This window comes from Virgibacillus sp. M23, assembly GCF_034190895.1.
Classification (GTDB): Bacteria; Bacillota; Bacilli; order Bacillales; family Amphibacillaceae; genus Virgibacillus; species Virgibacillus salarius.
In genome coordinates this window covers 1-57,671 of record NZ_JAWDHA010000011.1, presented here as the reverse complement: position 1 = coordinate 57,671, position 57,671 = coordinate 1, and the positions used below count along the sequence as shown (strand labels likewise).

The following is a 57,671-nucleotide window of genomic DNA, read 5'->3' as shown; positions in this document are numbered from 1 at the left end:
CTCATACTTGATTGCATCAAATACATTTTCTAGTTTATGGGTTAAATTTGCTAAATCACTAAAACCCATTGTTGCTGACATTCCCTTTAATGTATGAGCAGCTCGAAAAATCTCTTCAATGATTTTCTTTTCATTAGGGTTTTTCTCTAAGGCTAAAAGCTGATTATACAAAACTTCTAAATGCTCATTACTTTCATCAATAAAAACTCCTAAATACTCTGTTGTATCCACATTAAAGCCCTCCACCTATAATAATTTTGTTATAAAGTCGCTTATGTCACTTAACACCACTTCTTTAGTAACGAGATTTGTTCGCACCGCTGCTTTGGGCATGCCATAAACAACAGCTGATTCTTCTGATTCAGCGATAACAACGGTATCCTTATCCCCTGCCTTTAGAGCTTTGATACCATTACTACCATCGCTCCCCATCCCAGTAAGCACGACTGCCAGCTTATTAACATGCTTTACATTGGCAAGTGAAGTAAATAACACATCCACCGATGGTCTATGTCCATTAACTGCTTTTTCCTTCGTTAGTTCTATTGCTACAGATGTGCCGATAGACTTTAGTTTCATATGTAAATCTCCTGGAGCAATATAAACAGTTCCGTTTTTCACTATTTCTCCATGTATCGCTTCTTTTACAGTAACCTGGGATTTTTGATTTAATCGTTCAGCAAGAGATTTCGTAAAACCTGCTGGCATATGTTGTACGATAAAAACTGGTGCTTTTATGTTTTTAGGTAATCGAGTAATAATCTGTTGAAGCGCTCTCGGTCCACCTGTTGATGTCCCGATTGCGACAATACTCTGTGCGAATTTAGTTAAAGCACGAGCATGACCAGTTGGTAAAGATGGGGGTTTTTCCTTCGCCCTCTCCTCCTGCTGCTGTAAAGGTAATCTAACCTTTGACGCCGTAATAACCTTCGATATAATTTCCTGCTTCATCGTTTCAATATCAATTGAGATGGGACCAGATGGCTTCGTAATAAAGTCTACTGCACCACTTGAAATTGCCTGTACTGTCTTGATTGTTGTATCCTCAGAGGCGGCACTTGAAAGCATAACTACTGGTATAGGATTGCTGTTCATTAATTCACGTAAAGCTGTTATCCCATCCATAATGGGCATATGAATATCTAAGGTAACAACATCTGGTTGTAATTTTTTAACTTTATTGATTCCATCTTCACCATTTCTAGCTGTTGCAATTACTTCCATACGATTATCACTTGTTAAAATGTCTGAAATCACTTTACGCATAAAAGCTGAATCGTCAATAATAATGACACGAATTTTACTCATGGCCATTTACCTTTCCGTTAAAAGCTGTTTTAGTTTACCTAAAAATGATGGCGTAGTATCTGATTGATTTACAGGCTGAACACTACAATAATTCTTTACTAACTGCTTCATTGCTCTGGCAACAGCAGAATTTTTTTTCAATAATACGTAAGGGGTTTGCCTAATGACAGCCGTGGTCACTGTTCTATCCTCAGGTAATGTACCTAATAACTTCGTTTCCACTTGTAAAAATTGAAAAATTACCTGATTGAATCGCCTTAGTGCTTCCCACCCTTCTTTTTCTGAATGACTTCGATTCATAATCACTTGCATTGGTAGCGTATCGTCATAAGAAACAATATGCTTTATCATGCTATAAGCATCTGTGATAGAGGTAGGCTCAGGTGTGGTGATCACAAAGCATTCATCAGATGCTAAGATAATTGATAAACTATCTTGTGTAATTCCTGCTCCCATATCAAAAATGATAAAATCGTAGTAATTAACTAGTTTCTTATATTGCTGAAAGAAGAAATTCCTTTTATGCTGATCGATGGAAAAAATATCACTTAATCCAGAACCAGCTGCGATATAATCCAAATCCCCTGGACCATGTTGAATAATTTCCTGAATAGATAGGTGCTCTTCAAACATATCGATAATCGTTCTTTCAACATGTAATCCTAATAAAATATCAATATTTCCCATACCTATGTCCATATCAATAACTAGCACTCTATTACGTTGTCTTACTAATTCCAATGAAAAATTTATCGTAATATTTGATTTTCCTACCCCACCCTTTCCACTAATTACAGCTATTGTCTTCGCCTGTGTAAAGTCCTGCATTGCTTTTAACTTTTTTCGAAGTCCATCTGCCTGATCATGCCTCATCCGATGACCTCATTACAAACGAAGCTAACTGTTTAGGTGATGGGTAGATTAAGTCTTCAGGCACATCTTGACCATTTGTTATATAACCAATTCCGATCTGTTTTCCAAGGGAAATATTTAGAATACTACCGAATTGACTCGTTTCATCTATCTTAGTCAAAATCACTTCTTTAATAGAAATTTCTTCAAATTGATCATATATTTCGCTGATATCTCTTGGTTTAGCCGTTAATGATAGAACTAAATACGTATCTGATTCCAGATTACTTTTTGTATCTTGTTTCATTTGTTTTACGTATTTTTCATCTCTAAAATTACGACCTGCGGTATCAACAAATATTAAATCAAATGTGTTAAATTTCTCGATTGCTTTTTGGAAATCTTCCTCCGTATAGGCTACTTCTACTGGCACATTCAATATTTTTGCATATGTTTTTAACTGCTCAACAGCTGCAATACGATACGTATCTGTAGTGATAAAAGCGATTTTTTTATGATCATTTAGCTTACTGTTTGCAGCAACTTTTGCAATTGTAGTTGTTTTTCCTACACCAGTTGGTCCAACAAAGTAAACTAATTTCTTATCATAGGATATCCCTTCGAAGGAGACCTGTTTGAGTCTATTCTCTATTTCCTGTTTGACTTCAGATATGATCGACTTGTAGCTACTACTATGTTGTTCTGCATCCTCCTGCCTATGCAAGACAGAATCAATAATGCTTGTAGCAATTTCGGTATCTACTTCTTGTTCAAGTAAATAATTATATGCTAATTGAAAATCAGCAGGGTACGTAAAATTCCCAATTGCAGAGTGATGTAGTAATTCTTTTACCTGTCTTAGCTCACGCAGTACATGTTGGTCATCTCTTTCATGATAAGCTTCATTCGATTCTACCTTTTTATTGGGCATTACTACCTTTTTCTTAGATAAATGTGGTTGCGGATCTCTTGCGGCTATTACTTCAATTTGCTGTTTTGTCAACAGACCGAGAAATCTTTTTTTCTTTACTTCCCTAGAATTTAAAATAACGGCTTCTGTACCAAGCTCTTTCCTAACTTGTTTCATCGCTTCAGGCATCGTATCAGCTACATATTTTTTTACCTTCATGCAATATTCACCACCCCGACACTTTGTACTTGTACGTTGGGCTCTAGCTCATTATAGGACAATACAACAACTTGCGGTAAATATCGATCTAGTAACTGTTTGACATACATTCTTACTGCTGGAGAACAAAGCAATATCGCTGTCTCTTCCTGTATGGTCAGTTTTTCTACCTCTTCATGTAATTGGTTGATCACCCGTTGCTGAACATCAGGATCCATGGAAAGATAGCTTCCATGCTCTGTCTGTTGAATACTCTCAGCAATTGCTTTCTCTACTTTTCCAGAAAGAGTAACTACTTTTAATGCCATATCTTCGTCAGTATATTGCTTAGTTAATTGAGATGATAATGCTTGTCTTACATATTCAGCTAGTAAATCGGTATCGTTTGTTAATTTTGCAAAGTCTGCAAGTGTTTCAAATATAATAGGGAGATTACGGATTGACACTTTTTCTTTTAAAAGCTTACCTAGTACTTTTTGAATATCACCTACTGCAAGTGGCTCTGGTGTTACTTCTTCAACAAGTATTGGATAGGTTTCCTTTAAATGATCAATTAATTGCTTAGTCTCTTGTCTACCTAATAATTCATGAGCATGTTCTTTAATGATTTCCGTTAGATGTGTGGATACAACAGAAGGTGGATCTACTACCGTATAACCGGATAACTCTGCTTCATCCTTTAAATCTTCGTTGATCCACTTTGCAGGTAGGCCAAAAGCTGGCTCTTTTGTATCTATACCATCAATTTCGTCATCTTCCATATCTGGAGCCATTGCTAAATAATGATCAAGCAATAATTCACCAGAAGCTACTTCATTTCCTTTTACTTTTAAACGATATTCATTCGGGTTAAGCTGGATATTATCGCGAATTCGAACTACTGGAATAACAATTCCTAGCTCAATTGCAAGCTGCCTTCGAATCATAACAATTCGATCGAGTAAATCGCCACCTTGGTTCGCGTCAGCCAGCGGTATAAGAGAATAACCAAACTCAAATTCGATAGGGTCCATATTTAATAAATGTACAACATTTTCAGGCGATTTCATTGCAGCACTTTCCGTTTCATCTTCCTCTTCCTCACTTGGTTCATAGACTACTTCTGTCTGCTTTAATAACAAATACCCACTTAAAGCTAGTAAACTAGCAATGATTGTAGTAAGAAAAAAGTTGATGGGTGTTAACCCTAATAAGAACACTGTTCCTGCTGCAATAAATAGCAGCTTCGGGTATTGGAGTAGCTGTCCAGTAACATCTGTACCTAAATTACCTGTTCCTGCTGTTCTTGTTACTACGATTCCTGTTGCGGTTGATATGAGTAAAGCTGGTATCTGACTAACTAATCCATCACCTACAGTCAATCGCATAAACGTATTGATCGCTTCTTGAAACGACATGTCCATCTGTACCATACCAATAACGAGACCAAAAATAATATTGATTAGTACAATGATAATACCCGCAATAGCATCGCCTTTTACGAATTTACTTGCACCATCCATGGAACCGTGAAAATCTGCTTCCTTTTCTATTTTTTCTCGTCTTTCTTTAGCTTGTTGTTCCGATATTAAACCTGCGTTCAAATCTGCATCTATGCTCATCTGTTTACCTGGCATCGCATCTAAAGTAAATCTAGCCGCCACCTCAGAAACACGCTCAGAACCTTTAGTGATTACAAGAAATTGGATAATAACTAAAATAACAAATACAACAAAACCTACTAGTGGATTCCCCCCAATTACAAAGGAACCAAATGTATCAACAACCCCACCAGCATCTGCTTCGGATAAGATCGACCTTGTTGTAGATACATTCAATCCTAGGCGAAATAAGGTTAATAACAAAAGAAGTGTAGGAAAGACTGAAAACTGTAATGCCTCTTGTGTATTCATCGAAACTAAGATTACAATTAGTGCTAATGAAATATTACCTAATATCAATACACTTAACAGCCATCCTGGTAACGGGACAATCAACATAATAATAATTAAAATAACGCCTAAAAGAACGGATAGATCTCTTGCTTTCATTGGGGTCTCTCCTTATTGCTTAAACTTTTTTCTCCAGCTTATATACATAAGCCAAAATTTCTGCTACCGCCTGAAAGAATTCTTCAGGAATTACATCCCCTATTTCAACTGCTCCATATAGAGATCGTGCTAAGGGACGATTCTCAACCGTCATTACTTCATTTGTACGAGCTATTTCTTTAATCTTCAACGCCACCTCATCAATCCCTTTAGCTAAAATATATGGCGCTTCAGCTTTTGCCTCATCATATTTAATAGCAATTGCAAAGTGGGTCGGGTTCGTAATGACTACATCTGCATTGGGCACCTCGCTCATCATTCTGCGTGTAGCCATTTGTCTTTGCTTTTCTTTAATTTTCGACTTTATAAGTGGGTCACCTTCAATGTTCTTATATTCATCCTTAACGTCTTGCTTTGACATTTTCATGTTTTTCTCATAGTCATAACGTTGATAAGCATAATCAAAAACGGCCAAAAATAATAATACGATTATTGCTGTTATTCCCATGACCATCGTAACCTGCCCAAAAAAACCAAGTGCATTGTCTACTGTTTTAAAGGACAGCATCATCATATCGTCCTTATATATCCATATCACTGTAAATGTCACAGCGCCAATACAGACAATTTTCAATAATGACTTAAGAAGTTCAACTAATGCACGTAATGAAAATATACGCTTCGCTCCTTGAATTGGATCGATTTTTTTTAAATCAAACTTTAATGGCTCTGTTGTAAACAAAAAGCCAATTTGTAAAAAGTTTGAAGCGAAGCCAGCTACAATAGCAATTATCATAAGTGGTGCGAGCATTTTTGATACTTCCATCGCTGCTCCTGAAAATACTTTATGTACTGTCTCTTCCGTTACATCCCAATGAATAAACTCTGTAAAAGTATGCTCATATAACCTCATCATACTATTCTTCATGGAATCGCCGAACACAAAGAGAATGATAAAAGCGAATAAAAGTAGAAAAGCTGTATTAACATCCTGACTTTTGGCTACCTTTCCTTTTTTTCGCTCATCCTGCCTTTTCTTCGGGGTAGCTTTTTCTGTCTTTTCACCAGCAAAGAATTGTAAATCGAGTTTCAATTGCAAGTTAAGCACCTCCGAACAATTGCATTAGGCTGCGGATTGTAGCAAATAAAATTTCAAACAAGTTCTTCACTAAAACAACATATAAACTCATAAAAAATAACAAGGCAACAAAGCTCACTAAAATTTTCAATGGTAATCCTACTACAAAAACATTTAACTGAGGCACAGTTCTAGCTATAATACCTAAGGCAACGTCAACAAGAAATAAACAACCTACAATTGGAATTGCAATTTGAAATGCAATAAGGAACATTTTATTAAATGTATCAATGACAAATGTAACTATATTTTCATTTTGAAATGGGATAAAAGCATCTATTGGTATAAATTGGTAGCTATTTACAATCCCATCTATTAAAATATGATGACCATTTACCGATAATAAAAAGAGTAAAGCAATAATATAGAAGTACTGTCCTGTTAATGGACTCTGAGCACCAGTTTGCGGATCAATAACATTGGCTATTGCGAACCCCATCTGAAAATCGATAAATCCGCCTGCAATTTGAACAGCAGATAAGATAATATAGGCTATTAATCCGATAAAAAGTCCTACCAAAGCTTCTTTTACGATTAATAACAGATACATTTCATCTACTGGTATGGAAGGTGCATTCACTGTGTAAAACATTAGAAAAGCCAAGAAGAAACTGAATCCTAGCTTAAACGGTCTCGGAATTGTTCGATAAGAGAACAACGGCATTGTAGCAAAAAAAGCTACTACTCTTACAAGAATTAACAAAAATACAGGGATACTATTAACATTAATTATTTCTAGCATACAATTACCCTACAAACTGATTTATATTTTTAAACAATTCGGATGTGAATTCTACCATTTCTGTAAGCATCCAAGGCCCAAAGAATACAAGACCAACCAGTACTGCCACAATCTTGGGAATAAACGCCAACGTTTGTTCCTGTATCTGTGTTGTAGCTTGAAAGATACTTACCAGTAATCCAACAGCCAAAGCTAATAATAGCAAAGGACCTGTAACTAATAGAATGGTATAAACACCTTTTTCTGCCAAAGTTAATACGAACTCACTGCTCATGGGAGCAAAGCCTCCTTAATGCTGAATACAACTCGCAGTATGACTTTAGTTGCAACATTCCAAAGTGGTTTCCAGCATGCTCTAATCTAATTATGAAACATTTCATGAATACCACCTACCAGTCCATCCTAAGATTAGAATCCATCCAACAGTGAGTGGGTAATTAAATACCAGCCATCTACAAGAACAAATAATAGAATTTTAAAAGGTAAAGAAATCATTACTGGGGGAAGCATCATCATCCCCATCGACATTAATACACTGGCAACAGCCATATCAATGATTAAAAATGGAACAAATATCATAAACCCCATTTGAAATGCTGTCTTCAATTCGCTTATTGCAAATGCAGGTACTAATGTTGTCAGTGGAATGTCCTGAACAGTTTCAGGACGTTCCAATTCTGCATAATTCATAAAAAGCGCTAAATCTTTCTGACGCGTATGCTCCGCCATAAAATCCTTTATGGGTATACTCGCTTGATCATACGCTTCATCTAACGTAATCTCTTCGGCAAATAATGGTTCTAATGCTTCGTCATACACCTCATTGAAAACTGGAGCCATAATGAAAAACGTTAAAAATAACGCAAGTCCAATTAGTACTTGATTTGGTGGCATTTGCTGTGTCGCCAATGACGTACGAACAAATGACAACACAATAATTATTCTAGTAAAGCTCGTCATCAAAATTAATATACTTGGTGCTAGTGACAATACAGTTAATAGAAGAATTAATTTAACTGATGTTGAGATATTTGCCGGATCGGAACTGGAAAACATATCGATAAATTCATTCATTCTGATCTTCCTTTTGTTTATACTGTTGGATCAATTGGGTTCTATTTTTTTTTAGTTTATCCAGCTCGTTCACAAAATGACCTTTAAAATTCTGTTTCGAATGTATAGAATCTGAATTGGTAGTTTCTTTTGTGGTTACCCGTTGGACGAGAGTTGATAATGGACTATTGGCATCGGTTGTATTTCTTTTCAACAAATCTTCCATTAATGCTTCATCGTCAATCTCTTGAAGCATTTCTACATTATCTCCAACCCCAATAAGATAGAACTTGCTACCAACACGAATAATTTGAATTGACTTGTTTTGCCCAACAGAAATACCGCCAAGGTTTTCTAGTGACTTCACTTGATTAAACAAGGCATTTTTCTTCTTTAAAAATTTTAACAGTAAATAGATCAGCCCCAATATGAGTGCTAAAGCAAAAAATAGCTTTATAAAATTAACCCAAAGTGGTTCTGTATCTTCTTCCGTCGATAAGAGTGTTGATTTCTCCGTGTCTCCATCTTCCGTCGATGACTCTGCTGGTTGCTCGCAATCAGCATTTTTCTCTAAACAATCAGTAACAGATTTGGTTGCTGCATCTACTTTTATGGAAACAGTAAATGAAAATAGAATAATAGTCAGTAGAATGCAAAACCGTAACGATTTATTCAATAGTATTCACTCACTTTTTAGTTCAATGCCTTTTGAATTGCTTCTAAAACACGATCCGCCTGAAATGGTTTAACGATAAAATCTTTAGCTCCTGCTTGGATCGCATCAATAACCATTGCTTGCTGCCCCATTGCAGAGCACATAATTATTTTCGCTTCAGGATGACTAGCTTGAATTTCCTTTAATGCTGAAATCCCATCTTTTTCAGGCATGGTTATATCCATCGTCACAAGATCTGGCATAAGCTCATTATATTTTTCTACCGCCTGTGCACCATCTTGTGCTTCACCTACTACCTCAAACCCATTTTTAGTTAAAATATCTTTAATCATCATTCGCATGAAAGCTGCATCATCAACAATTAGAATACGGTGTGCCATTCGTAAATCCTCCTATGTATAATAAGATATTATTTTAATTTCATTATTCTATCTGATTGACTAAGTATGTCCGTAACACGAACGCCAAAGTTTTCATCAATAACAACTACTTCTCCAGTAGCAATTAGTTTTTCATTTACTAATATATCGACAGGCTCTCCTGCTAACTTGTCTAATTCAATAATTGAACCAGAAGACAAATCCAAAATATCCTTAATTGTTCGTTTTGTCCTCCCAAGCTCTACAGTTACCTTAAGCGGGATATCCAAAAGCATATCTAGATTCCGTTGCTCGGTATTATTTAATGCAACCTGGTCAAAGTTGGAAAAATCAGCCTTTTGCACTGATTTATGTGCTGAAACAGCATTACCTAAGTATTGCGGTTCCTCTCTTACCTCCTCAGATGAGACGGATTGACTTTGCTTATTTGTAGACATAGGCACCTCCACCTGCTCAAGCGCTACAGCTGATTCTTGTTCCGCTGGTTCACTATTTAATAACTGATCAACCAAATTTTTTGCGAATTGAATTGGCATGAGCTGCATGATATTAGAATCTATTAAATTACCAACCTTTAATTGGAAGGAAACTTTAACAAAAGGATTCTCATCAAGTACTGCTTCTGACTGATTGTCTGGATTTTCTAGATGAATCGTTGGTGGTGATATATCTACCTTCTTATTAAAGACCGTTGACATACTAGTTGCTGCAGCACCCATCATCTGATTCATTGCCTCTTGTACTGCACTTAAGTGAATTTCATTTAATTCTTCTGATGGTTTTGTACCGTCTCCACCAAGCATGATATCGGAAATGATGGCAGCATCCTCGGCCTTGATCACAAACACATTTCTACCCGTAAACCCTTCTATATAGTTAACCTGAACGCTTACTGGTTCAAATGTAAAGGCCTCTAATTCCTTTTGTTCCATGACAGAAACTTTCGGTGTTGTTATTTCTACCTTTTGATTTAATAATGTCGATAAAGTCGTAGCAGAGCTTCCAAATGAAATATTGCCAATTTCTCCCAACGTATCCTCTTCAATTGTTGATAGATGATCATTGGTAGGGTTTTTTTCTACTTCTTCATCTTCATCAGAACTAACTTTTAATAATGCATCTATTTCATCTTGAGAAAGCATCCCGTCATTCGCCATGTTCGTTCCCCCCTTTAAATTCTTCCATTATTTGAACAGACATTTTATTTTTATATTTACCAGGCTGTACATAGAATTTTGGCGCATCATTTACCGCCAATATTAGCGGGCTTTCTATTGTATTATCCAACCCGATAACATCATCTTTATTTAAGTTCAGAAATTGCTCAATTGAAATTGTAGATTCTCCTAATAGTGCTTTTACTTCAATTTGTGCTTGTTGTAAGTTCTTTGTTAACTTTTCATATGCATCTACGTCTCTTTCTTTACTAGATGTTTGCATCCAGTAATGTACCGAAAGCTTTGAAATAATTGGTTCAAGCACAATATGAGGTATACAAATATTAATCATGCCACTTTCTTCACCAATTGTTGTATTCAGTGAAACAACCACAACCGTTTCATTAGGTGATACCATCTGCAAAAATTGTGGATTGACTTCAAAATCTTCTAATACTGGATCAATATCTACAATGGTAGCCCACGCCTCTTGAAGATTGGTAATTGCCTTTTCAAATAACTGTGTCATTAGAATTGTTTCGATTTCCGTTAAGTTTTCTACTTTATTAACTCCACTTCCCATACCGCCCAATGTTCGATCAAGCATGGCATAAGCAATATTTGGGTTAACTTCCATTACTAGTCTACCTTCTAAGGGTTCGACACTATATGTATTAAGAATAGTCATTTTTGGAACAGAACGAATAAATTCTTCATAAGGAATCTGATCCACTGACGCAACAGTAATATTGATGTACGTCCTTAATTGTGCTGAAAAAAAGGTAGTTAATAGTCGTGCATAATTTTCATGAATTCGCGATATACTGCGGATTTGATCCTTGGAAAATCGTAATGCTCGTTTAAAATCATATACTCGAACTTTCTTTTCTTTATCTTCTTTTTTTAATTCCTCCGCATCCATTTCACCTGAAGTAATTGCGGATAATAGGGCATCAATCTCATTTTGAGAAAGAACTTCATCTACCAAGTATATTCACCTCCATCGTGGAGTCCTAAATAAATTATTTATTGTAAGATTTTGCTTATCGTATATACATCTGTGATTTTTCCAGTTGTCATTACTTCATTTAACTTTGTTTTAACAACTTCTTCTAAATCACCTAAGCCACTCTTGAAATCTTCTTCCTGCATTGTAGCCAATTCTTTGATTAAAATGTTTTTTAATTGAAAATCCCGCTTACTAATTTCTTCTTTAGCTTCCTTCCTATTCGTAATCACTTGAAACTGAATACGAACAAAACTTCCATCCTCTAAATCTGTTGTTATTTCAGGTGTTTCATAAGAAAATTCTTCGATCTTATCAATAGATGCTGCAGATCCCTTTTGATCATCCGCGTTCATATTCCATACCACTACAAATGCAGCTATTCCCACAATCGCCAATACCGCCAATGAAGAGATCATTGTTTTCATTAAACTACTCATCGTCTTTCTTTACCTCCCTTTGTGCTCTTTGTATACCAATTTGTTGATAATAGGCCATTACTAATTGAAGTACTTCCGCATGAGAGTTTTTTACTACTAATTTCTTACCATTTGTTAAGGTGATCGTTGTATCTGGAAATTCTTGAACCTGTTCAATCAGGATCGCATTTAAAGTAAATGGTTCGCCATTTAATCGAGTTAAAGAAATCATTATTTAGGCGGGAGTGTGTTTATCACACTCCCTACCCCCTTACTATCGTTTTAGATTTACTAGTTCCTGGAGTATTTCATCTGATGTTGTTATTATTCGAGTATTCGCTTGGAAACCACGTTGTGCTGTAATCATTTCCGTGAATTCTTCCGATAAATCAACGTTTGACATTTCGAGTGCGCCACTTACAATCGACGCTGTACCATCTGTTTCAGGAGTAACAATTCCATTTAACCCGGCATTTTCCGTATTTAAGAAAAGATTACTTCCCGCTTTTTCTAAACCTGCTGGATTAGCAAAGCTTGCTAAACCGATTTGACCAGCGGTCTCTGTGTCCCCATCTTCATTTGTATAAGTTACGGTACCATCTGATTCAATACTAAAGCTTTTTGCATCGTCTGGAATATTTATCTTTTCGTTATTAACATCTTGTAAATACAATCCATCTGAATTAACAATGTCACCATTCGTATCCAAGTAAAAATTACCTGCCCGCGTGTAATACGTCGTTCCATTACCTTCTAAAACGAACATTCCATCTCCCTCTAAAGCAAGATCTAATGCTCTAGTAGTTGATTGCCTAAACCCTTGTGAATGGATGTTGTCAATTGAACCGAGTTGCGAACCTAAACCTACCTGAGCTGGGTTTACACCACCGCGACCAGCAGTTGGTCCTTGAGCACCAGAAGTAGTCTGACTCATCATGTCTTGGAAAGTTACTCTTCCTTTTTTAAATCCAGATGTATTTACATTAGCAATATTATTACCTATTACATCTAGCTTTGTTTGGAATCCTTTCATGCCTGATATTCCTGCATACATTGAACGTAACATAGTTCATTTCCCCTTTTTGGTTATCAATTTATTGGCTGCTTCTATCATTCAACAGCTGATGGCCTCCCTAAAAAGGGTCCAGCCTTATTTCTCAATCAAAATCGTTCCATTAATATTCGTAAATATCCGACTTGTGGCTTCTTTTCGATCCATCGCAGTAACAACTGTATTGTTTTTCGTACTTATAAGTAATGCTGCATTATCCAAAACAACAAGCGAGTCAGTAATTCCTTTTTGCTTTGCCTCCGCCATTTTGCTTTCAATGACTTGCCATTGGTGCTTATCGATATGAATATTTCGTTCCTGTAAACGCTCCGTAGCATGTTTACTAACTTTGAGCTCTTTTAAGCCCAATTCAGATGTTAATAAATCCTTAAAGCTCGCCCTGTTTACTTGGTTATTTGGATGTTTAGCACCAGGAATCTGTAAAGCCTGCTGGGGCAACTGATGAATCCGGTGATCTATATTATTCACTTTCTTCATCCTCCGGATTTTCTGGATCAGTTGGATCCTCTCCATTATTTTCACTACTATCTGGATTACTTACTTGAATAGCTGCATCTGCATAGATCTTTTCCCCATTTTCTAACTCTAAAATTGCCCAACCATCCTTTTGACTAACAGCTATTACTTTACTTGTTTCGATATCTAGCTTTTCACCAGTTTCTTCATCATAAGCTTGGTAGGTTACTTCTTTTCCAATCATATGGCTATATTTAATTACTGGTGAGACAAGCTGACTTTGTACGAGTGTATCGATGGAATTAGTCATATTCATCATTTGCTCTAATGAACTGAACTCCGCCATTTGCGAGATAAATTCTCGATCATCCATCGGATTTGTTGGATCCTGACTTTGTAATTGTGTCATTAATATTTTCAAAAATTCATCCTTACCTAATTCAGGGCTTGGCGATCTACTAGGTTGATTAGACAAGTATAATGATGGATCTATCTTTGTCATATAAACACCTCCTATACTTGTTCATTTAATAATAGTTCTTCAAACTGTGTAGCAAAGTCTTCATTCTGATTATTTTCACTCTCTTGAGAGTCATTTCCGTGCTGATCCTGTTCTCTAAATTGCTGTGAATCGGCTTCAGATCCTGTATCCTTAAGAACTTGCTGTCCCTGTTGAAACTGAATCTCTTGCTTCTCTACAACTACTTGCTGAGGTGAGAACATACTTCTTAGTTGATGCATATTTGACTCAAGCATATCTTTAGTAACCTGTGAGCTTACTAAGATCTTTACTGTCATCTGCCCATCCATTTGAGTTAAGCGAACAACCATATCCCCTAAATTTTGTGGACGCAAGGTAATTTGAAGTTGATTACTTCCATTCGCCATTGTCAAGAACTTACTAGACTTCATGATCTTCTGAAATTGCTGAATGAGTTCTTGTCCAGAATTATTCATGTTCTGCTGGCTAGGGTTTAAGTAGATCATGTGCTGCTCCATTTTTGCCATAGGTAATGTTGATACATTTGCTTGATTTACTACTTGAGAATAAGCTATACTATCTTTTTTCGATGAAAATGTCTCTAGTGCATGGTCTAACCATTTTGCAACATCTGCGCTCGTAACTTTAGCATCCGTATGATAAGGCAATTTTTGCGCTATTTGATTTCGTTTTTCAAATGCTTGTACGAGTTGTTGCCAAACTATTTTTTCTTTCGAATCTGCTGGTTTACTAGCTAAAAATTGCTCGACAGAGACCTTTTCTGTACCTTTCACCGAATCTGTCCACTGCTGTAATAATGGCAGGAGTTTAGTGGATGCCTTCATTAACTCTTGCTTGTTCGATATTTGCGAAACAACAGCTTCCACCTTTGCAAAAATACTCGCTAATTGCTGTTGTAAAGAAGGTTCTAACTGTTGTACTTCGATGTCGCCTGTTAAAAGCGCAGGTAGCATCCACGTCGCCGTCTCTTCATTGGATTCGACATGCCCTTCATTCTCTTGCTCGCTTCCTACTACCCTATTGTCTGTCAATTCTTTCCCATCTAATGTGGATAGCATGTTAAAGAAAGTCATATCTATCGTTTCAAAGGGTATACTTGGTGTATCTTGCTGGTTCTCTTGGGATTGCATTCCCATTTGAAGTAGCTTATTTGCTGCCTCTTGTAATTGCTGCTTACTAAGTAATAGGTCTTGAAACGGTTGAGCTTCCTCATTTGTATGGCCTAATTGACTATCTTGCTTCATCATTGGATTCGAAGTTTGTAATTGCTGAAAGAGCATCCCAATTGCGTTCATTATTTCACCTCCTTTCAATACAATTACATTAATTTCCGCTGTTAATAAATTGTTGTGTTAGCTTTGCAGCTGTTTCTGCATTCATTGACTCTAGAATGCTGCCACGAGTATCATTTGACAATTCCTTCATTATTGCTAATGCCGTTTCTTGTTCAAGCTCTTGTAAAATATTAGCTGCTTGATCAGGATCCATATCTTTAAAAGAATTGGCGATTGTTTTGACAGTGGTTACCTCTTTTTTCACCTGTTCGTCATCAGACTGCTCTTCATTTTCATTAGCTTGATTATTTTCAAGCTTCATTATTTCTTGTTCGAGCTGTTCAACAGTAGCTTCCTTATCTGTAAGATCCACCTTTAGCTGCTCAATTTCAGCATCTTTATCAGACATCATCGCTTTCACGCTTTCATCTTCACGTTTCAACTGTTTTTCCTTATCTGTTTCAACGAATGAAGAAACAACCGGTATATTATTACCTTTATCCTTCAACCAGCCGGTAACATCAATACCAGCAATACTCAAAACGACCGTAGCTAGGGCAATTGTAATGATAATAGGAATTACAATTGCAAAGAGGAACCATAGGACAGGATTCATTTTTCTTTTATCTGTATTGTTTTTCTTTGCCATTCACTTCACCTATTTTTATGATTTAGAAATTGATAAATAGATACCTCATCCATTGTAGCCTTTTCCTTTTTGCGATTTGCTGCTGCTTCATCTTTCTTACGAGTTTCGATAATCTTTTCATATTTTTTCATCTCAACATGTGCATCTGTGAGCTTGGATTGCTTTGCTTCCATATCGAATCTTGCCTTTTGGACTTCTTCTTGTAAGTGCATAATATGATTATTTAAATGCTCGATATAAGTAAATTGTTCTTTTAACTTATCAAGAGTAGTTGATTCCGTAAGAGCAGTCTCGTATACTTCCTCTGCCATTTCTTTCTTTTTAAGAAGTTCATAGAGCTGTGTTGCTGTTTTTTCAAAAAGATCAATAGACTGTTGATATGCCTTCTGTGCGTGTTTTTTTTCGGTTTCACGTATATGTAAAATCTTGGATAAAACAACCGTCTCCGCCATTAGCTTACACCTCCATGAAGTAAGTTTTTCATCGAATTAATCGATTCTTGAAGTGTATGATATTCAAAAATATCTTGTGAAAGAAACGATTGGATTTTAGTGTGATAAGAAATAGCTCGATCAATTTCACTGTCTGTCCCTCGTTTATAGGCGCCAATTTGAATCAGTTCACTATTTTCTTCATAAGTAGCAACGAGCTTACGTATCTCCTGAGCTGTTTCCTTGTGCTCGTTATCTGCAACTTGGTTCATGACACGACTAATAGATTTCAACACATTGATCGCTGGATATTGTCCACGCTCAGCTAATTTCCTATCCATTACAAAATGACCATCTAATATTCCACGTACCGTATCAGCAATCGGCTCATTCATATCATCTCCATCTACCAAAACGGTATAGAAGGCTGTAACCGTACCATTTTCATTCGTACCGGTTCGTTCTAGCAATTTTGGCAAGGTAGCAAATACGGAGGGCGTATAGCCTTTGGTGGTTGGCGGCTCACCTGTAGCCAAGCCAACCTCACGCTGTGCCATAGCCACACGTGTAACAGAGTCCATCATTAGGTTCACACGGTAACCTTGATCACGAAAATATTCACTTATTGCTGTTGCTGTATATGCTCCCTTTATTCGCATTAATGCTGGTTGATCGGAAGTAGCAACAACGACAATCGATTTCTTTAGTCCGTCATCTCCTAAATCTTTTTCAATAAACTCCCTTACTTCTCGCCCGCGTTCTCCGATTAATGCAATGACATTAATATCTGCCCCACTATTTCGAGCAATCATTCCTAGTAATGTACTTTTTCCAACACCACTTCCTGCAAATATTCCAATTCGCTGTCCCTCTCCGACAGTCAGTAAAGAGTCAACTGCTTTGATCCCAACCTGCATTGGTTGTGCAATTGGTGGGCGAAGCATTGGATTTGGAGGAGATTGCTCCGTTAAATAATTTGCTAGACCTTTCGGCAAAGGACTTTGATCTAATGGGTTTCCCAATGAATCTATTACTTTGCCAATCAGTCCACGGCCAATTTTTACTGTTAATGCCTTGCCAGTAGATTCTACTAAGCACCCGGGTCCAATTTCTGCAACCTCTGAATATGGCATTAGAATAATTTTTTCATTATTAAAGCCAACTACTTCCGAGAGAATAGGATTCCCGCTTGAAGAAGAGGAATGAATGAGACAAACTTCTCCGACATTCGCTGCTGGACCTTTTGACTCAATCATAATTCCAACAACCCGTAATACTTTTCCATACCGCTTGTAGGTATCTGCTTGATCAATTGCTGTTAGATAATCCGCTACCTTCATTGTCTGTTCTCCTCAGAAACTTCAAATAGTATTTGCCGGATTTCTTGTAACTGTGTATCAACGCTTGCATCGATTTGCCCAAATGGATGCTTAATCATACAACCGTAATCCTCTACTTCATCCGTAACATACAAGGCAAGCTTTGCATCCTTTTCAATTATCGTGACGAGTTCTTCCTTATGCTGCACAACAGATTCATACTGATTAGGGTGTAGGTAAATGGAAATTACCGATTGGTCCTTTAATTCCTTTATTGCTGCATTAATAATTTCTAAGAAAGAGTTAGGTTCCTCATCAATTTTCTGTTTTGTAATCTTTTCAGCAGTATGAAGTGCGATTTCCAATATGGTGTCGACATTATCCTCAATCAGCGCTTGATAGTCTTTCCTTGCCGTATCAATAATTTGATTAGCTTTTTCTAAGTCACTTTTATATTTAGCAAGACTTTTTGATTCTCCATCTGTATAACCTTGAGAAAAACCTTGCTTGCTAGCAGCTTCGATATACGTCTGTTTTTCCGTTTCCCATGCCTGCTTTTTGCTTTCAATTTCTGCTTCCGTTTCTTCTAGAAGCTGCTGTGATTGATTCTTTAACTCTTCTAATTGAATTTGTGCCTGTTCAATTTCTTGAAGCAACGTTTCTTGTTTGGACGCTGCTTCTAATTCTGATTTTGGCTGACCACTAGGTTGCAGGCTAATCGGTTTAATTTTTATTTGCCTACTTTCATTACGAATAGATGAATTAGACAATGATGTCGTCACCTCCACCCCTTGCAATAACAATTTCACCTACATCCTCTAATCTTCGGATAATAGCAACAATTCTTGTTTGTGCTTCCTCTACATCTCTTAAACGAACTGGACCCATGTATTCCATTTCTTCTTTAAAGGTTTCTGCCATACGCTGTGACATATTCTTAAAGACGATATCTTTCACTTCATCACTAGCAACCTTCAATGACAAACGTAGATCCTCATTTTCTACTTCACGAATGATACGTTGAATTGCGCGATTATCTAAAATAACAATATCTTCAAATACAAACATCCGCTTCTTAATTTCATCAGCTAATTCTGGATCTTGGATTTCTAAAGCATCTAAAATCGTTCGTTCTGTACTTCTATCAACACCATTTAACACTTCAACAACAGCTTGAATTCCACCAGTTTGTGTGTAGTCTTCTGTAAATGAAGAAGATATATTTTTTTCCAATACCTGCTCGACCTGTGAAATAATTTCTGGTGAGGTCGAATTCATCGTTGCTATCCGTTTCGCGACATCTGCTTGCACCTCCTGTGGCAATGCAGAGAGAATTTGACCGGATTGCTCAGGATCTAGATAAGATAGCACAAGAGCAATTGTTTGTGGATGCTCTCCCTGTATAAAGTTCAGAACTTGTTGCGGATCTGCTTTTCTAGCAAAATCAAATGGTCTAACTTGTAAAGAAGAAGTCAAGCGGTTAATAATATTTGAAGCTTCTTGTTTTCCAAAGGCTTTTTCTAAAACGGTTTTTGCATATCCAATACCGCCTTGAGAAATATAATCCTGCGCTACCGCAATTTGATGAAATTGCTCCAGCACATCCTCTTTCAAACTACTATCTACCTTCTTAACGGAAGAGATTTCTAAACTTAACTTCTCGATCTCCTCTTCTGATAAATGCTTATACACTTGAGCCGAAACATCTGGACCTAAGGAGATTAAAAGAATTGCTGCTTTTTGTTTACCTGTGAGTACACCTTTTTGTCTTGCCAATTGTAATACCTCCTAATCTTCTCCGATCCAGCTTCTTAGTAATTTCGCAAAATCTTCTGGTTTCTCTTTTGCTATCTTTTCTAATTGTTTTTTACGAATCGTTGTTTCCGATTCCTCTTGATCTGGGATTTCTGGTACTTCTATCGGCTCTTGGATAGCTACCTCTTCCTCTTCAACATCCTCTTCTTTTCTTCTGCGAAGTAAGAATACTATCAAGACAATAATTGCGAGCAATAATCCCCCACCTACGATATATAGCCAAGTTGGTATAGTAGGAGTTGTGCTAGCTTTAGCGTTTTTCATACCTGAAAACTCTTGAAAGACAATCGATACTTTCTCTTCTGGGTTAATGTTCTCAGCATATTCCCCGTCAATAGATGTTGTAATAATAGAGTTCATAATCGAATTAATTCCCTCTTCAACCGCGTTTTCATCCTGCTGTGTTAAATACTCTACATCTTTTCCTTGTGATGTTTTAACATTATTAACAGCGACTTGAATTCCTAAATCTCGCACTTTATATGGACTCTCAACAATGTTTTTTCGAATCTTATTAAATTCATTGTTAATCGTTTCTTTCGCCATTTCATACTCACCATTGTCACCATCATCCGTCGCTTGATAGTTACCGATATCTTCATCCCCAGTACCTACGGTACCTCCTGCTGCAGCACCTTCACCAGTATACGTTTCTTTTATTGTTTCAATACTTACTGGCAGTCCTTCCATATTCTCTAGATCAACTGGTTCGACAATTTCTTCAGTACGATTCTCTTGCGTAAAATCAATATCAGAAGTGACGGAAACAATGACATTTCCTTGACCTACCATTGCTCCAAGCATCTGCTGTAATCGTTGCTGAATATCTTTTTCAATGTCCTTTTTAACATTTTGCTGATATGTATGTGTATCCTGTACGCCAGTTCCTGCAGTAGCATTTTGTTCAAAGCTTTCAAAATACTGATTGGTGATTGCTATATTTTCTGCTGGTAAGTTAGGGACGGCCTTTGATACTAAATGATACAATCCATCTATTTGTCCTTCTTGGAATTGATAGCCAGCCTCTGTATTTATAACAATTGATGCACTCGCTTCTTGTTTTGTATCATTGACAAATACAGGATCCTCCGGCATATTAATCATCACCTGTGCATCTTGTATCCCATCAATACCTTTGATCAGATTAGCTAACTCCGTCTGCATTGCATCTAGCTTCATAACGTTAAATTCATTTTCTGTTACACCCCAGGATGCATTCTCACTAAAAAAGGAATAATCTATATTTCCACTGTTTGGGATGCCTTGCCCTGCTAAATCGACGAGTAATGAATCTACTTGTTGTTCAGGAACCGTTATTGTCGTTCCCCCATCTTTTAATTCATAAGAAACTCCTCTGGCATCTAGTTCCGTTTTTATCTGCCCAACTTCCTGAATGGACAAATTATTGTATAGTGGAACAAATTTCGAATTCATGGAAAAGAATAGAATTCCTACTATCAAAAGGACAACTATCATGATTGATCCTATAAAAATCCGTTTTTGACTTTTCGTCCGATTCTTCCAGAAAGCCGTAGTAGTGTCTTTCCAGTTCTTTATTTTCTCGTTCATAAGTTCCCCCACTAACGTGCTGTAGTAAATTTTTCTATATATGATTGCAAATCATTATACTTGCATGCTCATTACTTCTTTATAGGCATCTACTACTTTTTTCTGGACTTGTACGGTAGTTTCCAATGTGATACTAGCTTTTTGTGCCGTAATCATTACATCGTGTAAGTCATCGATTTTCCCATTAGCTAGTGCTTCTGTTTTTTGATCAGATGCAATTTGTGCCTGATTGACATCATTAATGGCATTCTTTAAAGCTGCTGCAAACTTACCCTGTGCTTCCCCAGCAGAAATTGCTGGCTTAGAATCTAGTTGTGAGGATACTGGTGCTTGTGGTATTTGATTTCCTATTGACTGAATCATCGAAAAACTCCTTTACATTTATTTCCCAATCTCTAGTGCTTTCATTAACATGGATTTACTAGCATTTACTGAGGTAATGTTAGCTTCATATGATCTTGTTGCGCTCATTAAGTCCACCATTTCTTTAAGTGGATCAACATTCGGTAATTCCACATATCCATTCTCATTCGCATCGGGATGCGTTGGATTATATACCTGCTTGAATGGACTTTCATCTTCTGTTATTTCCGTAACCTTAACACCCGCGGTAGCTTCTGAACCGGTTGCTCTATGTAAGAATGATTTAAAACTATTGGTCTCTGGTTCTAGGGAAACCATTTTTCTTCGATACGCTTCAAATTCTCCTTCTTCATTCACTGTTGCTCGCGTCGTTTGAGCATTAGCAATATTAGAAGAAATGACATCCATACGAAGCCTTTGAGCAGTAAGAGCACTAGCACTCGAGTGAAGTGCATTGAATATCGACATATTACCTTCCTCCCCTTAAAGCTGTTTGTAAACTACCAAACTTACCATTTATGCGGTCGACTAATGCTTGATAATAGATCTGATTTTCTGCTAATTCTGCCATCTCTTTGTCAACATCCACATTATTGCCATTATGACCGTAAGAAGTGTTTTGCTTCGTAACTGTCTTATAGGAATTAGAATTATTTTGAAAGGAAAGATGTTTAGAATTAGTTCGTTTCGCCTCTATGTTTGAAGCCATTGCATCGGATAATACATTTTTAAACACGACGTCTTTTGCCTTATAATTTGGTGTGTCAATATTTGCAAGATTCGTTGAAATTGCCCGGTTTTTGGCAGAGGCATAATTTAACGAATTTTCTAGCGTATGGATAGTTCCACCAAATAGACTCACATTGATCCCTCCTAAAAAGTTACGTTTGCATTACGACAGACATAAAATATTGCTTGTCTACGAATAGTTTAAGTCATATGTTTGCCAAAGTCTATTACTTTTCGACATTTTCCTCAGAAAGAACAAAATATGGTTAATTTTGCATAGGTCAATTTTACCATATTATTACCTATTTTTGTTAATTAATTTTTTTTAACTTGAAAATCGTAAGTTAAAGTAGGATTTTTATGTCGAAATTGCAAGAATAACTAAATTTTAAATTATACCTAGTTCTTATGTAATAGAAAATCCTTGTATAAAAAGTCCTGAAATTGACCAAAGATTTACTTGACATTTCATGCATAATTACAAACAAAAAATCCGAAGCAAAATGCTTCGGATTTTCTATTATTTTGACTGTATTCTATAATACATATCGTTTTATCTTGAACGTAATTTTTCTAATTCAACTAAGAAATTATTGTTAAGTACTTTTATATACGTACCTTTCATACCTAAAGAACGAGACTCAATGACACCAGCACTTTCTAATTTTCTAAGCGCATTTACAATAACTGATCTTGTGATCCCAACTCTATCTGCAATTTTACTAGCTACGAGTAGACCTTCGTTGCCGTTTAATTCTTCAAAAATGTGATCAATAGCCTCTAGTTCACTGTATGATAGCGAGCTGATCGCCATTTGAACAACAGCTTTACTTCTAGCTTCCATTTCAATCTCTTCTGTTTTTTCATGAAGAATTTCCATACCAACAACAGTAGCACCGTATTCAGCTAATAGTAGATCATCCTCACTAAAGCTCTCTGTTAACCGTCCTAATACAAGCGTTCCTAATCGCTCTCCGCCACCAATAATAGGTACAATCGTAGTTAGGCCTGATTGGAATAATTCACGGTTTTCGACTGGGAAAACAGTTTGTGGACTGTCGATATCTAAGTTAGCTGTAGTCTCATGAATATTAAATAGTCCCTCCGTGTATGCTTCCGGAAATTGGCGATCCTCTAGCATTGATTTCATTCTCTCATTTTCAATCTCTTGATTGATTGCAAAGCCTAATAGCTTCCCTCGTCTGCTTAGGATGTAAACATTACCTTTGATAACATCCCTTAAAGAAGCAGACATGTCATTGAAATCAACTGACTTTCCTGTAGATTTTTGTAACATAGCATTAATTTTTCTTGCGCGATTTAATAGTTCCATAATGATCCTCCATTCAACCTTTTAAATTATAGTATATATTGACTTAAATCTTTATTTTTTGCAATAGTACTTAATTTTTCATCGACATATGCTGGAGTTATTTCAATCTTTTCCATCGTCACATCGGGTGCTTCAAAAGAAAGATCCTCCAGTAATTTTTCCAAAATAGTATGAAGTCGCCTTGCTCCAATATTATCCATTTCCTGATTTACTTGATAAGCTATTTCGGCTAATCTATCTACAGCTTCGTCTGTAAATACAACATTTATACCTTCTGTTTTCAATAAAGCCTTATATTGTTTTATGAGCGCATTTGATGGTTCCTTTAATATGCGCTTGAAATCTTCTGTTGATAGTTTATCTAGTTCAACCCGGATTGGAAATCTACCTTGCAATTCCGGAATCAGGTCAGATGGTTTGGACATGTGAAATGCACCAGCTGCTATAAATAGCATATGATCTGTTTTAACAGGTCCATGTTTTGTAACTACAGTGGAACCTTCAATAATCGGTAAAATGTCCCGTTGGACCCCTTCTCTAGATACATTTGCACTATGCTCCTGTTTACCAGCAACTTTATCTATTTCATCAATAAATAAGATACCTGATTGCTCCGCGAGCTGCACTGCCTCTTGAGCAGCCTCTTCCATATCTACAAGCTTGCTTGCTTCTTGCTGAGATAATACTTTTCTTGCTTCTGATACTGGCATTTTTCGTTTCTTCTTCTTTTTGGGCATGAACTGACTGAAAGCATCCTGCATATTCATCCCCATTTGCTCCATACCAGATCCTTGGAGCATGTCAAACATCGAAGGAGCTTGTTCTTCTATTTCTACCGATACCATATGGTCTTCTAATTCACCCAGGGCCAATTGATGTTCTACACGTTTCCGCTTATTGCTAATTTCATCATCTTTCGGATCTTGATCTCCATCTTCATGATTGTCATCTGAATTAGAAGCGAATAACATTTCAAATGGATTTCTAGCATTGTTTTCCTTTTTAGCATGTGGTACTAGGAGATTTACTAGCTTTTTATTTGCTTCTTTCTCTGCCTTATCTGCAACTTGCTTCATTTTATCTTCTTTTACCATCCGCAAAGACATTTCTACTAAATCACGGACCATGGACTCTACATCTCGACCGACATAGCCCACCTCAGTAAATTTAGTTGCTTCTACTTTGACAAATGGAGCTCCAACTAACTTCGCTAATCGTCTAGCTATCTCCGTTTTCCCAACTCCAGTAGGACCAATCATTAATATGTTTTTAGGAACAATTTCATCCTTTAGCGATTCATCCAGCTTCATACGACGGTAACGATTGCGTAATGCCACTGCAACGGATCGCTTAGCGCTGTTTTGACCAATAATAAACTTATCTAACTGTCCCACTATCTGTCTCGGTGTGTAATCAATACCCATTCTTCCAAAAGGCCTCCTTTTAATCAAGTACCTCCAGTGTGATGTGATCATTTGTATATACACATATTTCTCCGGCAATTTCTAATGCAGATTGAGCGATCTCCCGTGCAGATAATTGACTCGAATACCTTGCTAGAGCTCTTCCAGCACTAAGTGCGTAATTGCCTCCAGAGCCAATAGCCAATATGCCATCATCAGGTTCAATGACCTCACCTGTACCAGAAACTAAAAACATACTTTCTTTATTCATTACGATAAGCATAGCTTCCAATTTCCGCAATACCTTATCGCTGCGCCACTCTTTTGCTAATTCTACAGCCGCTCTTGCAAGATTTCCATTATATGCTTCTAGCTTAGCTTCAAATTTTTCAAAAAGCGTAAATGCATCAGCAACAGATCCAGCAAAGCCAGCAAGTACTTGGCCTTTATATAAAGTACGAACTTTCTTTGCTTTATGTTTCATAACGACCGCATTTCCTAATGTTACTTGACCGTCACCGCTCATTGCACATTGATCATTATGCCTTATGGCGAAAATCGTAGTGGCATGCATTTCATTTGTCACGCCTTCTCACCTCTTTACTCAATTAATAATCATTTGCTCGTGGATGACTTTTCATATATACGCTGCGCAAATGATCTTTTGTAACATGGGTATAAATTTGTGTAGTTGACAAATTCTCATGACCAAGTAATTCCTGAACGCTACGTAAATCTGCACCTTCATTTAGTAAATGTGTGGCAAAGGTATGCCGTAACTTATGTGGGTGTACATGAACGGTTAACGCAGCTCTTTCAACCATCTTGTTCAATACTTCCCTAATTCCACGTGTAGTTATTGGATTTCCCCGATTGTTCAAGAAGACTGCATCCGAAGATTGCTTTGCTTTAGACAATAACGTATTCCTACCATCCTGTATGTAGGTTTCCAATGCTATTTCAGCAAATTTACCATAAGGAATGTAACGTTCTTTTCTGCCTTTCCCTCTAACAAATACGGTACCAATGAAGAAATCAATATGCTCCAATGATAGCTGTTGACATTCGCTAACACGCATGCCAGTTGCGTAAAGTAGTTCTAGAATTGCTTGATCTCTTTGGCCTAATGGGTTAGTAAGGTCATTTACCTCAAAAAGCTTCTCCAACTCTTCTTGATACAGAAAACCCGGAATCGTTGTATCCGTTTTTGGCAATTTCACCTGTACAAACGGATTTCCAGTGAGCACTTCTTCTCTTTCCAAGTATCGGAAAAAAGTTCGAAGACTAGATATTTTTCTAGATACAGATCTTCTGCTTAGCTGCCGATTATACAAAGTGTTTAGGAATAAACGGACAACCCTATGATCTACATCAACTAGACTAGATAAACCTTCTGCTGTTAAGAAATCGAAAAATATTTCCAGATCATTCAGATAATATTTAACAGTATATGGCGAAGCGTTTTTTTCTATTTGTAAATACTCCTTAAAGGATTGCCAATAATTCATATAATTATTCAAATTTTCACCCCGTTAAGCAGCGAATAAATCATAACATAGAAAATAGTGAGAAGCAATAAACTTAACTAAATTGTAACAAAATTCAGAATTGATGTCACTTTTAGTTGTTTTTTCCTTTTATAACCCTATAGAAATAAGGTCATATACTTAGCTCTTGACTGTCAAGTATATATCCTTACCAATGCGTTATTATATCTGTTTCGAAGTCCATAGTCAACAATTTCTATTCATATTTCACAATTAAATTTCTATAACAGCTCACATACCATTGATATCGGCTATTTGGATTACTTTATTACACCTAACTTTTTAATTTTCGCTTTTGTATCTTCTGTTCCAAACTTATATAGTTCATGATATATAGTTATTAAATGGTCACTATACGCAGATCGTTCAGCATCTGCTCCCCATTCATCAAATGGTTTCACTAAATACTCGATCGCAAGTTCTGCATAGTTGTTTTTTTTCATGAATAACTTCTTAAGCATTTCAATTTCTTTTGCATCAGCTATAATTTCATATTCTATACCACTATCAGGAATAGAGATTTCTCGAATATCCTGTGTATCTACAGTTACATAATAATGTTTTTTTGTCATCAGACTTTCCTCCTTATATGCTATTTAGCCTTTTTTTATACATCTCAAACTACTAGTCCTTCATAAACACATAACATAAAAGTAAAACTGTACTTGCAATCTACTATTCCGGCGAAAGCAAGTTGAACGAGCCATGAAAGAAAGGACAAGCTTAAACTCAGAAGGCTTGGACCCACTACGGAAAGCAGAAATTATCATACTACGATAGCAAAAAAGCGATGATAATAAGAGTACAAAAGCGTAAGCCCCCGATTAGAAACGTAGCGACTGGGGCTGGACACGGCTCAACACGCCCCTATTTATCAGACTACAAAAAAGAGCTTCCCACAAGTCCCTATTAGACTTATGGGAAAGCTCCTATGTTTGCGGCGCCTCTTTATATTCACATTGCGTACATTGAATTTGTGTTCCTTTTTTCGATTTCTTCTCAACCAGTAAGTTATCACATTTTGGACATGGTCGAGATATCGGTTTGTCCCAAGAAAGAAAATCACACTCTGGAAATCGGTCACAGCCATAAAACACTCGACGTTTTTTCGATTTCCTTTCAACAACATTTCCTTCTTTACATTTTGGACACTTCACTCCGATTTCCTTTAATATTGGTTTCGTGTTTCTACATTCAGGAAAATTAGAGCACGCTAAAAACTTCCCATAGCGTCCCATTTTATAAACCATTTCATGCCCACAATTTTCGCATTCAATACCGGCAGGCTCATCCTTGATTTCAATTTTTTCCATTTCTTGCTCTGCTTTTTCCAAGCGCTTTGCAAAATCTGTATAAAATTGATCAATAATCGTAATCCACTCTGTTTTTCCTTCTTCAATAGCATCCAAATCGCCTTCCATTTTAGCTGTGAAAGCAACATCAATAATCTTAGGGAAAAACTCTTCCATTATTTCTGAAACAATTGATCCCAATTCCGTAGGTATAAAGCGTTTGTTATCAATACTTACATAACCTCTACGTTGAATTGTGTCTAAAGTCGGAGCATATGTGGAAGGTCGTCCAATTCCTAACTCCTCCATTGTCTTAACTAGCCTTGCCTCTGTATATCTTGGAGGTGGCTGTGTAAAGTGTTGATTTGGCTTTATATCATTAGCTGTTACTTCCATACCTTCAGATAATTCTGGAAGAAACTTATTATCTTCTTTTTTATTATCGTCCGTTCCCTCAATATATACTTTCATAAATCCTTTGAATTTAATTTTAGAACCCGTTGCCCTGAACTCCACTAAATTATTTAAAAGATGTACGGTCATTGTATCCATTACAGCAGGTGCCATTTGACTTGCCAAAAACCGTTCCCATATTAATTTGTACAACCTAAACTGATCTCTAGAAAGTATTGGCTTTAAGGATTTAGGATCCCTGCCAACTGATGTAGGTCGAATTGCTTCATGGGCATCCTGTGCACCCTCTGACTTTTTCTGTTTTTTATTTATGCCTAGATACGTTTTCCCATATTGGTCAATAATATAATCCTTTGCTTCCCCTTTAGCTGTATCGGAGATACGCGTTGAATCAGTACGCATATACGTAATTAAACCTGTTATTCCCCCCGCTTTTTTCCCAAGGTCAATTCCCTCATATAACTGTTGGGCAATCATCATCGTTTTCTTGGCTTTGAAATTCAGTTTTCTCGCTGCTTCTTGTTGTAATGAAGATGTTGTAAAAGGTAACGCAGGATTACGTCTTCTTTCTTTTTTCTTTACTTTATCAACTTTGAATTTTTTCCCCTTGATTTCTTTTAGAATATCGTTTACGTCTTGTTTTGTCTTCAATTCTTTCTTTTTACCTTTAATTCCATAAAAAGATCCCTCAAAAACATCCTTATCCTTTTGAAATTGTCCTTCAATTGACCAATATTCTTCAGGTTTAAAGTTTTCAATTTCTTTTTCTCTGTCAATTACAAGTTTTACAGCTACAGATTGAACACGTCCAGCGCTCAAGCCTTTTTTCACTTTTTTCCATAGAAGTGGACTTATATTGTACCCCACAAGCCGATCCAGAATCCTTCTAGCCTGTTGAGCATCCACTAAATCCATATCAATAGATCTTGGATGTTTAAAAGAATCTTTAATAGCATCTTTTGTTATTTCATTAAATACAACACGACATTCGGAATGCTCATCAACATCTAATATATGTGCTAGATGCCATGCAATCGCCTCACCTTCTCTATCAGGGTCGGCTGCAAGATAAACCTTTTTAGCTTTTTTTGCTGCTGATTTTAAGTCTTTGACTACATCACCTTTACCGCGAATCGTAATATACTTTGGTTTATATTCATTTTCTGTATCGACAGCCATTTGACTTTTTGGTAAATCCCGAACATGCCCCATGGATGCTTTTACTTTGTATTTTTTCCCTAAATAGCGTTCAATTGTTTTTGCCTTTGCAGGTGATTCTACGATTACTAGATAATCTGACATTTCTTTTCCTCCCATAAATGAGGTTACCACTAGTACTGATAAGTCCCTCACAACAAGGTAGAATACCTTGAAAAGTAGTACATTGATAAAATACATTTCATTGTCTTGCATATATATACTTATTCATCACAAGCATTAAAGCGGATACTTTTTTCACTCAAAAAAATTTAGAAATCTTCACTAATATTAAATATATACGTTTCATTTGTCAAACATACTGAAATAAATGACCCAAGATTTGTAAAAGTTTTCCTTACAAAAATGTACCATGTCAAAGAATATTAGTAAAATATCAATGATATAACTTTATTTTTAATCGGCCTATTTCTGCTTTTTTATTAGATATCTACCCATACGTATTTTGCAATCTTTCCCATTCTTCACGAATATCCTCTTCATGAATAACTAATTTCGCACCATCTTGGATCATTTTATGACAACCTCTAGTTTGCTCCATTAGTGGTGAACCAGGAACAGCAAAAACGTCTCTCCCTTGTTCCAAGGCTTGATCAACTGTTATTAGTGTACCACTCTTTTCAGTTGCCTCAATAACTAATGTACCAAAGCTTAAACCGCTTATTATCCTATTCCTTTCTGGAAAATGGTGACGAGCAGGGGGAGTAGTTGGTGGATACTCAGATAAAACTAATCCTCGTTCAGTCAGTTCTTGATATAATCGGATATTTTCCTTGGGATAAATATATTGAAACCCTCCACCAAGTACGGCAATTGTATGTCCACTTAGACTTAGAGTAACTTCATGAGCAAAACGGTCAATACCAATTGCCATACCACTTACTATCACCCATCCCTGCCTAACTAACGGTGGGATAATTGTCCGTACCTTTCCCATAGCTTCCCTAGAGGGTTTCCTCGTTCCAATTACACTTAAGGCTGGTGCTTGTGTTAACAAAGATATGTTTCCTAAGGCGTATAAAACAAACGGAGGATCTTTTATCGTTTTTAATAAAGGTGAAAAGTTGTTATCTAGAAGGGTTATAACGTGATAGTTATGCAAGTCTGTTTCTATTTGCTCTATTAGGGGCTCCGAGTGGAGATCATTATATAACAGTGAAGCATTATTCAGAGGAAGGTGATACAAACGGTTCATTGCTGCAGAAGATAATTTGTAGATCTCTGTGAGGGTAGAATCAATAAGAAGTAGCTTTCTAATCCATCGCCTTGTAATACCTCGACATCGAGTAATATGAATTAATCGAAACCGAAAATCCGTCAATACGTACACATCCCTTCAAAAATTAGATAAGGAGCTGTCCCCAAAAAAGACAGCTCTCTCTTCCTACACAACTGAAATATACTCTTCTACGAAGTACAGCTTCCTTATGAACAAGCGCCATTCACTACAGAGTTTCACGGCGGCTCACTCTACTCGTTAGAATCTTACCTATTCCAGTTGCATCTACCCGAACCTTTACAGGAGAACCCTTTCTGGTTCGCATATTAATTAATGCGTTTTACATGTTTCTTTAATACCATTCTCCTCTAGGGCTTTAATCATTGTTTCACCCATTACCGCAGGAGTTTCTGCGACTTTAATACCACACTCATTCATAACACGAATTTTTTCGTCAGCAGTTCCTTTTCCACCAGAAATAATTGCACCTGCGTGACCCATGCGTTTCCCTGGAGGTGCAGTAGCCCCACCGATAAATCCTACCACAGGTTTCTTCATATTTGCTTTTACCCACTGTGCTGCTTCTTCTTCAGCTGTGCCACCGATTTCTCCAATCATTATAACAGCATACGTATCAGGGTCTTCATTAAAAGCAGATAGTACGTCGATAAAGTTCGTACCGTTTACTGGGTCACCACCGATACCAACTGCTGTGGACTGCCCATACCCTGCTTCAGACAACTGATGAACTGCTTCATAAGTTAATGTACCTGAACGGGAAACGACACCTATATGTCCTTTCTTATGAATGTAGCCTGGCATGATACCAATTTTACTTTCATCAGCAGTAATTACACCTGGACAGTTTGGACCAACCAATCGAGTTTTCTTGCCTTCCATATAACGTTTCACTTTAACCATGTCCATAACTGGAATATGTTCTGTGATACAAATAACTAAATCTAGTTCTGCATCCACTGCTTCGATAATCGCATCAGCAGCAAATGGAGCAGGTACATAAATAACAGATGCTGTAGCACCAGTTGTATCTACGGCATCCTTTACAGTATTAAATACAGGTACTCCTTCTACTTCAGTACCGCCTTTTTTAGGTGTAACCCCACCAACAATTTTTGTACCGTATTCAAGCATTTGTTTCGTGTGAAATTTTGCAGTTCCACCGGTAATACCTTGGACAATTACCTTTGTATCTTTATTAATATATACACTCATCTTCGTCCGTCCTTTCTGCAAGATCTGTACAATATAATATAGTTCACGATCCTTTTACTTCTTGCCTTAAACAAGAATTTACATATAAATATTGTGGTCTAAAAATTCCTTACTTTACCATTGAAACTATCTTTTCAGCACCATCAGCCATTGAACCAGCCGATGTAATATTTAGCCCAGATTCTTCAAGAATTTTCTTACCTAATGAAACATTTGTACCTTCTAAACGTACAACGAGTGGAATTTCAAGCCCAACCTGTTTCGTAGCTTCTACAACACCTTCAGCGATCACATCACACTTCATAATCCCACCAAAGATGTTGACAAAGATCCCTTTAACATTTGAATCAGATAAAATGATCTTAAATGCTTCCGTTACCTTCTCAGCAGTAGCACCACCACCAACATCAAGGAAGTTTGCCGGATCACCGCCATAATGTTTAATAATATCCATTGTAGACATAGCAAGTCCAGCTCCATTTACCATGCAGCCAATATTTCCATCCAATGAAATATAACTTAAATCATACTTAGAAGCTTCTATTTCCTTTTCATCTTCTTCATCTAAATCACGTAATTCCATAACATCTTTTTGACGGAATAAAGCGTTATCATCAAAATTTAACTTGGAATCTAATGCTAAAACATCTCCATCACCCGTAGTTACTAATGGATTGATTTCTGCAATAGAACAATCTTTCTCTACAAAAGCATTGTACAAACTTGTCATAAATTTAACAGCTTTACCTATTAGTTCATCCGGAATATTAATATTAAATGCAAGTCTACGAGCTTGATAGCCTGACAAACCTATAACAGGATCAATAACTTCCTTAAAGATTTTCTCAGGTGTTTCTGCTGCAACCTCTTCGATTTCTGTACCGCCTTCTTCTGAAGCCATCATTACTACACGAGAAGTAGCGCGATCAAGTACAACTCCAACATAATATTCCTTCTTAATGTCGCAGCCTTCTTCAATTAATAAACGTTTTACCTCTTTACCTTCTGGTCCAGTTTGATGTGTTACTAGTGTTTTTCCAAGTATTTCATCAGCGTATGTACGCACATCATCTAAATTTTTTGCGATTTTAACCCCACCGGCTTTACCACGTCCACCAGCATGGATCTGTGCTTTTACCACTGTGACGTCGCTTCCCAATTTTTTTGCAGCTTCCACAGCTTCATCAACCGTATATGCAACGTATCCATTAGGAACATTAACACCATATTTTCGCAAAATATCTTTGCCTTGATACTCATGAATGTTCATCCTTAATCCTCCCATCAAATTTCACTGCATTTCCATTGTATAAAAAAACAATAAATTTCACAAGAACTTCGGAAATTTATTGTCAATGACTTGTCGAATATTATCTATTTTTATTTATTTCTTGATCTGCTCGATAGATAAAGGCAAATACTTCAGCTACAGCTTCATACAATTCCTCTGGTATTGCTTCATTTATATTTAATTGTGCCAGCAGCGCTACTAATGATGGATCTTCCATAATAGGTATATTATTTTCTTTTGCTTTTGCAATGATATCCTCAGCAATCAAACCCCTTCCTGAAGCTGACACGATTGGGACAGATTGTCGAGTTTCATCGTAACGAAGAGCAACCGCTTTATTTCGCTTATCTTTCATATTTTATAATCCACCCCTTGGTACGTAGTGGTTACGGAAAGCTTTTCTTTTGGTTCTTTTTCCGCTTGCAACGGTTTATGTATAATCGTTGACAGCTGATAATCAAGTGAATCCAACCCGTTTTGCAATGACGGCTTTAACGAACCTAATAGCTCCTTTATTCTTTTATTATTATTAAAAACAGTTATAGCTACCGTACGATTTTGTATGTGCATATCAATTACCGTACGTTTTAAGTACATCAATTCTAAATCGAATAAAATTCGACAATGATCAGGATCGAATTCGCCATTAGTCGTTTTCTTCCCTTCAAACAACAATTCCGCATCACCTTTTAATCCCATCTTATTCCCAGGTACTTGCAAATAAGCTTGGATAAAGTTGTCTGATTCTTGAACTGATTGAAGTTGCAGTGCGTTTATATGGTGTAATAGTTGCTTTGCTCGTTCATGCAATATTCCTTCATTCTGTGTAAACATGTTTATGAGCATTCCCTTTAATGTAGGCTGTTGCACTTTCTCATTTGCTACTGTATGTTCATACGTTAAACCTAACCATTGAATGGTTTGTCGAATGGCGGACAAAAAGTGGTCTTTACTACCTAGATTCGTCTGATTTTTGCCATTTAGTAGTAACTGTTCTAATTGTGTATATGTCTCATTACGTTGCAATAATTTTAAATTAACTATAAATCGTTGCAGGTCTGATTTCGTATGCAGGCTGCTTAAATGAGATACATTTGGGAATGTATCCTTGATTAGCTGCTTTATTTGTTGTATGTCACTTGTTCCAAAATGCTGCTTTCCGGTAACAGGGTAAATTTTATCTTGTAATACACTTACTAAACTTTCCGTTCGTGCTATGTAGTCAGCTTTATTTGCAATTACTTCGGAAAGCCGATTTCCCTTTATACCTGTCCATAAACCTGTAACTGCCTGTTGCTGAGCAGAACCACTCCCATTGGTGGTAGCGGAAGCATTTGACATAATTCCATTCGTTTTATCAATGGTTGGTTGCGTTAATCCAAGTATGTGTAATAAAGGGATAACCTGTCGATTCGGCACCATGCTCTTTATTTGCATATTGGGGTATGCTTGGTCTGAGAATGGTTGAAGTAATAAAGCTATCTGCTGTTTTAGCTGTGAATGGTTAACCTGCCCTGGCAATTGCTGAAATACTTCTAGTAATTGTTTTGAGAGTGAATGCGAATCTTTTGTTACCAGTGCCTGAAATACAGCATTTGAAATTGGCCAACGATTTCTTATCATTTCTTTTATAATGGAGAGTTCTTGTTGATTCCCTTTTTTACCTACTAATAATTGAAAAGCTTGAGAAAGCTGCGATTTGTCAAAGGGGATCTGATCACGCATTAATTCTTGTAGGAATACCATATTTGTCTTTGTCTGCTTTAACCCTAGCTGTTCTAATAGTTGTAGGGCAGTTTTCCCCACCTGCGTGCTCGACCGTTCTCCTAGCACTTTTAATTCCAGTACTTGATCATTTTCTACTACTTGAAAATAATAGTTTCCACCAGCATGAAGAGAGGCCTGTAACTGTGCAATCATCTTATGCTGACCAATTTGTATTTGCGCTTTATTTCCTGGAAAAAGCTTTAACACTCTCCCCTGGATAATTTGCCCTTTCTTCAATGGGGCTATATGATTACTTGTATTTACTTGTTGGTCACCTGAAATTCGTAGACTCATCCCGATAGTACCTCCTCCTAGGAAACTATATTTTTAACAGGTGAAAATGATCGTCGATGATGAGGGCATACACCATATTGTTCTAAACTTTCCATGTGTTGCTTTGTTCCATACCCCATATTAGAAGCGAATTCATACATAGGAAACTTATTATGTAAATCCTTCATATAATTATCTCTGGTTACTTTTGCTAAAATACTTGCAGCAGCAATAGATACACTTTTTGCGTCCCCTTTAACAATAGCCTCCGATGTGCACGATAGCGAATCTAACTCCACCGCATCTATCAACACATGTTCTGGAGTTGGGCTTAGTTGGCCAATAGCATCATACATTGCAAGCTTTGTTGCCTCATAAATGTTGATTTCATCAATTTTATCGCTATTAATTATCGAAATTCCATAGCTTAAAGCTTTCTTTATAATGACTTGATAAAATTTATCTCTGTCAGCTTCTGTTAATTGCTTAGAATCATTCAAGCCTAGTAATTTAAAGTCTGCTGGTAATATCACACTTGCTGCTACCATAGGTCCGGCAAGCGGTCCTCTGCCGGCCTCATCAACCCCTGCAATATAATGTATATCTTTTGAATAACAGGCGTTCTCGTATGAAATCATTTCCCTATGCCGCTGCTCTAATTCTTGTTTTTTTAATTGACGCTTTTCATAGCTCGCAATTAATTGCTGAACACCTTTTCGCTCATCCATCCGTAAATGGGAAATCAATTCTTCATTTAATTCTCCGGCTTCAAATAATTTCTTTAGTACAGCTATTGATTTTTTATTCATTGTATTAACACCTATCTCTCTGTATCTAATATCGGCCAGTTTCATTAATTTGTTAGTGTTTCAAACCCTAAACCTTTCTATTGATGACGATTTATACGTATGACATGAAATAAGACACCCATCCGAAGATGCATGTCTTGGTAACCCTCTAATTTAGGGACATCATTTACTGATTAGAAGGAGATTCTAGTGAAACTCTACCTAGTTTTCCTGTACGTAAATCCCTAATAACAATATCGGATACCTTGGCCAAATTAACTTTACCACCACTCTCGAGTGCTCCACGTTGCTTACCTATTGCATTAAAGATTTCCCACATATCGTCCATATCACGGTCTACTTGATAGCGCTCCTCCAATTTTTGAGGATAGTGCTTTTGTAAATAAGTAATGACAAAAGCCACGATATCTTGCAAGGAAAGCAATTGATCTTTTATCGTACCGATAGCTGCTAAACGATAACCAACTAGCTCCTCCTCAAATTTTGGCCATAATATACCTGGTGTATCCAATAACTCAAAATCCCTTTTGACTTTTATCCATAATTGCTGTTTTGTCACTCCCGGTCTATCACCAGTTTTAGCAATCTTTTTATTCGCTAAACGATTGATTAGCGTTGATTTTCCAACATTAGGAATTCCTACGATCATTGCTCTTGCCGCTCTAGGCTGTATTCCTTTCTTTCTTAATTTGTCCATCTTCGCCTGCGCTTGTTCCTTCGCTAACTGAATGACTTGTTTTATATCATTCCTATCATTCACATTAATTGCTATTGCTGGTATATGTTTTTTCTCGAAATAGGCCAGCCATTGGTTTGTAACATACTGATCGGCTAAATCCTTTTTCATCATTACAATCATCTTTGGTTTATTCTGTAACACTTGTTGTAACATCGGATTTTGTGAAGAAAATGGAGCTCGAGCATCAACTAATTCCATTACAAAATCAACAAGCTTAAGTTTTTCTTCTACTTCCCGTCTAGCTTTTGCCATATGACCGGGAAACCATTGAATGGTCATTGTTTAAACCTACTTTCCTATCGTCTGCATTCGATTGAACGGCCAATATATGAGGTCTGTTTTTCCTACAATTTGATCAGTAGAAACGACCCCCAGTACACGGCTGTCCGTTGAATTCCCTCTGTTATCTCCTAATACTAATACATGGTCTTCTGGAATAACATCATATCCACCAGGAAGGTCTTCTAACGAAAAGTCATTCGTTAGGATTTGATATGATTTAAGACTATCCTTTTGATCTGTTAAGAATGGTTCATTCACTTCTTCTCCATTAATGTACAATACATTATCAATCACTTCAACATGTTCTCCTGGCAATCCAATTACACGCTTAATAAAATCCTTTTTTGATGACGCATGGAATACAACCACATCAAATCGTTCTGGTTCATGTAAATGATAAGCAAATTTGTTTACAATCATTTGATCGCCATCATGTAATGTTGGAAGCATAGACGGTCCATCAACTACAATTGGAGCGAAAAAGAACATCCGAACTATAAAAGCCAATCCAAAGGCGATTAATAAAGCCTTTAACCAATCTAACCATTCGTTCTTCTTTTCTTTCTTCCTTTTTCCCATATTTCCCCCTCCAACCTTTGTACATAAGACCCTCTTTATATATTACAATAATTATGTACTTAAACAAAACTGGGGCTTTCTTAGTTGGAAAATCTTAAGCAATATCAGTAACGAAATAAGCATTTAGTTTACTAGCTATACTGCTTAAAACTTCAATATTTTCCCCATAACCTCTAGTACAAAAAAGGAGCTTGTGCAGATTGCCAAGCTCCTTTCCAATGATTTTGTACTCGTATACTATTAGCGACGTTCTTTAATACGAGCTGCTTTACCACGAAGATTGCGTAAGTAGTAAAGTTTCGCACGGCGAACAATACCACGACGCGATACTTCGATTTTATCAATACGAGGTGAATGTACTGGGAATGTACGCTCAACACCTACTCCATAAGAAAGCTTTCTTACTGTGAATGTTTCGCTAATTCCACCGTTTTGACGTTTAATAACGACACCTTCGAATACCTGAATACGTTCACGGGAACCTTCCACAACCTTAACGTGGACTTTAACAGTGTCTCCCGGACGGAAATCAGGATGATCATTACGAAGTTGGTCTTTAGTAATGTCTTCAATTAATTTTTGCATCTGGCTTCTCTCCTTCCAAACCAATGCTCATATCTACTATGTGACAGCGGAACATCGTTTATAAAGCTTAAAGACGGAACTTTAAGCACATCATTTAATATACCATATCAAACTCTAGACTTCAACTACTTATTTATCATCCCATTCTTCTATCCATCGTTTCCACTCTTCTGGTATATTTTTATGTTCTAGTAAATCACGTCGACGCTGATATGTTCTTAGCAATGATTGTCGTTCTCTCCAAGCATTAATTTTCCCGTGATCTCCTGATAACAAAACCTCTGGAACTTTCAATCCTCGGAAATCTGCTGGCCTCGTATAATGTGGATGCTCCAATAAACCTGTCGAGAAAGAGTCCTGAGGTGCTGAATCTTTATTCCCCAGCACTTCAGGAAGTAAACGAACAACACTATCCATCACAACCATTGACCCTATTTCTCCTCCAGTAAGCACAAAGTCTCCAATAGAAATTTCGTCTGTTACTAAGTGTTCTCTAATTCTTTCATCATACCCTTCATAGTGACCACATATAAAGATAAGATGATCCTCCTGAGAAAGTTCTTCTGCCTTCTTCTGATTATAGGTTTCTCCCTGTGGGCACATGAGAATAATTCTGGAATTATCAGATTTTCTTTGCTTTTTTACAGCTTCCACCGTGTCAAAAATTGGTTGTGGTGTTAATACCATACCCGCACCACCACCATACGGATAATCATCTACTTTATAATGTTTGTTTTCCGTGTAATCTCGAAAGTTTACTAAATTGTAGCTAAACCTGTCATTTTCATACGCCTTTTTTAAGATAGATGACTGTAATACTCCATGAAACATCTCTGGAAAAAGGGTTAGTATATCGATGTGCATCAGTCTAACAATCCTTCCATCGGCTCAATAATTACTTTACTTGCCTGCGTATCTACTAAAGTGACAACAGATGCAATATAAGGAATAAGTACATCCTTTCCTTGTGATCGACGAACGACCCATACATCGTTGGCGCCAGGAGATAAAATTTCTTTAATTGTACCTATTTGTTCTCCATCATTTGTAAAAACGGCACATCCAATAATTTCGTGATAATAAAATTCATGTTCTGCCAGGTCTGTCAACTGATCTTCTTTTATTTTTAACTTACAACCTTTATAAACCTCTACATCATTTATATTCGTCAATCCTTTAAAACGTAGTAGGTCAAATCCTTTATGCATACGATGGCTTTCAATGGTTAATTCCTTCTGTATATTACCATCCTTAACAATATACAGTGTCTTTCCAATCGAAAAGCGTTCTTCGAAATCGGTAATTCGCAGTACCTTTACTTCACCGTGTATTCCATGTGTGTTAATTATCTTCCCTACAGTATACATTTTCTCTGTCATCATCTCACCTGCTATTCATCAATTCGAATGACTATATCGTCTTTGACAACGATAGCACTTTCACCCATAAGCTCATTCCAATGCGATCCTTCTGAGACCTCAACAAGAGCTTCAACCTCTTTTTCTATTATTTCACTACCCATCTCCAGCATTTCCAGTTGCTCTATTTTAAAATCAGCAAGCTTAATTTTTTCTTTACGATTATTAATTTCCTGTTGAAAACGATGACCAACCTCTTGCTTGGAGATTCCTGGTTTATTAGAGAGCTTTCTTTGTTCGAATAAAAGCTGTTGACACTCTTGTTCAAGCCGCATTTTATGATTGTAAAAGTTAGTTTTTAATTTTTCTTTGCTCTTCTCTGTGACAATTTGCTTGATTAGGACTTTTTTTATAATTTTCAACGTTCATTCCTCACTCTCACAAAGCGTCTTGTAACTTGTAAAAAAATGTGTAAAAAGGGAAAGGTTCCGCCCTTTCCCTCTACATAATATCTAAATAAACACGCTTATTGCTATTGGTTTTTGCTGCGTAAACAACTGTACGGATCGCCTTGGCAATTCGTCCATTTTTACCAATCACCTTACCAACATCATCAGGGTTCACGGAAAGATGATAAACAATCTTTGATTCTTCTTCCGTTTCCGTTACCACAATGTCTTCTGGGTGATCTACGAGTGACGTTACAATAGATTCAATAAGGGCTGTCATGATATCACACTACTTTGCAATTTGATTTTTTTGCTCGTGGAATTTCTTCATGATGCCTTCTTTTGAGAATAGATTGCGAACTGTATCACTAGGTTTAGCACCTTTAGTCATCCAGTCAAGTGCTTTTTCTTCATCTATTTTAACTTCAACTGGATTTACAACAGGATTATAAGTTCCGATTTGTTCGATAGAACGTCCATCACGTGGAGAACGTGAGTCAGCTACAACGATACGATAGAATGGATTTCTTTTAGATCCCATACGTTTTAAACGAATTTTAACTGCCATGCTTCTTGCACCTCCAAATATAAGTATTTAACACATTTTTAGATTTTAGCAGAAAACAGAAAGTCTGTAAAGTGTTTTTCCATTACAATGCTTAATCCTTTGATTTTCCTACTTGTAATTAGGCCCTTGAACCTTCGTTCTTCTCAAATCACATGAAGCAATTCAAGCTTGCAAGTATGAGCTGAGAGCTTCCGAATTCTGAATTACATAAATGGAAATTTCATTCCTTTACCTTTCTTACCCTTTTGCATATTTGTCATTTGCTTCATCATTTTTTTCATCTCTTCAAATTGTTTTAATAGTCTGTTTACTTGAGAAACCGAAGTTCCCGACCCTTTTGCTATTCGCTTCTTTCTACTCGCATTCATCAAACTTGGGTCCTGGCGTTCATTCTTAGTCATGGATTGAATAATGGCTTCTACATGTGAAATTTGTTTTTCGTCAATTTGAGCATTTTTAAGCCCCTTCATTTTATTAGCGCCCGGAATCATTGACATTAGATCATCTAATGGCCCCATCTTCTTCACTTGTCCCATTTGCTCTAAGAAATCATCAAATGTAAAGGACATGTTCTTCATTTTTTCTTCAAGCTCTTTCGCCTGTTTTTCATCTACATTCGTTTGGGCTTTTTCAATTAACGATAATACATCACCCATACCAAGTATTCTAGAGGCCATTCGATCAGGATAAAACGCTTCTAACTGATCAAGCTTTTCCCCCATACCAGCAAATTTAATTGGTTTATCTGTCACAGCCTTAATGGATAAAGCAGCCCCACCACGAGTATCTCCATCTAATTTTGTTAGAACTACCCCTGTAATATCTAACTGTTCATTAAAGCTTTCAGCTACATTGACTGCATCTTGTCCCGTCATTGAATCCACAACTAGATAAATCTCATCAGGTTTAACAACCGATTTGATTTCTTCTAGTTCTTGCATTAGTTCACTATCAACATGTAATCTCCCTGCAGTATCAATGATTACATAATCATGATGCTCTTCTTTCGCTTTTTCAATCGCCTTTTGGGCAATATCAACCGGGTTTGCATCTGTTCCCATAGAGAATACCGGTAAATCAAGCTGTTTCCCTAACGTTTCGAGCTGTTGAATTGCTGCAGGGCGGTAAATGTCGCAAGCTACAAGTAATGGTGAACGATTATGTTTCTTCCGTAAAAGGTTAGCAAGTTTACCAGTTGTAGTTGTTTTTCCAGCACCTTGCAGACCAGTCATCATAATTACCGTTGGAGCTTTGTCTGCTACAGCGATCTTACTTTGTTCGCCACCCATGAGTGCTGTTAGCTCTTCTTTTACAACTTTAATAACCTGTTGCCCAGGCGTTAAGCTTTCCATAACTTCTTGACCAACAGCACGTTCTTTAATTCGTTTGATTAAATCTTTTACAACTTTATAGTTTACATCGGCTTCCAGTAATGCAAGCCGAACTTCTCTCGTCATTTCCTTTACATCCTGCTCAGAAACCTTACCTTTACCAGTAATTTTTTTAATTGTACTTTGCAGGCGGTCGGCCAATCCTTCAAACGCCATAGAAGGTGTCCCCCTAATCTAATTCTTTTAATTTATGAATGATTTGCTGAACAGCTTTTTGCTCAGACAATTCAGCTTCCAGACTTTCTATAAGCTCAGATCGCTGCTGAAACTTCTTGTATAAGGATAGCTTTTCCTCATACGTTTCCAACATATGTTCTGTTCGCTTAATATTATCATATACAGCCTGCCTTGATACATCGAATACTTCAGAAATCTCACCAAGAGAATAATCCTCAAGATAATACATTTCCATGTAATTTCGCTGTTTGGGTGTAAGTAATGCCTGATAAAAATCAAATAAATAATTCATTCGCGTTGTTTTTTCTAGCATGATATACACCCCTTGTTAAGTGATTTACCTTTACAAAATATAATAACGAATGTTCCGTTTGTATGTCAAGCCGCTACTAATTAATCTTCTTCTAGCATATCCGCAAATAACCCATAAACAAACGCATGCGCATCAAATTCTTGTAGATCTTCCATCTTCTCTCCCAATCCTACATACTTAACTGGAAGTTGTAATTCATGACGAATAGCTAAAACAATACCACCCTTAGCTGTACCATCTAATTTCGTTAAAACGATGCCAGAAACATCTGTCGCTTCTGAAAATGTTTTTGCTTGACTAAGAGCATTTTGCCCAGTAGTTGCATCCAATACAAGTAAAACTTCATGCGGAGCACCAGGGACCTCCCTCTCAATAACTCGCTTAACTTTTGCTAGTTCATTCATTAGATTAACTTTATTTTGTAATCTTCCTGCTGTATCACAAATAAGAACATCAGCATTGCGTGATTTCGCTGACTTTATTCCATCAAAAATAACAGCAGCTGGATCACTACCTTCGTTTTGTTTGATTACATCAACACCGGCTCGTTCTCCCCAAATATCTAACTGTTCAATCGCTCCAGCTCGAAACGTATCTCCTGCAGCTAAAACCACTTTTTTTCCTTGTTGTTTTAGCTGATAGGCCAATTTACCAATAGATGTCGTTTTTCCAGCTCCATTTACACCCACTACTAAAATAATGGATAGTTGTTCCTCTTGAAGATTTAGATGTTCTGTTTGTTCATCATCTTCTCCGTAATATATTTCAACGAGTTTTTCTGAAATAACATCCTTCACCGCTTTGGAGTCTTTGATATTTTGTCGTTTTACTTCCATTTTCAATTCATCAATTAAATCCATTACAGTCGATACACCAACATCAGCAGTGATTAACACTTCCTCTAATTCTTCGAAAAAGTCCTCGTCTACTTTCCGGTATCGAGCTATTAAATCATTAATCCTTCCAGAAAAAGATTGACGGGTCTTCTTCATCCCGTCTTTATATTTCGTTGAAACCTCTTTGGTTTCTTCTTCATTTTTTTGAAATTTCATTTTCCATTTATCCATAAATCCCATTTCCATTACCTCCTTATGACTTTATTAATTCCTTTGTATCTTCCAGTCGAACGGAAACTAATCGAGATACACCCGATTCCTGCATCGTTACACCATATAGAACATCTGCTTCTTCCATTGTACCTTTTCGGTGGGTGATTACAATGAATTGGGTATTTTCACTAAATATTTTTACATAGTTAGCAAAACGTGATACGTTTGCTTCATCTAACGCTGCCTCTACTTCATCTAATACACAGAATGGCACTGGACGCACTCGTAAAATAGCAAATAATAAAGCAATAGCAGTTAATGCCCGCTCTCCACCAGATAATAACCCTAAATGCTGAAGCTTCTTACCCGGCGGCTGTGCTACGATATCTACGCCTGTATCCAGTAAACTTTTTGGGTCCGTTAATTTTAATTCGGCCCGACCTCCACCAAAGAGTTGTTGAAATACGGTAGCAAACTCTTCCTTTATTTGCTGAAAAGTATTGCCAAATCGTTTTTTCATTTCTTCATCCATTTCCGCAATTACATCGTAAAGGGTTTTCTTGGCATCAACTAAATCAGTTTGTTGCTCTGTCAAAAATGTGTACCGCTCAGTGATTCGTTCATACTCATCGATTGCCCCTAAATTCACTGTCCCCAACTGATCAATTTGCTGCTTCAATTGCTGCACCGCTGATTGAGATGCTTCTTTATTTTCAGCCTTATCGTAGATTTGTTTTGCCTTCTCATACGTAATAATGTATTCATTCTGTAAATGAGACAGAAGATTTTCTAATTCTACATCCATTCGATTCGACTGTACTTCTTTTTTCTGAATATCTGCTCTGAGAGCTTCGTAATGTTTATTCTCTTCTTTCAATTCACGCTCTTTATCCTGCATGATTTGCGTGCGTTCTGATCTTTCTCCTCGCTTTTTTTGTATGGTTTCTGTGATTTTTTCCTTCTCAGTACGATGATTCGAAATAGATGCATCAATTTCCTCTTCCGTCTCATTCGACTGATGAAAAGCAAGCAAATCATCTAATTCCTCAGCATACAGATCGTATTGACGTTGTAGTTCAGCTAATTGGTTCTGAACACTATTTGTTTTCTCCCGCTGACTCTTCTCGCGCTCATCCTGTTCTGCTAGTAATACATGGTTGCGATGTAACTCCTCTTGTAACCTTTCCTTATTCTCTTGAACTTCCGATTGTTGCTTTGTTACTATTTCAATTTCTTCCTCTAGTTGTTGGGTCTTACTATTTAAGTCGGCTAATTCCTCTGTTAATCGCGCTTGTCGTTGAACGAGCTGTTCTTTATCTTCTGCAAATTGTTTTTTATCCTGATCGTATAATGTAAGATTATCGTTTAAGGTTTCTTTTTTCATTTCAATTTCTCGATGAAAAGCACGTAATTCCTGTAGTTTTTGCTGCTCTTGTTGAATACTCTGTTCTTCTTCAAGTAATTGTTTTTCTGTTTCACTAATATATTGCTTTTGCTTTTGTACATTTTTTTCAAAATCTAAGGTTTTTGATTCAAACTGCCTTAGCTTCTCCGTCATTTCCTGTAGATCTTTTTCTCTTGTAAATAGAGATTGATTTGTCTTTTTTTGCGCTCCACCTGACATGGAACCTCCTGGGTTAACAACATCTCCCTCCAGTGTGACAATACGAAATTTCCGCATCGCCGTAGTAGCCAGCTCGTTGGCATCTTTTAATGTTTTTGCAATAATAACGTGTCCCATTAGATGATTAATGGCCTTCCTGTACGTATTATCCACATTGACTAGATGCGATGCGATGCCGATAAATCCTTGATGCTGCTCTAACTTCTTCATTAGCTCGCTTGGAATAAAACGCTCTTGGATAGAAGCTAACGGTAAAAATGTTGCCCGGCCACTATTTGTTTTTTTCAACCATACGATGGATTGTCTTGCTGCCTTATCATCTTTTACAACAATGTGTTGTGCCTGTCCACCAAGTACCGTTTCTATCGCAGTGATATAGGATTTGGGTACATGTATTAATTCAATAACTGCTCCATTAATATCTGTCAAGGTTCCATCTTCTCTTGCCTTTAGCACAGCCTTTACACCATGAAAGAATCCCTGAAAGTCTTCTTTCATTTCTTCAAGCATTTCTTTTTTTGATTTAATTTTTTCGATGTACTGATACCCTTGATATAATTTTGCCTGCGCTTCTTGGAACTCACTTCTTCTTTGCTCCAATTCTTGCTTGATCGCTTTTATAGTGTCGTCTTTGTCTGCGTACTTATTTTCTTGGCTCTTTAGATCTTCTGCCAGTTGATTTGCTTGCTTTGTCAGTTTTTCTCTTTCACGCAGTAAGTCTTTAAATTTTTCCGTTTGTTTTTCTTTCTTGCCATCAAGCTGTTGAATTCGCTCGTCAATGGAGTGTAATTCATTTCGCCGAACAGCTTGCTTATTTAAATACTCGATGTACTCTGATTTTAAATCTTCAATTTTCTCCGCAAGGTTCTCTTTTCCTAAGCTTAGCTTCTGTTCGAGTTGTTTAATTTCACCTTTTGTTGCAGCTTTTATGGTTTGTAATTCAGATAGGCGTTTTTTTTCCTGAATAACTTCTTCATGCAATTTTCCAATTCGAATTGAAGTTTCCTTTTTTTGCTCCTCCAGTTTTTCTTTGTTGTCTTCAAAGTGCTTGAATCTCTCTAAAAATAATTGCTTCTTTCCTTCATATTTTTCCAACTGCTGTGTCATAGATAACAAATCAGCCTGTAGCTTTTCGATGGTGCCATCTAATTGATCAATTGCTTGTCTTTCACTTTCTTGTGACGCTTCTTTTTGTTGAATCGCTGTTTTCAACTCTACTTCTTTTAATTTCATTTGATCGAGCTCTTGAAGCGTTGATTGCCATTGATTATGTATAATCTCAATTTCAGCTAGAAGATAAGAAATTTCTTTTTCCTTTAATTCTTCTTTGAGTGCTACGTATTTTTCTGCTGTTTGTGCTTGCTTTTTCATTGGATCGAGTTGTTGCTCGATTTCGTGAATAATATCTTCTACACGGTTTAGATTTTCTTGTGTTTCAGCTAGTTTATATTCGGCTTTCTTCTTCCTCTGCTTATATTTCAGAACCCCAGCTGCCTCTTCAAAAATAGTCCTTCTTTCCTCTGCTTTTGAGCTAAGAATTTCTTCCACTTTTCCTTGACTAATAATTGAAAAGGCCTCACGTCCAAGTCCTGAATCCATGAACAAATCAACAATATCTTTTAATCGACACGATTGATTATTTATATAGAACTCACTTTCACCAGAACGATATACCCTTCTAGTTACACTTACTTCTTCATATTCTAAAGGTAGGAGCTGGTCATGGTTATCCAATACTAACGTTACTTCTGCAACATTTAATGCTTTACGTGTATCACTCCCTTGGAAAATAATATCTTCCATTTTAGATCCACGTAAGGATTTTGCCGACTGCTCCCCTAGCACCCAACGAATAGCATCCGTTATATTACTTTTTCCACTTCCATTAGGTCCTACCACTGCAGTTACTCCTGGAACAAAATCAACATTAATCCGTTTTGCAAAAGATTTAAAGCCAACACTTTCCAACCTTTTTAAGTACATATTACATTCTCCTAATTCAATAAAGAACATTGACAAATTGCATCTATTTAAGTTCTCAATTATCATAAATTTATCAAGCACGATTCTTATTCATCGTATTTCTATAATTAGTTTTACGAAAAACAAATTTGGCTTTTTACCGCATTTATTTTATCATAAACATAGAAACAAAAGAAGAGTAGACCATACATACTCTATTAGTTTTAAATCGTAGGGGAGAGATATTATAGAATGAGCTTAGAAAAACCATCAGCAGAAAATTTAAAGATTTTACTTGATGAAATTGCTGAACAACTAGATGTTGTTAATCGCACGATAATGGATCCGGAAGATTATGATTTGAATAAATATGAAGAGATCAAATTTATGTATGATATGATTAAACAGAAAGGGCGACTCAGCGCTCAAGAAACACAAGCTTTTATTGAAGAGCTACGATCTGTTCGAAAGCATTAAGTGAATACGTAACGATTCCCATTATGAAGTTCGCGGGACAGAGGCCTGCCCACACGAATACAGAACCAAAAAAGATGCTCCTTCACTTAGCTAAGCTTAATGAGTGAAGGAAATCTTTTTTTGTAGTCTAGGAAATTATAAAATTTACCCATGTGGATAAATGGCGCGTGTTGAGTCGCTTGCAAGGGGAGCTCCCAAACTTTCATTCTATTTAACTGTAATAGTGGTTTCTCATAAGAATGAAAAGTGTGAGCTGTTGCTTCCTGCGAGAGTGCGTCAGTTTTTGTGTACAAAAACTGACGCACTACTGAAAAAACAACGGCTCATCCTAATCGTTCTATCTACTTTAAAACAACTGTAGTTGTTTTATGAATTATATTTATCTATCGCTGCTTTTGCAGCACGCTGCTCGGCTTCTTTTTTTGTGCGTCCAATGCCCGATCCATAAATTTCATTTTGAATGAGTACATTAGCAACAAATTCTTTATGATGAGATGGGCCTCTTTCTTCTATAATTCTATACTCGATTGATTGATTTTTAATCTGTTGAATTAATTCTTGTAACTGACTCTTGTAATCCATCGCATGCGAAAAAGCACCATCTGTAATCTTCGGAAATACATGGTCTTCTAAAAATTGTAACGCTGCATCAAACCCCTGATCCAAATATAATGCTCCTAAGAAGGCTTCAAAAACATCAGCAAGTAAAGCAGAGCGGTCTCGACCACCTGTTTGTTCCTCCCCTTTACCTAGTAATATAAATTGACCAAATTCAAGACCTCTGGCAAAGCTAGCTAGTGAAGGTTCACAAACAATAGAGGCTCTTAATTTAGTCATTTCTCCTTCTGGCATATGTTGATGCTTACGAAAAAGATATTGAGATACTCCTAATTCTAGTACAGCATCACCTAGAAATTCCAACCTTTCATTATCCGAAAATACTTCCTTACGATGCTCATTCACATAAGATGAATGTGTAAATGCCTGTCTAATCAATATATGGTTGTGAAACATAATATTTAAATGTTTCTCTAACTGGGCAATTTCCACGCTGGACACCTCAATTTCCATTAAATATACGGAAAGCCCCGCCAAAACTCGCGAGACTTTCTCTTCCTGTTATTCTTGTGTGCTGTTTATGTAGTTAACAGCATCACCAACTGTATTTATTTTTTCAGCCTCTTCATCAGCAATTGTCATATCAAATTCGTCTTCAAGCTCCATTACAAGCTCAACCACATCAAGAGAGTCAGCTTCTAAATCTTCTTTAAACGATGCTTCCATTGTTACTTTTGACTCTTCCACATCAAGACGATCAACGATAATATCTTTTACACGATCAAACACATCTGCCACGTTCCTTCACCTCCTTTCAAGGAAATCCGTAGTATTACATAACCATTCCACCATCAATATGAATCGTTTGGCCCGTAATGTAGTTTGCATCATCGCTTGCAAGGAAGCGTACAACCTTTGCAACATCCTCTGGCTCTCCAAGCTTGTTTAAAGGGATCATTGCTAGCATTTCCTTTTGCTGTTCATCAGTTAAGGCATCCGTCATATCTGTAGATATAAAACCTGGCGCTACGGCATTAACATGAATATTTCTTGAAGCAAGTTCCTTTGCTGTTGTTTTCGTTAAACCTATGACACCAGCTTTTGCTGCTACATAATTTGCTTGTCCAGGATTTCCGCTAACTCCAACAATGGAAGCTACGTTAACAATCTTTCCAGCTCTTTGCTTCATCATTTGTCTTGTAACTGCCTTTGTACAAACAAATACACCTTTTAAATTGGTATTAATTACTTGATCGAATTCTTCTTCTTTCATTCTCATTAATAAATTATCTCTCGTTATACCGGCATTATTAACAAGAATGTCCAATGAACCAAAATTACTTACTACTTCTTTAATCATTGATTTAACACTTGCCTCATCAGCTACATCAGCTTGCACGATAAAAGCATTAGAGCCCATCGCTTTAATTTCTTCGACAACAGCTTTCGCTTTATCTTCGCTCCCAGCATAATTCACGGTGACATTCGCACCTTGTTTTGCTAATTCTAATGCAATGGAACGGCCTATACCACGAGACGCTCCTGTAACCAATGCGTTTTTGCCTTTAAGCATTATTAATCCCCCTTAAACCATGATATAAAGTCATTTAATGAAGCAGTATCTTGAACAGCAAACGTAGTAGTATTTCGATTAACCTTCTTCACCAAACCACTTAACACTTTACCATTTCCTACTTCTACAAATGCATCTACTTCTTTCTCCATCATATTTCTAATTGATTCCTCAAATCGAACAGGAGAATACAGTTGTTTAATTAATAGTTCTTTGATCTCAGCATTCTCCCTTACTGGTGAAGCTGATACATTTGCGTAGATAGGAATCGCTGCATCATTAATCGTTACCTTGTTTAAGTACTCTGAAAATGCCTCATTAGCCGATTTCATAAGACGAGAATGAAATGGTCCACTGACATTTAACGGAAGAACGCGTTTAGCACCTTTCGCTTTTAAAATTTCTTTGGCCATCTCGATACCTTTAACTGACCCAGAAATAACAATTTGTCCTGGACAATTTAGATTAGCTAGATCTACAACTTCTTCATTTATTTCACTAAGCCCAGCTTGAATCGTCTCACTATCTAACCCAAGCACTGCCGCCATTGTACCTTGTCCTTTTGGAAAAGCCTGCTCCATTAATTTTCCACGTTTTGCTACAAGTGGCAAAGCTTCCTCTAACGAAATAGCTCCAGCAGCTACTAATGCGCTGTATTCTCCAAGACTATGACCAACCGTCATTACTGGCTGTACTTCCATATCTAATAACATGGTGTGAAGAGCGATGCTTGTTAATAATAAGGCCGGCTGTGCATTTTCTGTTTCTGTGAGTTCCTCTTTTGGCCCTTCAAACATAATTTTTGTTAGATTCTTTTGTAAAATTTGATCTGCATCATCAAAGAGTTTTTGGATCTTAGGTGATGCTTCATATAGTTCTCTTCCCATTCCTACTGTCTGGGACCCTTGCCCAGGAAACATGAAGGCAACCTGCTTCATTATTTGTCCCCCTCCAAATTCATTGTCTCAATCGTTTGTTTAATCGTTTCCGTAATTTGGTTATTAACCATGTGACACGTCTGTTTAACTGCATTATATATGGCGTTTGAATCAGATGAACCATGCGCCTTCACAACTGGTGCTGCTAATCCGAATAATCCTGCCCCGCCATATTCTGCATAATCTAGTTTTGCTTTTAATCCTTTCAAGTCGTTTTTAATCATACCAGCGGCAATTTTCGTTTTTACAGATGACATAAATGTCTCTTTAAGCATGGAAAACATAGCCCCGGCAGTTCCTTCAATTGTTTTTAATGCAATATTACCAGTGAATCCGTCAGTTACTACAACATCTGCAACGTTAGTTAACAAATCACGCGCTTCGACATTGCCGATAAAATTAATTGGCGTATCACTCAAAAGGTGAAACGCTTTTTTAGTAAGGTCATTCCCTTTCCCATCTTCGGTTCCAACATTTAATAACCCTACCCTAGGATTGGTAATAGAGCGCACTTGCTCGACATAAATAGAACCCATTAACGCGTATTGTAATAGGTGATTCGGCTTCGCATCAACATTTGCACCTACGTCCAATAGCAGGAATCCTTGCCCATCTAAAGTGGGTAATGTCGGACTTAGAGCAGGGCGCTCAATGCCTGTAATTCTACCAACGATAAAGAGACCTGCGCTCATTAATGCTCCCGTATTTCCAGCAGAAATACAAGCATCGGCTCTACCTTCTTTTACCTCTTGGGCCATTAAGACTAATGACGCCTTCTTTTTCCTGCGAACCGCACGTACAGGTTCATCTTCTGAAGTAATTACTTCTGTTGTATGTAAAATATCAATATTTTTAGTATCTGTTAAGTACTCATTTATCTTCGCTTCATCCCCAACTAGGGTAATATGTAGTTGGTCAATCTCAGAGACAGCTTTCATCGCTCCAAGTACTACAGCTTTTGGTGCATGATCGCCACCCATGGCATCTATTGCAAGTTTCATTTATTGTTCTCCTTTTTGTTCATTAGGTTGATACATATGGAAAATACCAGTAAACACTGTTTCATTTTCTACAATGCTGTTAACATGAACAATCGTAAGTCCTTTCTCTTTTCCTTCAACTACAGCCTTCGCAACCACGCGTTCGCCTTCTTTAACCTGTCGTGTAAATTTCAATTCTGATTTAGCAGTTAGAGCTAATTCATCATTAATCACAGCAACAGCAAGAGAATTTGCCTGAGCAAACAAATGATGACCACGGGCAATTTTATTACGCGAGAATACATGCTCCGCACCAATGTCTAAAATTGAGATTGCCCGATTATCTAATTCCAAGTCAACCACTTCTCCAATTACTTCTTCAAGTGGTAATGCTTTAACAGTTTCATTCCATTGGTTCGTAGCAACTGATTTAATCCGCTGCCTTAATTCAGGAATAGAAAGCTCCATCCGATCTAACCGGATCGTTTGGATACTGACAGAGAATTGTTTTGCCAATTCTTCATCTGTAATAAAAGGTGTCTTTTCAATTGTCTCTTTTAATAATCGTTGTCGATCAGATTTTGGTCGTTTCATGCTTGCACCGTCCATATTTTTTATGACTTGGTCCTAATAGTAATATATAATACCTTGCTTGTTTATGCAAATATTTCTTAGTCTAATTTCTCGTTAAAAACGGAATTTTCCTCTACATATTGCTGCAGTAAACGGAATTCCGGATCATCTTCTAACAGGTTTTCATCAATGATGTTCTGCGCATCCTTTCGTGCTGTTTCTAAAGCTCGATAATCATGAATCATATCAGCTACTTTAAATTCGGGTACACCACTCTGTTTCCTTCCAAAGAAATCCCCTGGTCCCCTCAATCGTAAATCCTCTTCAGACAAAGCAAATCCATCGGTTGTTTCAGACATAATCCGCATACGTTCTTTTCCTGTTTCTCCTTTTGGGTCGGCAATTAAAATGCAGTAGCTTTGTTTAGCACCTCGTCCAACCCTTCCCCGCAATTGATGGAGTTGTGATAGTCCAAACCGCTCAGCATCATAAATAACCATAACTGTTGCATTCGGTACATTAACACCAACTTCTACAACTGTTGTCGATACTAGAATCTGTACTTCATTATCAGCAAATTGTTTCATTACAGCATCTTTTTCTTCTGTTGGCAACCTACCATGCATGAGACCAATTTTTATTTCTTCTGGGTAGAACGCTTGTAGCTGTTGATATACATCTACGGCATTTTGAATATCTAATTTATCGGACTCCTCAATGAGAGGACAGATAATATATGCTTGTTCTCCGAGAGAAATTTGTTTATGGATAAAATGAAGCACACGATCCAGCGTATTTTCTTTTACCCAGTATGTCTCAATTTCCTTTCTGCCCATAGGCATCTCATCAATGACGGATACATCCATGTCGCCAAATGCTGTAATAGCTAAAGTCCTAGGGATTGGGGTTGCTGTCATAAATAATACGTCAGGCTGAAGACCTTTTTCACGTAAGATACGCCTTTGCTCTACACCAAAACGGTGCTGTTCATCTACTATCACAAATCCAAGGTCATCAAAAATGACATCCTCTTGAATCAGCGCATGCGTCCCTACGACAATATTTATCTCATGTTTCTCAATACCTTCAGTTATTGCTTTTCGTTTTTTACCTTTTACAGAGCCAGTTAATAACGTAACATTCACTTTATCATCAAACAATTCAACTAGTGATTGGAAATGCTGCTCTGCTAAAATTTCTGTAGGTACCATTAGCGCACCTTGTTTACCTGCCGTAAGTGAAGCATACAAACATATTGCAGCAACCGCTGTTTTTCCCGAGCCTACATCCCCTTGTAAAAGACGACTCATTCTGTAGGGAGACTTCATATCGGATAGAATTTGATTTAACGATTTTTCTTGTGCATTTGTTAAAGCAAATGGCAAACTTGCAATAAATGCCTGAACAAGATCTGAATTATAATGTTGCGCATTTCCTACAGTTGCCTCACGTTTCAACTTGCGAAGTAGCTGCATTTTTAGTTGAAATAGTAAAAATTCTTCATAGATAAATCTCCGTCTAGCATGCTTTAATGCTACTCTATGCTTAGGAAAATGCATCATCGTAAAAGCTTCACTACGAGTAGGTATTTTATAACTTGCTAGATATCTATTTGGTAACAATTCTTCTATTTCCGTGGAACAAGCCTTCAATGCTTGTTGAATTAATTTCTTCAGCTTAACATTAGTTATATTGCCTTTAACAGAGTAGATAGGCTGAATTTCTGCCTGTTGATTGGCATGGCCCTTCTTATAATTACTAACCGTAATTTGCAAACGATGGGCATCCCACTTCCCAGTTAATGTGACCGTGTCCCCCTGATGAATTTGTTTCTTAGCGAAAGCTCGATTAAACATAACTGCTTTAACAGCAACCTGTTCAACTTCGAGGGTAAAGGTAAGTCTTGATTTTTTTTTGCCATAAAAAGTAAGAGAAGGATCATGAATCACCCTTCCCTCAATCGTAACTTTATCATCATGAATTAACTCACTAAGAGGCCTAATTTCGAAAATATCATAGCGATAAGGAAAATGATTTAATAAATCTTCAATCGAATAGATATGCATCAGTGCAAGGTCTTCTGCCATTTTATCGCCGATGCCTTTTAAGTTTGTTACAGGCTCACGTAACATGTGAATCACTCTTTCTAACTTGTAATCCCAAATAGTTTATCTTTTAGAAAACGACCAGTTGGTGTATCGGCTAATCCACCTTCACCAGTCTCACGAAGACTTGAAGGCATTTGTTTCCCAATTCGATACATAGCGCCAATCACTTCATCGCATGGTATTCTACTCGTTACACCAGCCAACGCCATATCAGCAGATACAATTGCTAGTGAGGACCCCCCAGCATTTCGTTTTACACAGGGAACCTCTACTAAACCTGCAACAGGATCACAAACAAGGCCAAGCATATTTTTTAATGTCATAGCAAATGCCTCAGCAGACTGCTGAGGAGTGCCGCCCGCCATTTCAACGATCGCAGCTGAAGCCATTGCCCCCGCTGAACCAACCTCTGCTTGACATCCTCCTGCCGCACCGGAAATAAAGGCATTATTTGCAACGACAAACCCAAATGCGCCTGCAGTAAATAAATAACGAATCATTTGCTCACGTGTAGGATGCAGCTGATTTTTAACTGCAAATAATGTGCCAGGTACACATCCCGCGCTCCCAGCAGTTGGAGTAGCACATATTGTACCCATTGCAGCGTTAACCTCATTTGTACCCATTGCTTTACTAACTGCATCAAGTAGTAAATTTCCAGATAAAGGAGTTTTCTCTTTCATGTAATTTTGTATTAATACCGCATCGCCACCAGTTAACCCCGTAACTGATTCAACACCTTTCAAAGCGTCCTCGATGGCGTTTTCCATTACTTGTAGGTTTTTCTCCATCTCTCCATATATTTCTTCACGCGTTTTTTCTTTAACTTCCATTTCCTGCCGAATCATTACTTCTGAAATTAAGATATTTTCATTTTCAGCAATCTCTACTAATTCCTTCACTGTACGAAACATATAATTCCACCTCTCTTGTTAAAACACTAGCTGACAATTTTGGAAATTTGAATAATGTGTTCAGCGTTATCCAATTCATGTAGCACGTCGTCATCTACATTTTGGTCTACTTCAATGACCATTAACGCTTCCTTACCGACATCCTTCCGATTCACTTCCATATGTCCGATATTAATTTGATGTTTGGCAAGTATTGTTGTAACAGAAGCAATCGCTCCGAAGCGATCGTTATGCATAATTAAAATAGCAGGGTGATTTCCAGATAACCGCAATTCAAAGCCATTTAATTCAGTGATTTCCACTTTTCCTCCACCAATCGAAACACCGACCAGTTCAAGCGTATCAGTTTCATTGCCAAGAACTATTCTAGCTGTATTCGGGTGATCGACAGCTGCGCTATCTTCAATAAATTCAATATAAAAATCTCTTTCCTTTGCGATATTCAACGCATTACTCATACGGGTGTCATCCGTTTCAAATCCAAGTAGGCCACCAGCTAAAGCAAAATCAGTACCATGCCCCTTATACGTTTTTGCAAAAGATTCATATAAATATATCTTTGCCCACTTCGGACTTTTTCCGAATAACGTACGTGCTGCCTTACCTATTCTCGCTGCACCTGCTGTATGAGAACTAGAAGGGCCTATCATAACCGGCCCAATAATATCAAAAACAGAATTATATTTCATAGCTATCCACCGCCTAGTTTTAGGTTTCCACAGTTTTACAATCTTTTAAAGTAAGGGTATTCATTCCAATAACAAGTCAATTTTATACCCCTAAGCTTCCATAGTAAATTATAACAAAAAAGTCGATATTAATCATTTCCATTATTACCTTGTAAGTATGATAACATGTATATCGCTATTATTTATACATGTTATCCGAATAATTTTGAATCCACTACAAATGCTATTCTTATTCATTATCCATGTCCTGTAATACATTGACTTCCATGTTTATAAGATCTATAATTAAAATTTGTGGATTATACGTTTATAATCGGGTGGGAGAGGGACAGGAGATACGATGAGGAGTTCATATGCCTGATAAGAAACACCAGCATAATTTACAGCCGAACTCAAGTTTTAAAAATGAGTTTATTGCTGGTCTGATAGGCTATTTAACGACAATGTATATTGTTGTTGTGAATGGGTCTATCCTTAGTGAAGCAGGGTTGTCCATTGAAAGTGGTATGGTTGCAACCATTCTCGCAAGTTTTGTTGGAACAGTACTGATGGGAATCATCGGCAGACTTCCGCTCATCATCATTCCAGGTATGGGGATTAACGCATTGTTTGCATACTCTATCGTGGAAGGCACGGAATTGCATTTTCAAGAAGGCTTAGCTGTTGTGCTTGTAGCTGCTATTATTTTTTTAATAACAGCTTTTAGTAAGTTAGGTGTATTGTTAAGAGATGCTATTCCCAATTCACTGAAACATGCAATCACTGTTGGTTTGGGTTTTTTCTTAATCTTAATTGGGCTAGAAAAAAGTGGACTTGTTATTAGCGGGGAAAATACCATCATTGCGATTGGTGATTTTAGCTCTGCTACCGTTATTGTTAGTTTATTGACTTTGTTTCTAGCCATATTCTTATTCGTAAAAAATATCCCGGCTAATTTCCTGCTTACCATGTTTGCTGGTACTATTTTTGCTTTCATTGCTGGAACCATAGAAACTGGAAACGAAGCAATAAATATTACATGGAGTGAAATGCTATTTCTGCCTTCATTTTCAGCAATTGATGAGTTATCATTTTGGCTAGCGGTATTCCCTTTATCGATGATCCTTATTTTTGAGAACATGGGTTTATTACATGGTCAGCTGGAGATGTTAAAACGAGAAAATAGGTACTCAAAAGCCTATCAAGTGACTGCTTTTTCAACGTTAACCTGTGCTTTCTTAGGGACATCGCCAACCGTTTCTGCTGCAGAAAATGCTGCTGTTATTGCTTCCAAAGGAAGAACTGGAAAAACAGCTCTCGTTGCCGGAGTATTGTTTCTAGCAACACTTTTCCTTATTCCTTGGATAACAATGATTCCAAATACAGCTATAAGCCCTATCTTAATTATTGTAGGCTTTTTGATGACCCAAAACATTCGATATCTACCATTAGATAACCTATCAGAATGTATACCAGCTCTACTCATAGTTGTAATGATCCCATTCACCTACAGCATTGCTGATGGTATGGCTTTTGGGTTCATTGCATATCCAATTGTAAAAATCGCAATTGGAAAACATCGAGAGTTATCGGCTGCACTAATCGTAATATCTGGTTTGTTCCTGTTTGATTTCATCATGAAGATTATCGGAATATAAAAAAAGGGATATCCCAAAAGTCACGTAAAAATGACGAAAGGGGTACCCCTTTTTTTAAAAGTTAAGAAAGTATAAAATCAGTGCAATGACTGCGTTAAGCCAAGTAGTTATTTTGAAATGTTTGATGTATATTGGCAATGCTCCGACTAATTGCTTCGCTTTCCGCGGGCACGGCCTCAACTAACTTTGCAAAGAAGAACACGTTGCAAAGTGGATTTTCGGCTCGCGCTAATCCCGCAGGAGTCTACGTAATTAGTCTCCGCTATGAGAAGGTGCAACA

General features: G+C 37.1%; 63 protein-coding genes (1 of these 63 running past the window's edge). 2 read left to right on the top strand and 61 right to left on the bottom strand.

All coding sequences use genetic code 11. The features are described from left to right. From RVS70_RS06800 to smc, 52 genes are all read right to left on the bottom strand, one after another. A protein-coding gene (locus RVS70_RS06800) for a chemotaxis protein CheA (RefSeq protein ID WP_026680914.1) crosses the window boundary here: on the bottom strand, nucleotides 1-231 show its start. 1,803 nt of this gene lie to the left of the window's left edge; only the first 231 of its 2,034 coding nucleotides appear in the window; the start codon lies at nucleotides 229-231; the stop codon falls past the left edge of the window. A gap of 15 nt (nucleotides 232-246) precedes the next feature. Further along, nucleotides 247-1,308 (bottom strand): protein-glutamate methylesterase/protein-glutamine glutaminase, encoded by a 1,062-nt coding sequence (locus RVS70_RS06795; RefSeq protein WP_026680913.1) that lies wholly within the window; start codon nucleotides 1,306-1,308, stop codon nucleotides 247-249. A gap of 6 nt (nucleotides 1,309-1,314) precedes the next feature. Beyond that, entirely contained in the window at nucleotides 1,315-2,181 is an 867-nt protein-coding gene (locus tag RVS70_RS06790; RefSeq protein ID WP_026680912.1) for a MinD/ParA family protein, read from the bottom strand. Then, on the bottom strand, nucleotides 2,171-3,289 hold the full coding sequence (gene flhF, locus RVS70_RS06785) for a flagellar biosynthesis protein FlhF (protein WP_121605220.1): 1,119 nt from the start codon (nucleotides 3,287-3,289) through the stop codon (nucleotides 2,171-2,173). The genes RVS70_RS06790 and flhF overlap by 11 nt, the downstream gene beginning before the upstream one ends. Beyond that, nucleotides 3,286-5,319: a flagellar biosynthesis protein FlhA gene (gene flhA / locus RVS70_RS06780; protein ID WP_026680910.1), complete on the bottom strand. Its 2,034-nt coding sequence runs from the start codon at nucleotides 5,317-5,319 to the stop codon at nucleotides 3,286-3,288. The genes flhF and flhA overlap by 4 nt, the downstream gene beginning before the upstream one ends. Nucleotides 5,320-5,338: 19 nt before the next feature. Continuing rightward, nucleotides 5,339-6,418: a flagellar biosynthesis protein FlhB gene (gene flhB, locus RVS70_RS06775; RefSeq protein WP_121605221.1), complete on the bottom strand. Its 1,080-nt coding sequence runs from the start codon at nucleotides 6,416-6,418 to the stop codon at nucleotides 5,339-5,341. A gap of 1 nt (nucleotide 6,419) precedes the next feature. Next, nucleotides 6,420-7,199 (bottom strand): flagellar biosynthetic protein FliR, encoded by a 780-nt coding sequence (fliR, locus tag RVS70_RS06770; protein WP_026680908.1) that lies wholly within the window; start codon nucleotides 7,197-7,199, stop codon nucleotides 6,420-6,422. A gap of 4 nt (nucleotides 7,200-7,203) precedes the next feature. Then, entirely contained in the window at nucleotides 7,204-7,473 is a 270-nt protein-coding gene (gene fliQ, locus RVS70_RS06765) for a flagellar biosynthesis protein FliQ (RefSeq protein ID WP_026680907.1), read from the bottom strand. A gap of 134 nt (nucleotides 7,474-7,607) precedes the next feature. Next, entirely contained in the window at nucleotides 7,608-8,273 is a 666-nt protein-coding gene (gene fliP / locus RVS70_RS06760) for a flagellar type III secretion system pore protein FliP (protein ID WP_026680906.1), read from the bottom strand. Next, nucleotides 8,266-8,928 carry a flagellar biosynthetic protein FliO gene (locus tag RVS70_RS06755; RefSeq protein ID WP_162986421.1) on the bottom strand — a complete coding sequence of 221 codons (663 nt, stop codon included), beginning with the start codon at nucleotides 8,926-8,928 and terminating at the stop codon, nucleotides 8,266-8,268. The genes fliP and RVS70_RS06755 overlap by 8 nt, the downstream gene beginning before the upstream one ends. Nucleotides 8,929-8,945: 17 nt before the next feature. Further along, a complete protein-coding gene (locus RVS70_RS06750) occupies nucleotides 8,946-9,308 on the bottom strand; it encodes a response regulator (protein ID WP_026680904.1) in 363 nt (120 codons plus the stop codon). Nucleotides 9,309-9,337: 29 nt separating this feature from the next. Next, on the bottom strand, nucleotides 9,338-10,465 hold the full coding sequence (gene fliY, locus RVS70_RS06745) for a flagellar motor switch phosphatase FliY (RefSeq protein WP_026680903.1): 1,128 nt from the start codon (nucleotides 10,463-10,465) through the stop codon (nucleotides 9,338-9,340). Continuing rightward, nucleotides 10,455-11,453: a flagellar motor switch protein FliM gene (fliM, locus tag RVS70_RS06740; protein WP_026680902.1), complete on the bottom strand. Its 999-nt coding sequence runs from the start codon at nucleotides 11,451-11,453 to the stop codon at nucleotides 10,455-10,457. The genes fliY and fliM overlap by 11 nt, the downstream gene beginning before the upstream one ends. Nucleotides 11,454-11,491: 38 nt before the next feature. Continuing rightward, complete coding sequence (gene fliL / locus RVS70_RS06735; RefSeq protein ID WP_026680901.1) at nucleotides 11,492-11,911, bottom strand: flagellar basal body-associated protein FliL; 420 nt, start codon at nucleotides 11,909-11,911, stop codon at nucleotides 11,492-11,494. Further along, nucleotides 11,904-12,122 carry a flagellar FlbD family protein gene (locus RVS70_RS06730; protein WP_026680900.1) on the bottom strand — a complete coding sequence of 73 codons (219 nt, stop codon included), beginning with the start codon at nucleotides 12,120-12,122 and terminating at the stop codon, nucleotides 11,904-11,906. The genes fliL and RVS70_RS06730 overlap by 8 nt, the downstream gene beginning before the upstream one ends. Before the next feature lie 42 nt (nucleotides 12,123-12,164). After that, a complete protein-coding gene (gene flgG / locus RVS70_RS06725; RefSeq protein ID WP_121605223.1) occupies nucleotides 12,165-12,956 on the bottom strand; it encodes a flagellar basal body rod protein FlgG in 792 nt (263 codons plus the stop codon). Between the two features lie 84 nt (nucleotides 12,957-13,040). Then, nucleotides 13,041-13,421: a TIGR02530 family flagellar biosynthesis protein gene (locus RVS70_RS06720; protein ID WP_121605905.1), complete on the bottom strand. Its 381-nt coding sequence runs from the start codon at nucleotides 13,419-13,421 to the stop codon at nucleotides 13,041-13,043. A gap of 1 nt (nucleotide 13,422) precedes the next feature. Then, nucleotides 13,423-13,920, bottom strand: a complete 498-nt coding sequence (gene flgD / locus RVS70_RS06715) for a flagellar hook assembly protein FlgD (protein ID WP_026680897.1) — start codon at nucleotides 13,918-13,920, stop codon at nucleotides 13,423-13,425. 11 nt (nucleotides 13,921-13,931) lie between these two features. Then, complete coding sequence (locus RVS70_RS06710) at nucleotides 13,932-15,215, bottom strand: flagellar hook-length control protein FliK (protein WP_121605224.1); 1,284 nt, start codon at nucleotides 15,213-15,215, stop codon at nucleotides 13,932-13,934. 28 nt (nucleotides 15,216-15,243) lie between these two features. Next, on the bottom strand, nucleotides 15,244-15,843 hold the full coding sequence (locus RVS70_RS06705; protein ID WP_026680895.1) for a MotE family protein: 600 nt from the start codon (nucleotides 15,841-15,843) through the stop codon (nucleotides 15,244-15,246). Nucleotides 15,844-15,848: 5 nt separating this feature from the next. Then, nucleotides 15,849-16,295, bottom strand: coding sequence for a flagellar export protein FliJ (fliJ, locus tag RVS70_RS06700; RefSeq protein WP_205388605.1), 447 nt, complete (start codon nucleotides 16,293-16,295; stop codon nucleotides 15,849-15,851). Continuing rightward, the gene (gene fliI, locus RVS70_RS06695; protein WP_026680893.1) at nucleotides 16,295-17,614 is read right to left on the bottom strand and encodes a flagellar protein export ATPase FliI; all 1,320 of its coding nucleotides are present in this window, start codon (nucleotides 17,612-17,614) and stop codon (nucleotides 16,295-16,297) included. The genes fliJ and fliI overlap by 1 nt, the downstream gene beginning before the upstream one ends. Further along, nucleotides 17,611-18,363, bottom strand: a complete 753-nt coding sequence (fliH, locus tag RVS70_RS06690) for a flagellar assembly protein FliH (protein ID WP_026680892.1) — start codon at nucleotides 18,361-18,363, stop codon at nucleotides 17,611-17,613. Before fliH ends, fliI begins: the two co-directional genes overlap by 4 nt. Continuing rightward, nucleotides 18,356-19,369, bottom strand: coding sequence for a flagellar motor switch protein FliG (gene fliG / locus RVS70_RS06685; protein WP_026680891.1), 1,014 nt, complete (start codon nucleotides 19,367-19,369; stop codon nucleotides 18,356-18,358). Before fliG ends, fliH begins: the two co-directional genes overlap by 8 nt. A 12-nt stretch (nucleotides 19,370-19,381) precedes the next feature. Further along, the gene (gene fliF / locus RVS70_RS06680) at nucleotides 19,382-20,977 is read right to left on the bottom strand and encodes a flagellar basal-body MS-ring/collar protein FliF (protein WP_026680890.1); all 1,596 of its coding nucleotides are present in this window, start codon (nucleotides 20,975-20,977) and stop codon (nucleotides 19,382-19,384) included. Nucleotides 20,978-21,031: 54 nt separating this feature from the next. Beyond that, complete coding sequence (gene fliE / locus RVS70_RS06675; protein WP_205388607.1) at nucleotides 21,032-21,340, bottom strand: flagellar hook-basal body complex protein FliE; 309 nt, start codon at nucleotides 21,338-21,340, stop codon at nucleotides 21,032-21,034. An 18-nt stretch (nucleotides 21,341-21,358) separates the two neighbouring features. Then, complete coding sequence (gene flgC, locus RVS70_RS06670) at nucleotides 21,359-21,808, bottom strand: flagellar basal body rod protein FlgC (RefSeq protein ID WP_026680888.1); 450 nt, start codon at nucleotides 21,806-21,808, stop codon at nucleotides 21,359-21,361. Between the two features lies 1 nt (nucleotide 21,809). Beyond that, complete coding sequence (flgB, locus tag RVS70_RS06665) at nucleotides 21,810-22,202, bottom strand: flagellar basal body rod protein FlgB (RefSeq protein WP_121605227.1); 393 nt, start codon at nucleotides 22,200-22,202, stop codon at nucleotides 21,810-21,812. 420 nt (nucleotides 22,203-22,622) lie between these two features. Continuing rightward, a complete protein-coding gene (gene codY, locus RVS70_RS06660) occupies nucleotides 22,623-23,402 on the bottom strand; it encodes a GTP-sensing pleiotropic transcriptional regulator CodY (protein ID WP_026680886.1) in 780 nt (259 codons plus the stop codon). Nucleotides 23,403-23,428: 26 nt separating this feature from the next. Continuing rightward, a complete protein-coding gene (hslU, locus tag RVS70_RS06655; RefSeq protein WP_321132768.1) occupies nucleotides 23,429-24,826 on the bottom strand; it encodes an ATP-dependent protease ATPase subunit HslU in 1,398 nt (465 codons plus the stop codon). A 19-nt stretch (nucleotides 24,827-24,845) separates the two neighbouring features. Next, the gene (gene hslV, locus RVS70_RS06650) at nucleotides 24,846-25,391 is read right to left on the bottom strand and encodes an ATP-dependent protease subunit HslV (protein WP_026680884.1); all 546 of its coding nucleotides are present in this window, start codon (nucleotides 25,389-25,391) and stop codon (nucleotides 24,846-24,848) included. Nucleotides 25,392-25,413: 22 nt separating this feature from the next. After that, complete coding sequence (xerC, locus tag RVS70_RS06645) at nucleotides 25,414-26,313, bottom strand: tyrosine recombinase XerC (RefSeq protein ID WP_034678908.1); 900 nt, start codon at nucleotides 26,311-26,313, stop codon at nucleotides 25,414-25,416. A 299-nt stretch (nucleotides 26,314-26,612) separates the two neighbouring features. Then, nucleotides 26,613-26,924 (bottom strand): hypothetical protein, encoded by a 312-nt coding sequence (locus tag RVS70_RS06640; protein ID WP_034678895.1) that lies wholly within the window; start codon nucleotides 26,922-26,924, stop codon nucleotides 26,613-26,615. 357 nt (nucleotides 26,925-27,281) lie between these two features. After that, nucleotides 27,282-29,360: a type I DNA topoisomerase gene (gene topA / locus RVS70_RS06635; RefSeq protein ID WP_026680881.1), complete on the bottom strand. Its 2,079-nt coding sequence runs from the start codon at nucleotides 29,358-29,360 to the stop codon at nucleotides 27,282-27,284. 346 nt (nucleotides 29,361-29,706) lie between these two features. Then, nucleotides 29,707-30,597 carry a DNA-processing protein DprA gene (gene dprA, locus RVS70_RS06630; RefSeq protein WP_121605229.1) on the bottom strand — a complete coding sequence of 297 codons (891 nt, stop codon included), beginning with the start codon at nucleotides 30,595-30,597 and terminating at the stop codon, nucleotides 29,707-29,709. 228 nt (nucleotides 30,598-30,825) lie between these two features. Then, on the bottom strand, nucleotides 30,826-31,728 hold the full coding sequence (gene sucD, locus RVS70_RS06625; protein ID WP_026680880.1) for a succinate--CoA ligase subunit alpha: 903 nt from the start codon (nucleotides 31,726-31,728) through the stop codon (nucleotides 30,826-30,828). A gap of 109 nt (nucleotides 31,729-31,837) precedes the next feature. Beyond that, nucleotides 31,838-32,998, bottom strand: a complete 1,161-nt coding sequence (gene sucC / locus RVS70_RS06620; RefSeq protein ID WP_321132767.1) for an ADP-forming succinate--CoA ligase subunit beta — start codon at nucleotides 32,996-32,998, stop codon at nucleotides 31,838-31,840. A 100-nt stretch (nucleotides 32,999-33,098) separates the two neighbouring features. Next, the gene (locus tag RVS70_RS06615) at nucleotides 33,099-33,374 is read right to left on the bottom strand and encodes an EscU/YscU/HrcU family type III secretion system export apparatus switch protein (RefSeq protein WP_026680878.1); all 276 of its coding nucleotides are present in this window, start codon (nucleotides 33,372-33,374) and stop codon (nucleotides 33,099-33,101) included. Then, entirely contained in the window at nucleotides 33,371-35,080 is a 1,710-nt protein-coding gene (locus RVS70_RS06610) for a hypothetical protein (protein ID WP_121605230.1), read from the bottom strand. Before RVS70_RS06610 ends, RVS70_RS06615 begins: the two co-directional genes overlap by 4 nt. A gap of 17 nt (nucleotides 35,081-35,097) precedes the next feature. Next, the gene (locus tag RVS70_RS06605) at nucleotides 35,098-35,868 is read right to left on the bottom strand and encodes a ribonuclease HII (protein ID WP_321132766.1); all 771 of its coding nucleotides are present in this window, start codon (nucleotides 35,866-35,868) and stop codon (nucleotides 35,098-35,100) included. Nucleotides 35,869-36,034: 166 nt separating this feature from the next. Next, complete coding sequence (gene ylqF, locus RVS70_RS06600; protein ID WP_026680875.1) at nucleotides 36,035-36,886, bottom strand: ribosome biogenesis GTPase YlqF; 852 nt, start codon at nucleotides 36,884-36,886, stop codon at nucleotides 36,035-36,037. A gap of 9 nt (nucleotides 36,887-36,895) precedes the next feature. Then, nucleotides 36,896-37,468: a signal peptidase I gene (gene lepB, locus RVS70_RS06595; RefSeq protein WP_026680874.1), complete on the bottom strand. Its 573-nt coding sequence runs from the start codon at nucleotides 37,466-37,468 to the stop codon at nucleotides 36,896-36,898. Nucleotides 37,469-37,708: 240 nt separating this feature from the next. Next, nucleotides 37,709-38,053, bottom strand: a complete 345-nt coding sequence (gene rplS / locus RVS70_RS06590; RefSeq protein ID WP_026680873.1) for a 50S ribosomal protein L19 — start codon at nucleotides 38,051-38,053, stop codon at nucleotides 37,709-37,711. 129 nt (nucleotides 38,054-38,182) lie between these two features. After that, on the bottom strand, nucleotides 38,183-38,917 hold the full coding sequence (gene trmD / locus RVS70_RS06585) for a tRNA (guanosine(37)-N1)-methyltransferase TrmD (protein WP_026680872.1): 735 nt from the start codon (nucleotides 38,915-38,917) through the stop codon (nucleotides 38,183-38,185). Then, nucleotides 38,917-39,432, bottom strand: a complete 516-nt coding sequence (gene rimM, locus RVS70_RS06580) for a ribosome maturation factor RimM (RefSeq protein WP_026680871.1) — start codon at nucleotides 39,430-39,432, stop codon at nucleotides 38,917-38,919. Before rimM ends, trmD begins: the two co-directional genes overlap by 1 nt. A gap of 11 nt (nucleotides 39,433-39,443) precedes the next feature. Continuing rightward, nucleotides 39,444-39,833, bottom strand: coding sequence for a YlqD family protein (locus RVS70_RS06575; protein ID WP_026680870.1), 390 nt, complete (start codon nucleotides 39,831-39,833; stop codon nucleotides 39,444-39,446). Nucleotides 39,834-39,912: 79 nt separating this feature from the next. After that, nucleotides 39,913-40,140 carry a KH domain-containing protein gene (locus tag RVS70_RS06570; RefSeq protein ID WP_026680869.1) on the bottom strand — a complete coding sequence of 76 codons (228 nt, stop codon included), beginning with the start codon at nucleotides 40,138-40,140 and terminating at the stop codon, nucleotides 39,913-39,915. A gap of 9 nt (nucleotides 40,141-40,149) precedes the next feature. Further along, complete coding sequence (gene rpsP, locus RVS70_RS06565) at nucleotides 40,150-40,428, bottom strand: 30S ribosomal protein S16 (protein ID WP_026680868.1); 279 nt, start codon at nucleotides 40,426-40,428, stop codon at nucleotides 40,150-40,152. 203 nt (nucleotides 40,429-40,631) lie between these two features. Then, entirely contained in the window at nucleotides 40,632-41,975 is a 1,344-nt protein-coding gene (gene ffh, locus RVS70_RS06560) for a signal recognition particle protein (RefSeq protein WP_321132765.1), read from the bottom strand. A 13-nt stretch (nucleotides 41,976-41,988) separates the two neighbouring features. After that, on the bottom strand, nucleotides 41,989-42,309 hold the full coding sequence (locus tag RVS70_RS06555) for a putative DNA-binding protein (RefSeq protein ID WP_026680866.1): 321 nt from the start codon (nucleotides 42,307-42,309) through the stop codon (nucleotides 41,989-41,991). An 80-nt stretch (nucleotides 42,310-42,389) separates the two neighbouring features. Then, complete coding sequence (ftsY, locus tag RVS70_RS06550; RefSeq protein WP_026680865.1) at nucleotides 42,390-43,385, bottom strand: signal recognition particle-docking protein FtsY; 996 nt, start codon at nucleotides 43,383-43,385, stop codon at nucleotides 42,390-42,392. A gap of 13 nt (nucleotides 43,386-43,398) precedes the next feature. Further along, the gene (gene smc / locus RVS70_RS06545; RefSeq protein ID WP_121605231.1) at nucleotides 43,399-46,965 is read right to left on the bottom strand and encodes a chromosome segregation protein SMC; all 3,567 of its coding nucleotides are present in this window, start codon (nucleotides 46,963-46,965) and stop codon (nucleotides 43,399-43,401) included. 231 nt (nucleotides 46,966-47,196) lie between these two features. Here smc and RVS70_RS06540 point away from each other — a divergent pair, with 231 nt between their 5' ends. Further along, nucleotides 47,197-47,421, top strand: a complete 225-nt coding sequence (locus RVS70_RS06540) for a DUF1128 domain-containing protein (RefSeq protein ID WP_026680863.1) — start codon at nucleotides 47,197-47,199, stop codon at nucleotides 47,419-47,421. A 366-nt stretch (nucleotides 47,422-47,787) separates the two neighbouring features. Here RVS70_RS06540 and rnc read toward each other — a convergent pair whose 3' ends face one another. The 9 genes from rnc to sdaAB all read right to left on the bottom strand — a co-directional run bounded on the left by rnc (nucleotide 47,788) and on the right by sdaAB (nucleotide 55,754). Further along, nucleotides 47,788-48,471 carry a ribonuclease III gene (gene rnc / locus RVS70_RS06535; protein ID WP_026680862.1) on the bottom strand — a complete coding sequence of 228 codons (684 nt, stop codon included), beginning with the start codon at nucleotides 48,469-48,471 and terminating at the stop codon, nucleotides 47,788-47,790. A 69-nt stretch (nucleotides 48,472-48,540) separates the two neighbouring features. Continuing rightward, nucleotides 48,541-48,777, bottom strand: coding sequence for an acyl carrier protein (acpP, locus tag RVS70_RS06530; RefSeq protein WP_026680861.1), 237 nt, complete (start codon nucleotides 48,775-48,777; stop codon nucleotides 48,541-48,543). Nucleotides 48,778-48,811: 34 nt separating this feature from the next. Next, entirely contained in the window at nucleotides 48,812-49,552 is a 741-nt protein-coding gene (gene fabG / locus RVS70_RS06525) for a 3-oxoacyl-[acyl-carrier-protein] reductase (RefSeq protein WP_121605233.1), read from the bottom strand. Between the two features lie 2 nt (nucleotides 49,553-49,554). Then, nucleotides 49,555-50,490, bottom strand: a complete 936-nt coding sequence (gene fabD, locus RVS70_RS06520) for an ACP S-malonyltransferase (protein WP_121605234.1) — start codon at nucleotides 50,488-50,490, stop codon at nucleotides 49,555-49,557. Then, a complete protein-coding gene (plsX, locus tag RVS70_RS06515; protein WP_026680858.1) occupies nucleotides 50,490-51,491 on the bottom strand; it encodes a phosphate acyltransferase PlsX in 1,002 nt (333 codons plus the stop codon). Before plsX ends, fabD begins: the two co-directional genes overlap by 1 nt. Next, nucleotides 51,492-52,064 carry a transcription factor FapR gene (gene fapR, locus RVS70_RS06510; protein WP_166529891.1) on the bottom strand — a complete coding sequence of 191 codons (573 nt, stop codon included), beginning with the start codon at nucleotides 52,062-52,064 and terminating at the stop codon, nucleotides 51,492-51,494. Between the two features lie 77 nt (nucleotides 52,065-52,141). Next, entirely contained in the window at nucleotides 52,142-54,175 is a 2,034-nt protein-coding gene (gene recG, locus RVS70_RS06505) for an ATP-dependent DNA helicase RecG (RefSeq protein WP_121605236.1), read from the bottom strand. Between the two features lie 14 nt (nucleotides 54,176-54,189). Beyond that, on the bottom strand, nucleotides 54,190-55,065 hold the full coding sequence (gene sdaAA / locus RVS70_RS06500) for an L-serine ammonia-lyase, iron-sulfur-dependent, subunit alpha (RefSeq protein WP_026680855.1): 876 nt from the start codon (nucleotides 55,063-55,065) through the stop codon (nucleotides 54,190-54,192). Between the two features lie 26 nt (nucleotides 55,066-55,091). Then, the gene (sdaAB, locus tag RVS70_RS06495; protein ID WP_026680854.1) at nucleotides 55,092-55,754 is read right to left on the bottom strand and encodes an L-serine ammonia-lyase, iron-sulfur-dependent subunit beta; all 663 of its coding nucleotides are present in this window, start codon (nucleotides 55,752-55,754) and stop codon (nucleotides 55,092-55,094) included. Between the two features lie 353 nt (nucleotides 55,755-56,107). Here sdaAB and RVS70_RS06490 point away from each other — a divergent pair, with 353 nt between their 5' ends. Continuing rightward, nucleotides 56,108-57,391, top strand: coding sequence for an NCS2 family permease (locus RVS70_RS06490; protein ID WP_026680853.1), 1,284 nt, complete (start codon nucleotides 56,108-56,110; stop codon nucleotides 57,389-57,391). The last annotated feature ends 280 nt before the right edge of the window (nucleotides 57,392-57,671 follow it).

What these genes read in the sequence shown, in the direction of transcription:
- RVS70_RS06795 (WP_026680913.1), bottom strand. Translation starts at nt 1,308, where the DNA reads ATGAGTAAAATTCGTGTCATTATTATTGACGATTCAGCTTTTATGCGT.
- RVS70_RS06790 (WP_026680912.1), bottom strand. Translation starts at nt 2,181, where the DNA reads ATGAGGCATGATCAGGCAGATGGACTTCGAAAAAAGTTAAAAGCAATG.
- flhF (WP_121605220.1), bottom strand. Translation starts at nt 3,289, where the DNA reads ATGAAGGTAAAAAAATATGTAGCTGATACGATGCCTGAAGCGATGAAA.
- flhA (WP_026680910.1), bottom strand. Translation starts at nt 5,319, where the DNA reads ATGAAAGCAAGAGATCTATCCGTTCTTTTAGGCGTTATTTTAATTATT.
- fliR (WP_026680908.1), bottom strand. Translation starts at nt 7,199, where the DNA reads ATGCTAGAAATAATTAATGTTAATAGTATCCCTGTATTTTTGTTAATT.
- fliQ (WP_026680907.1), bottom strand. Translation starts at nt 7,473, where the DNA reads ATGAGCAGTGAGTTCGTATTAACTTTGGCAGAAAAAGGTGTTTATACC.
- fliP (WP_026680906.1), bottom strand. Translation starts at nt 8,273, where the DNA reads ATGAATGAATTTATCGATATGTTTTCCAGTTCCGATCCGGCAAATATC.
- RVS70_RS06750 (WP_026680904.1), bottom strand. Translation starts at nt 9,308, where the DNA reads ATGGCACACCGTATTCTAATTGTTGATGATGCAGCTTTCATGCGAATG.
- fliY (WP_026680903.1), bottom strand. Translation starts at nt 10,465, where the DNA reads ATGGCGAATGACGGGATGCTTTCTCAAGATGAAATAGATGCATTATTA.
- fliL (WP_026680901.1), bottom strand. Translation starts at nt 11,911, where the DNA reads ATGAGTAGTTTAATGAAAACAATGATCTCTTCATTGGCGGTATTGGCG.
- RVS70_RS06730 (WP_026680900.1), bottom strand. Translation starts at nt 12,122, where the DNA reads ATGATTTCTTTAACTCGATTAAATGGCGAACCATTTACTTTAAATGCG.
- flgG (WP_121605223.1), bottom strand. Translation starts at nt 12,956, where the DNA reads ATGTTACGTTCAATGTATGCAGGAATATCAGGCATGAAAGGATTCCAA.
- flgD (WP_026680897.1), bottom strand. Translation starts at nt 13,920, where the DNA reads ATGACAAAGATAGATCCATCATTATACTTGTCTAATCAACCTAGTAGA.
- RVS70_RS06710 (WP_121605224.1), bottom strand. Translation starts at nt 15,215, where the DNA reads ATGAACGCAATTGGGATGCTCTTTCAGCAATTACAAACTTCGAATCCA.
- RVS70_RS06705 (WP_026680895.1), bottom strand. Translation starts at nt 15,843, where the DNA reads ATGGCAAAGAAAAACAATACAGATAAAAGAAAAATGAATCCTGTCCTA.
- fliJ (WP_205388605.1), bottom strand. Translation starts at nt 16,295, where the DNA reads ATGGCGGAGACGGTTGTTTTATCCAAGATTTTACATATACGTGAAACC.
- fliI (WP_026680893.1), bottom strand. Translation starts at nt 17,614, where the DNA reads ATGAAGGTAGCGGATTATCTAACAGCAATTGATCAAGCAGATACCTAC.
- fliF (WP_026680890.1), bottom strand. Translation starts at nt 20,977, where the DNA reads ATGAACGAGAAAATAAAGAACTGGAAAGACACTACTACGGCTTTCTGG.
- fliE (WP_205388607.1), bottom strand. Translation starts at nt 21,340, where the DNA reads ATGATTCAGTCAATAGGAAATCAAATACCACAAGCACCAGTATCCTCA.
- flgC (WP_026680888.1), bottom strand. Translation starts at nt 21,808, where the DNA reads ATGTCGATATTCAATGCACTTCACTCGAGTGCTAGTGCTCTTACTGCT.
- codY (WP_026680886.1), bottom strand. Translation starts at nt 23,402, where the DNA reads ATGGAACTATTAAATCGCGCAAGAAAAATTAATGCTATGTTACAAAAA.
- hslU (WP_321132768.1), bottom strand. Translation starts at nt 24,826, where the DNA reads ATGGGTATTGATTACACACCGAGACAGATAGTGGGACAGTTAGATAAG.
- xerC (WP_034678908.1), bottom strand. Translation starts at nt 26,313, where the DNA reads ATGAATTATTGGCAATCCTTTAAGGAGTATTTACAAATAGAAAAAAAC.
- RVS70_RS06640 (WP_034678895.1), bottom strand. Translation starts at nt 26,924, where the DNA reads ATGACAAAAAAACATTATTATGTAACTGTAGATACACAGGATATTCGA.
- topA (WP_026680881.1), bottom strand. Translation starts at nt 29,360, where the DNA reads ATGTCAGATTATCTAGTAATCGTAGAATCACCTGCAAAGGCAAAAACA.
- sucD (WP_026680880.1), bottom strand. Translation starts at nt 31,728, where the DNA reads ATGAGTGTATATATTAATAAAGATACAAAGGTAATTGTCCAAGGTATT.
- sucC (WP_321132767.1), bottom strand. Translation starts at nt 32,998, where the DNA reads ATGAACATTCATGAGTATCAAGGCAAAGATATTTTGCGAAAATATGGT.
- RVS70_RS06615 (WP_026680878.1), bottom strand. Translation starts at nt 33,374, where the DNA reads ATGAAAGATAAGCGAAATAAAGCGGTTGCTCTTCGTTACGATGAAACT.
- RVS70_RS06610 (WP_121605230.1), bottom strand. Translation starts at nt 35,080, where the DNA reads ATGAGTCTACGAATTTCAGGTGACCAACAAGTAAATACAAGTAATCAT.
- RVS70_RS06605 (WP_321132766.1), bottom strand. Translation starts at nt 35,868, where the DNA reads ATGAATAAAAAATCAATAGCTGTACTAAAGAAATTATTTGAAGCCGGA.
- ylqF (WP_026680875.1), bottom strand. Translation starts at nt 36,886, where the DNA reads ATGACCATTCAATGGTTTCCCGGTCATATGGCAAAAGCTAGACGGGAA.
- lepB (WP_026680874.1), bottom strand. Translation starts at nt 37,468, where the DNA reads ATGGGAAAAAGGAAGAAAGAAAAGAAGAACGAATGGTTAGATTGGTTA.
- rplS (WP_026680873.1), bottom strand. Translation starts at nt 38,053, where the DNA reads ATGCAAAAATTAATTGAAGACATTACTAAAGACCAACTTCGTAATGAT.
- trmD (WP_026680872.1), bottom strand. Translation starts at nt 38,917, where the DNA reads ATGCACATCGATATACTAACCCTTTTTCCAGAGATGTTTCATGGAGTA.
- rimM (WP_026680871.1), bottom strand. Translation starts at nt 39,432, where the DNA reads ATGACAGAGAAAATGTATACTGTAGGGAAGATAATTAACACACATGGA.
- RVS70_RS06570 (WP_026680869.1), bottom strand. Translation starts at nt 40,140, where the DNA reads ATGACAGCCCTTATTGAATCTATTGTAACGTCACTCGTAGATCACCCA.
- rpsP (WP_026680868.1), bottom strand. Translation starts at nt 40,428, where the DNA reads ATGGCAGTTAAAATTCGTTTAAAACGTATGGGATCTAAAAGAAATCCA.
- ffh (WP_321132765.1), bottom strand. Translation starts at nt 41,975, where the DNA reads ATGGCGTTTGAAGGATTGGCCGACCGCCTGCAAAGTACAATTAAAAAA.
- RVS70_RS06555 (WP_026680866.1), bottom strand. Translation starts at nt 42,309, where the DNA reads ATGCTAGAAAAAACAACGCGAATGAATTATTTATTTGATTTTTATCAG.
- ftsY (WP_026680865.1), bottom strand. Translation starts at nt 43,385, where the DNA reads ATGGGATTTATGGATAAATGGAAAATGAAATTTCAAAAAAATGAAGAA.
- smc (WP_121605231.1), bottom strand. Translation starts at nt 46,965, where the DNA reads ATGTACTTAAAAAGGTTGGAAAGTGTTGGCTTTAAATCTTTTGCAAAA.
- RVS70_RS06540 (WP_026680863.1), top strand. Translation starts at nt 47,197, where the DNA reads ATGAGCTTAGAAAAACCATCAGCAGAAAATTTAAAGATTTTACTTGAT.
- fabG (WP_121605233.1), bottom strand. Translation starts at nt 49,552, where the DNA reads ATGCTTAAAGGCAAAAACGCATTGGTTACAGGAGCGTCTCGTGGTATA.
- fabD (WP_121605234.1), bottom strand. Translation starts at nt 50,490, where the DNA reads ATGAAGCAGGTTGCCTTCATGTTTCCTGGGCAAGGGTCCCAGACAGTA.
- plsX (WP_026680858.1), bottom strand. Translation starts at nt 51,491, where the DNA reads ATGAAACTTGCAATAGATGCCATGGGTGGCGATCATGCACCAAAAGCT.
- fapR (WP_166529891.1), bottom strand. Translation starts at nt 52,064, where the DNA reads ATGAAACGACCAAAATCTGATCGACAACGATTATTAAAAGAGACAATT.
- recG (WP_121605236.1), bottom strand. Translation starts at nt 54,175, where the DNA reads ATGTTACGTGAGCCTGTAACAAACTTAAAAGGCATCGGCGATAAAATG.
- sdaAA (WP_026680855.1), bottom strand. Translation starts at nt 55,065, where the DNA reads ATGTTTCGTACAGTGAAGGAATTAGTAGAGATTGCTGAAAATGAAAAT.
- sdaAB (WP_026680854.1), bottom strand. Translation starts at nt 55,754, where the DNA reads ATGAAATATAATTCTGTTTTTGATATTATTGGGCCGGTTATGATAGGC.
- RVS70_RS06490 (WP_026680853.1), top strand. Translation starts at nt 56,108, where the DNA reads ATGCCTGATAAGAAACACCAGCATAATTTACAGCCGAACTCAAGTTTT.